Consider the following 57,289-nt stretch of genomic DNA (forward strand, 5'->3'; position numbering starts at 1 on the left):
AGAGCGGTTCGGCAGTGGGTCAGTGAGTTGCTGCATTGGCCCCCTGCTGATACTCCCGAGGGGTGCAGCCGAACTCCCGGCGAAACACCGTGTGCAGGTACTGCGCCGATTTGAAGCCGCAATTCTGGGCGATGTCGGCAATCGGCGAGTGGGTGTTTTCCAGGCCATTGGCGGCGGCGGCCAGTTTGAAGCGCAGGATCTCGTCGTGGACGCTGCAGCCCCGCTCCTTGCGAAAGTGCGATTCCAGCGATGAGCGCGACACGCCCACATAGGCCGCCACCTGGGCCGTCTTGATGCCCTGGCAGGCGTATTGGCGGATGAAGAGCAGTGCCTGCATGACATAAGGGTTGCCCAACGGCTGATGCAGACTCGACACCTGCACATTGATCGCATCCGGCGGTATCAGAATCTGTGTGCCCGTGGACGGCATGCCGTGCAGCATTTGATGGAGCAGGCGCGCGGCGGTGCGGCCCATGGTTTCGGTGCCCTGGATCACCGAGCTCAGCGGCACCCGCGTCAGGCTGCGGGTCAGGGGATCGTTGTCGATGCCGATCAACGCCACTTCCTCCGGTACGGCGATTCCGGCGGTCAGGCAGGCTTGCAGCAGTTGCCGGGCGCGGGCGTCGCTGACGGCGATGATGCCGATGGGTTTGGGCAGGCTTTGCAGCCAGGCGATCTGCTGTTCGACGGCGCTGTCCCACAGCGGTGCGCTGGTGCCCATGCCGCGATAGACCTCGGCGTGCAGGCCATCGCGCTGCACCAGCCGGCGAAAGGCTTTTTCCCGTTCCTGGGCCCAGCGATTGGCTTGTGCTTCAGGCAGGCTGAAACAGGCAAAACGCGTCAATCCGGCCTCGATCAGGTGCTCGTAGGCCAACGTCATCAACGCGTCATTATCGGTGGCGACATAGGGGATGCCTTTCGGGTAGGCGCGTTCATCCTGATAGGAACCGCCCACCGCCACGACCGGCAGCTTGATCCCGGCCAGTGCCTCGCCAATCAGCGGGTCGTCGAAGTCGGCGATGATCCCGTCGCCCTGCCAGCGCTCGATGCCTTTCAAGCGACAGAGGAAATCCTCCTCGAGGAACAAGTCCCAGGACGCACGGGTGCTGCTCAGGTAGTTGCCGATGCCGCTGATGATGCCGCGGTCGTAGATCTTGCTGCCATTGAACAACAGTGCGATGCGGTGAACGGGCGGGACGGTTTTCATTGGTTTAACCCTGGGCCGATGCACACAGACTAGGCGCGCAAGCGATGAACCTCAATACTCAAAATCGAACGCCCTGTTGGTGATTTTCATAATCAGCAGCCTCGGGGCCGGCGTTAGTATCGAGACACCGCCAAGAATAAAAAAGGAACTCGCCCATGTCGTACTTCCCCGCTGTCGACAAGATTCGCTACGAAGGCGCCGCCAGCGACTCGCCGCTTGCCTTCCGTCACTACGACGCCAACAAACTGGTGCTCGGTAAACCCATGCGCGAGCACCTGCGCATGGCGGTCTGCTACTGGCATACCTTCGTCTGGCCGGGGTCGGATGTGTTCGGTGCCGGTACCTTCAAGCGCCCGTGGCAGCACGCTGGGGATCCCATGGAAATGGCCATCGGCAAGGCCGAAGCGGCCTTCGAGTTCTTCTCCAAGCTGGGCATCGACTACTACTGCTTCCACGACACCGATGTCGCCCCGGAAGGCATTTCGCTCAAAGAGTACCGCGAACACTTCGCCCAGATGGTCGACCACCTGGAGCGCCATCAGGAACAAACCGGGATCAAGCTGCTGTGGGGCACCGCCAATTGCTTCAGCAACCCACGTTTTGCCGCAGGTGCCGCCAGTAATCCGGACCCGCAAGTGTTCGCCTGCGCCGCCGCCCAGGTGTTCAGCGCCATGAACGCGACCCAACGCCTGAAGGGCTCCAATTACGTGCTGTGGGGCGGTCGAGAAGGTTACGAAACCCTGCTCAATACCGACTTGAAACGCGAGCGCGAGCAACTGGGCCGTTTCATGCGCATGGTGGTCGAGCACAAGCACAAGATCGGCTTCAAGGGCGACCTGCTGATCGAGCCCAAGCCCCAGGAACCGACCAAGCACCAGTACGATTACGACAGCGCCACGGTGTTCGGCTTCCTGCAACAGTTCGGCCTGGAAAACGAGATCAAGGTCAACATCGAAGCCAACCACGCGACCCTGGCCGGGCATAGCTTTCATCATGAGATCGCCACGGCCGTCTCGTTGGGGATCTTCGGCAGCATCGACGCCAACCGGGGCGACCCGCAGAACGGTTGGGACACCGACCAGTTCCCCAACAGCGTCGAAGAGATGACCCTGGCCACCTACGAGATTCTCAAGGCGGGCGGTTTCACCAACGGCGGGTTCAACTTCGATTCCAAGGTGCGGCGCCAGAGCGTGGACGAACTCGATCTGTTCCACGGTCATGTGGCGGCCATGGACGTCCTGGCTCTGGCCCTGGAACGCGCGGCAGCCATGGTCCAGAACGACCAGCTCCAGCAGTTCAAGGACCAACGCTACGCCGGTTGGCAGCAGCCGTTCGGCCAAGCGGTCTTGGCCGGTGAATTCAGCCTCGCCTCACTGGCCGAGCATGCCTTCACCAACGAGCTGAATCCCCAGGCCGTCAGCGGTCGACAGGAGATGCTCGAGAACGTGGTCAACCGGTTTATCTATCCCTGACAACGGGCAGAGCTGTGGTGCTGTGAGGTTGTTACATTCTCGCGACAAATCTCTGCCCACAGCGCTCGGCGACTCTCTACAGTTTATCCGCACCACGCTCATCGTCAGGCAGTGTCTTTCAAACAACAATAAAAGGACGCACCACCATGAAAACATTCAAACGCACGTTACTCGCTGGCGCCCTCGCCCTGCTCTCGCTGCCGGTCATGGCCGATGCGGCCCATCCGAAAATCGGTTTTTCCATCGATGACCTGCGCCTGGAACGCTGGTCGCGGGACCGTGACTACTTCGTCGCGGCGGCGGAAAAACTCGATGCCAAGGTCTTCGTCCAGTCGGCCGATGCCAACGAGCAGAAGCAGATCTCGCAGATCGAAAACCTGATTTCCCGTGGCGTCGATGTGATCGTCATCGTGCCGTTCAACGCCACCGTGCTGACCAACGCCGTCGCCGAAGCCAAGAAGGCCGGGATCAAGGTCGTGTCTTATGACCGACTGATCCTCAACGCCGACATCGACGCCTACATTTCCTTCGATAACGAAAAGGTCGGCGAGATGCAGGCCAGCGGCGTGCTCAAGGCCGCGCCGAAGGGCAATTACTTCCTACTCGGTGGCGCGCCCACGGACAACAACGCCAAGGTTCTGCGCGAAGGCCAGATGAAGGTGCTGCAACCGGCCATCGACAAGGGGGATATCAAGATCGTCGGCCAGCAGTGGGTGAAGGAATGGAACCCCACCGAAGCCTTGAGCATCGTGGAAAACGCCCTGACCCGGAACAACAACAAGATCGATGGCATCGTCGCCTCCAACGACGCCACCGCCGGCGGCGCCATCCAGGCCTTGGCCGCCCAGAAAATGGCCGGCAAGGTGCCGATCTCGGGCCAGGACGCCGACCTCGCAGCGGTCAAGCGCGTGATCGATGGTACCCAGACCATGACCGTCTACAAGCCGCTGAAGCTGATCGCCTCCGAAGCCGCCAAGCTCTCGGTGCAACTGGCACGCAACGAGAAGCCGACCTTCAGCTCGCAATACGACAATGGCAGCAAGAAAGTCGACACCATCCTGCTTACCCCTACACCGTTGACCAAGGACAACATCGACCTGCTGGAAAAGGACGGGTTCTACACCAAGGCGCAGATCGCCGGGCAGTGACCCAACGCTTGGGTTAAACACAGTTCCTGTGGGAGCGAGCCTGCTCGCGATGACGGCGGCACATCCAATATTGATGCAAGCCGAGCCACCGCTTTCGCGAGCAGGCTCGCTCCCACAGGGGGCTGATTGACTTCAGGGTTCCTGCGTATGTGTGAGCCCTTTTCCACGAGCCTTCGCCATGTCCGACTACCTGCTGCAAATGAACGGCATCGTCAAAACCTTTGGCGGTGTCAAAGCCCTGAACGGCATCGACATCAAGGTCAGGCCAGGTGAGTGTGTCGGCCTGTGCGGTGAGAACGGCGCCGGCAAATCCACGCTGATGAAGGTGCTGTCGGCGGTCTATCCCTACGGCACCTGGGACGGTGAAATCCTTTGGGACGGCCAGCCGCTCAAGGCGCAGTCCATCAGCGAAACCGAAGCCGCCGGGATCGTCATCATTCACCAGGAGCTGACCCTGGTCCCCGACCTGTCGGTGGCGGAAAACATCTTCATGGGCCACGAACTGACGCTGCCCGGCGGGCGCATGAACTACCCGGCAATGATCCACCGCGCCGAAGCCCTGATGCGTGAACTCAAAGTGCCGGACATGAACGTCTCGCTGCCGGTTTCGCAGTACGGCGGTGGCTACCAGCAACTGGTGGAAATCGCCAAGGCACTGAACAAGCAAGCGCGGCTGCTGATCCTCGACGAGCCCTCCTCGGCCCTGACCCGTTCGGAAATCGAGGTGCTGCTGGACATCATCCGCGACCTCAAGGCCAAGGGCGTCGCCTGCGTCTACATCTCCCACAAGCTCGATGAAGTGGCCGCCGTGTGCGACACCATTTCGGTGATCCGCGACGGCAAGCACATCGCTACCACCGCCATGACAGACATGGACATCCCGAAGATCATCACCCAGATGGTCGGACGGGAAATGAGCAACCTCTACCCCACCGAACCCCATGACGTCGGCGAAGTGATTTTCGAGGCGCGCCACTTCACCTGCTACGACGTCGACAACCCCAGGCGCAAACGGGTCGACGACATTTCATTCGTCCTCAAGCGTGGGGAAATCCTCGGCATCGCCGGGCTGGTCGGCGCCGGACGTACGGAACTGGTGTCGGCGTTGTTCGGCGCCTACCCCGGCCGCTACGAAGGTGAAGTCTGGCTGGAAGGCAAACAGATCGACACGCGCACGCCCCTCAAGTCGATCCGCGCCGGCCTGTGCATGGTCCCCGAAGACCGCAAGCGCCAAGGCATCATCCCGGACCTGGGGGTGGGCCAGAACATCACCCTGGCCGTGCTGGATAACTATTCGAAACTGACCCGCATCGACGCCGAAGCCGAACTGGGCAGCATCGACAAGGAAATCTCGCGCATGCACCTCAAGACCGCGAGCCCGTTCCTGCCGATCACCAGTCTTTCAGGTGGCAACCAACAAAAGGCCGTGCTGGCGAAGATGCTGCTGACCAAACCCCGCGTATTGATTCTCGACGAGCCGACCCGCGGCGTGGACGTCGGCGCCAAGTACGAGATCTACAAGTTGATGGGCGCGCTGGCGGCCGAAGGCGTGTCGATCATCATGGTGTCCTCGGAGCTGGCCGAGGTGCTGGGGGTCTCCGACCGCGTCCTGGTGATCGGCGAAGGCCAGTTGCGCGGCGACTTCATCAACCACGAACTGACCCAGGAACAAGTGCTTGCCGCCGCGCTCAGCCATCCCGATGGCCATAACAATAATGATCGGAAGTCCGCGTAGATGAATCAGGTCAAACAGCTGTTTTCCCGCTACAAAATGCTTGCGCTGGTGATCGCCGTGGCGCTGATCTGGCTGTTTTTCAGCTGGCAGACCGAGGGTGGGTTCGTGACCCCGCGCAACCTCTCCAACCTGCTGCGGCAGATGTCCATCACCGGTATCCTGGCCTGCGGCATGGTGCTGGTGATCATCAGCGGCGAGATCGATTTGTCGGTGGGTTCATTGCTTGGGCTGCTCGGTGGCCTGGCGGCGATTCTCGACGTGGTCTATCACATTCCGCTGCTGGCGAACCTGAGTTTGGTGGCCCTGTGCGGCTTGGTGATTGGCTTGGGCAACGGCTACATGACCGCCTACCTGCGTATCCCGTCGTTCATCGTCGGGCTGGGTGGCATGCTCGCGTTTCGCGGCGTTCTGCTGGGAGTAACCGGCGGCACCACCATCGCCCCGGTGTCACCGGAGCTGGTCTACGTTGGGCAGGGATACTTGCCGCACACGGTCGGGACCGGGCTCGGTATCCTACTGTTCGCCCTGACGCTGTTCCTGACTTGGAAACAGCGGCGCAACCGTGCCCTCCATGGCCTGGCGGCCCACTCTCTGGTGCGTGACGTATTGCGCGTGGTGGTGATCGGCGCGGTGTTGGCGGGGTTCGTCTATACCCTCAACAGCTACGACGGCATCCCGGTGCCGGTGCTGCTCCTACTGATCCTGCTGGGCGTATTCAGCTACGTCACCAGCCAGACCGTGTTCGGCCGACGTGTCTATTCGGTGGGCAGCAACATGGAAGCCACACGCCTGTCCGGCATCAACGTACAGGCTGTGAAGCTGTGGATCTTCGGCATCATGGGCGTGATGTGCGCCCTCGCCGGCGTGGTCAACACCGCACGCCTGGCCGCTGGCTCACCTTCGGCCGGCAACATGGGCGAACTCGATGCCATCGCCGCCTGCTTCATCGGCGGCACCTCCATGCGCGGCGGCTCCGGCACGGTCTACGGTGCTCTCCTCGGCGCGCTGGTGATCACCAGCCTGGACAACGGCATGTCCATGCTCGACGTCGACAGTTATTGGCAGATGATCGTCAAGGGCAGCATTCTGGTGTTGGCGGTTTGGGTGGATGTGAGTACGCGCACGGGGCGGCGTTGACGCGTACTCGTCACTTGCTGGCAGACGCCATCAGCACGCCGAACCCCAGGAAGGTAATGCCCGACAGTTTGCCGACGATCCTGGCGCCCTGGCTTGAAGAGAGCCAGCCCCTGGCGCCATTGGCCATGAGCGCATAACCGGAATGCACCAGTACGACAAGCACGCTATAGGACAACACCAGCAAGAAGAACTGGCTGTAATAGTGATCCAACGGCTTGATGAACTGAGGGAACACGGCGAGGAAGAAAAACCCGGCCTTGGGGTTGAGCAACTGGATCGACAGCGCCTCGCCAAATCGCCGCCACGGGCGCGTGGACGTGACCGTGAGTTCGGGCACGAAGCGTTGGGTGCGCCACATCTTGATGCCCAGGTACAACAAGTACAGCGCGCCGATGTATTTCAAAAGCGTGAAGGCCGTCGCCGAGGCGGCCAGGATCAACCCCAAGCTGCTGGCGCAGATACCCGCCACGATAAACGCGCCCGACGCGATCCCGAAGATGCCCGGCAGTGCACCGCGCCAGCCATGGCGCAAGGCATTGGAAATCGTCAGCACCACACCGGGGCCCGGGCTGAGCACCGTCAGGGTCGCCAGGATCAGAAAAAGTCCGTAACCGGCCATGCATCACTCCACATTGAAGGCGAATTGCTGTGGCCTTCAGGGTGGCGTGGCACCGGGACGCTGACAAACGCTTTAATTGCGACTCATATGTGACTAAATTAGACACATGATCGCCAACCTCCCCCCGTTGAACGCCGTCCGCGCCTTCGCCGCTGCCGCTCGCCACCAGAGCTTCAGCCGCGCCGCCGAAGAACTGCACGTGAGCCACAGTGCCGTCAGCCGCCACGTAAAGTTGCTCGAAGAACGCTTGGGCGTGCTGCTGTTCGAGCGTCGAACCCGTCAGTCTTTGCTCACGCCTGAGGGGAAGGCGTTTTACGAACAGGTCAGCGAGGCGCTGACCCAGATCGCCAATGCCGCTGCGGCCCTGACCCGCCGTGCATCCCAGCGCAAAGTCACCATCAACGTGCGCCCGTCCTTCGCCGTGCGCTGGTTGATCCCTCGGCTACCGGATTTCGTGGCGCTGCATCCGGACATCAAGCCCGAAGTGGTCACCAGCACCAGACCACCGGACCCGTCACGAGAACCCTTCGACGTAGTCATCCGCCGTGGACGCGCCGGATGGTCAGCCCATGTGCAGCCCACGGCATTGCTGGAAGACGACCTATTGCTGGTCGCCGCGCCATCATTGCTGCAAAGCGTGCCGTTGGAAAACACCCACGACCTGGCCCGGCACACATTGCTGTCGGGCAAGACCCGCAGCAGCGATTGGCAAGCGTGGACAGTACACGCGGGCATCAGCCCCTTGCAGAACTCGCCAACCCTGCAATTCGACCACATGCACCTCGTGCTGCAAGCCGCCGTCGATGGGCTGGGCGTGGCGTTGTGTCCGGCTTCGCTATTGGGCAAGGATCTATCCAACGGGCGCCTGACCTGTCCGCTGCCGTCATTGCGCCTGCCGTTGTCCCGTTACTATTACGGTGTGTCTCGGGATGCCGCGGTTGACGCGCAGTTTTTTGTTGATTGGCTGTTTTCTCAGATCCGGCAGCCGGCCACCGCTCAACCGAAGGCGTAATCATGCTCATCGAGCCTTTCTCCATCGACATCCCCGACAGCGCCCTTGAAGACCTTCGGCACCGCCTGCTGAACGCAAGGCTGCCAGAGCCCTTGGCCGAGCAAGGCTGGAGCGAAGGCATGGACATGGATGTGCTACGGGAGCTTCTCGCACATTGGTCGACCGCGTTCGATTGGCGAGCCCAGGAAGCCGCGCTGAATCGCCTGCCGCAGTTTGTCACCCACATCGACGGGCAAAGGGTCCATTTTATTCATCAACGTGGCACCGGTCCGAAGCCGATACCGCTCATCCTCACCCACGGCTGGCCCGGCTCGTTCATTGAGATGCAGCGCATCATCCCATTGCTGACGGACCCGGCCCGCCATGGCGGCGATCCTGGGGACGCCTTCGATGTGGTGGTGCCGTCGCTGCCCGGCTACACCTTCTCCGCGCCGTTCCAGCAATCCGGCAGGGGGCCTTACGAGGTCGCCGGTTTATGGGGTGAGTTGATGACGGGGCTAGGCTATGACCGATTTGGCGCCCAGGGTGGGGATATTGGTGCAGGCGTTTCGATGTGGTTGGGCGTGCGTTTTCCAGAGCGGGTGACCGGCATTCACCTCAATTACATTCCCGGTTCCTACCGCCCTCCCCTTGGCGAAACCGAGCCCGCGCAGACAACAGCAGAAACCGCCTTCCTGCAACGTGCAGGGGCATTTGCCGATGCCGAAGGCGCCTACGCACACCTCCAAAGAACCAAGCCACAAAGCCTGGCCGTGGGTCTGAATGATTCACCGGCGGGACTCTTGGCGTGGATGGGCGAAAAGATCCTGTCCTGGTGCGATACCCGCCCCGCCATCGATCGAGAGTGGTTGCTGACCAATGTCACGCTGTATTGGCTGACGAACTGCATCGGCTCGTCGTTTCGCCAGTATGTGGAAGGTGGCAAGCGGCCGTTGCTGTTCAACCACAGTGAACGGCTGAAACCACCGGTTGGGGTCGCGCTGTTTCCCAGGGAACTGCCTATGCCGCCGAGGAGCTGGGTGGAGCGCTGCTGCGACGTGCAGCGTTGGACCACCATGCCCCGAGGTGGTCACTTTGCCGCGTTGGAGCAGCCGGAGTTGTTGGCGGAGGATATCAGGGCTTTTTTTCGGCCATTGCGTCAGGTGTGACGGCCCGAACTGGCCGTCCTAAAATCTCGTAGGAATTTACCTCCCGTGGCGAGGGAGCTTGCTCCCGCTGGGTTGCGAAGCAGCCCCAAATCGGCCACCGCGTTTCGCCAGGTACACCGCAGGCACCGGTTTTACGGCGGCTGCGCCACCGAGCGGGAGCAAGCTCCCTCGCCACAAGGGGCTGGGGCGTCCTACAGGTCGGTTGTGGGTGCTGGTATCGACTTCTATAGTTGGCTCGTCGCCGGCTTTGGCCGGTGATTGGGTTTCGCAGCCCGAATGAACAAATCTAGATACCGTCAAATGAAATTCAGGCAAACTTGCCCGCTTTCATTTTATGGCGGTTGCGCGCGGGAGACTTTCGGGTCTGCCGAGTTTTAGATTCGTTCCTCGGTCTGCGAACCCTCGCGCAACTGCCACCCATATGATTCGCAGCAGAAAGGTGGCGATTCTTTCTATCGAACGAGTACAACCTTATGACAACGAATCAAGCATCTGCCCGCTTCACGCCTCTCACCCAAACCGCCACCGCGCACCCCGTCCTGCTGATCGACACCCAAGCCCCACTCCCCGAACTCCACGCTTGTGCCAGCGAACGCCTGCACGCCACGCTCGATTACCTGACGCTGGTCGCCTGCACCAGCCTGCGTGATTCGGCAGAGAACGACATCGCCACCATCACCAATGTCGCCCGGATCCTGGTGCAGGATGTGGCAGACGTGTTCGGCGTGATCGAACGGCGCGGACTAGAAGACTAGCCAACCCCTGTGGCGAGGGAGCTTGCTCCCGCTGGGTTGCGAAGCAGCCCCAAACCAGTCACCGCGTTTCGCCAGGCACACCGCAAACACCGGTTTTACGACTGCTGCGCAGCCGAGCGGGAGCAAGCTCCCTCGCCACAGTGTCCACCCATCCAAACAGGGGCCGCATATATCTGCGCAAGCAAGGCTTGCCAATCCGGATCGCCTCCAGTTATCGTCAGGCCATGAATCATTCTCAGATGACCTCGACCACCACAACCACGACCGCCCAAGGCGGGTCGTGCGAGATGTCGTGAGTCGCTGACAAACGAATCCCAAAGGCCCGCCAGTGATGGTAAGGGCCTTTTCTTTTGCCCTTGCGTCGCTGGCCCACACGCAAGGAAAGCACCATGCACGCTCTGTTGATTCTCGATATGCAAGTTGGGTTGTTTCACGGCCCGGATACCCCCTGGGCCGGCGAAGCGTTGCTGGACACGTTGAATGACTTGCTGCTCAAGGCCCGGAGAGCTGGCGCACCGATTTTCCTGGCTCGCCACGTAGGCCCGCCTGGCTCGCCCATCGAGCCTGCAAGCCCGCTGACGCAACTGGTGCAGGAACTGCAATTGGAGGGGGACGAAATCATCTTCGAAAAAAACCGCCCCAACGCCTTCACCCAGACGGACCTGGCAGCGCGGCTAAAGGCTTGCGAGGCTGAAGGCCTGGTCATCACCGGTATGAAAACCCAGTATTGTATCGACAGCACCTGCCGAGCCGCTCGGGATCTGGGGTTCGATGCGGTATTGATCGCCGACGGTCATACCTGTTCCGACACGCCTGAATTGAAGGCAGAAATGATCGTTGCCCATCACAACGCAACCCTGGCAGGCGCCTTCTGTCGTGTCGTTCGCGCTGAAGACTGGCGCTTCTAAACTCCATCAGAAGATCGGCTCACGTCGGGCCGGTCTTGTTCAACAAGCGGAGCTCACGGCATGGACCCGTTGCAACCCTCACAATGCGCAAACATGGAGGACATCCGACGCGAAATCGATGCCCTCGACCAGGCCGTCATCACGCTGCTGGGCAAGCGCTATCAATACGTGCTCGCGGCCTCGAAATTCAAGACATCGGCAACTTCGGTGCAGGCACCGGAGCGTTTAAAGGCCATGTTGGCGAGACGACGCGAGTGGGCCGAAGCCGAAGGCTTGAGCCCGGATGCCATCGAGAAGCTGTACAGCGACCTGGTGCATCACTTCATTGCCGAAGAGATGAAGCGCTGGACGGCTCATCAAGCCAAACCCTGACCACCAAACCCGCTTTGGTGGCGAGGGAGCCTGCTCCCGCTGGGCTGCGCAGCAGCCCCAAACCCACCACCACGTTTCGCCAGACAGACCGCAGGCACCGGTTTTACGACGGCTCTGCCGCCGAGCGGGAGCAAGCTCCCTCGCCACAAGGGTTGCCTGCTCCCACGGATCACTGCGTGCTAGGCATTCACCTCCGGTTCCACCAGCGCCGCCAACACCAACGGGTGCAGGGCAGCGTCCGGATGTTTCTTCTCCCATGCCAGCAAGTCCCGGCGCATGCCCGGCGTCCAGAAGCTCTTGATGTGCTGGCGCACGCCATTCACCGCCAATGTATGATCCGGCTCGCTGGCGAAATACTGGGCGATCTGGTTGGCCATCTTTATCAAGCTGTCAGAGCTCATCGACGCACCTCCGCTTTCTCGGCATGGCGACGTTCCCTGAGCAAGCGGCTTTGTTCATCACTGAACGCCTGATAACGCTTCTGCCATTCCGAAGGCTGGCTGACCCGCACGATCTCGACCGCGGTCACCTTGTATTCCGGGCAGTTGGTGGCCCAGTCGGAGTTGTCGGTGGTGATCACGTTGGCGCCCGATTCAGGGAAGTGGAACGTGGTGTAGACCACGCCCGGAGCCACCCGCTCGGTCACCTTCGCACGCAGCACCGTCTGCCCGGCGCGACTGCCGATACCCACCCAGTCTTCGTCGACGATCCCGCGGTTCTCGGCGTCGGTTGGGTGAATCTCCAACCGGTCCTCCTCGTGCCAGGCCACGTTGTCGGTGCGTCGGGTCTGGGCGCCAACGTTGTACTGGCTGAGGATGCGTCCGGTGGTCAGCAGCAGTGGATAGCGGCTGTTGACCTTTTCCTCGGTAGGCACGTAGCCGGTGAGCATGAAACGGCCCTTGCCACGTACGAACTGGTCGATGTGCATGGTCGGCGTACCGTCCGGCGCGGCATCGTTGCAAGGCCATTGCAGGCTGCCGTGACGATCCAGTTCGGCGTAGCTGACGCGGCTGAAAGTCGGCGTCAGGCGGGCGATTTCATCCATGATTTGCGAAGGATGGGTGTAGTGCATCTTGTAGCCCAGGGCGTCGGCCAGGGCGATGGTGGCCTCCCAGTCGGCCTTGCCGGCCAGTGGATCCATCACCTTGCGAACGCGGGAGATGCGACGTTCAGCGTTGGTGAAGGTGCCGTCCTTCTCAAGGAACGAGCTGCCCGGCAGGAACACGTGGGCAAACTTGGCCGTTTCGTTGAGGAAGATGTCCTGGACAATCACGCATTCCAAAGCGGACAGCGCGGCCGTCACATGCTGGGTATTGGGGTCGCTCTGGGCGATGTCCTCGCCTTGGCAATAAAGCGCCTTGAAGGTGCCGTCCAGCGCGGCTTCGAACATGTTCGGAATACGCAGGCCCGGGTCGGGTTGCAGGGTCACGTTCCACGCCTGTTCGAACTGGGCGCGTACGGTTTCGTTGGAAACGTGCCGGTAGCCGGGCAGTTCGTGGGGGAACGAACCCATGTCGCAGGAGCCCTGGACGTTGTTCTGTCCACGCAGCGGGTTCACCCCGACACCTTCGCGACCGATGTTGCCGGTGGCCATGGCCAGGTTGGCAATGCCCATGACCGAGGTGCTGCCCTGGCTGTGTTCGGTGACGCCAAGACCGTAGTAGATGGCGGCGTTGCCGCCGGTGGCGTAGAGCCGTGCCGCGGCGCGGATCTGCTCGGCAGGCACGCCACACACCGGGCCCAGGACGTCGGGGGAGTTTTCCGGCTGGCTGACGAAATCGCGCCAGCGCGCGAAGTCCGCCGCCTCGCAGCGCGCGTCGACAAAAGGCTGGTCAATCAAGCCTTCGGTGGCAATCACATGGCCCAACGCGTTGAGCATGGCCACGTTGGTCCCCGGACGCAGTTGCAAGTGCAGCTCGGCACGGGCGTGAGGCGAATCCACCAAGTCGATGCGCCGCGGGTCGATGACGATCAGCCGTGCGCCCTGGCGCAGGCGGCGCTTGAGCTGGGAGCCGAACACCGGGTGCGCGTCAGTCGGGTTGGCGCCCATCACCAGGATGACGTCGGCTTTCATCACCGAATCGAAATTCTGGGTACCGGCGGACTCGCCCAAGGTCTGCTTGAGACCGTAACCGGTGGGCGAATGGCAAACACGGGCACAGGTGTCGACGTTGTTGTTGCCGAAGGCGGTGCGTACCAGTTTCTGCACCAGGTAGGTTTCTTCGTTGGTGCAGCGGCTGGAGGTGATGCCACCGATGGAGTCACGCCCGTACTTCAGCTGGATGCGGCGCAGCTCGCTGGCGGCGTAAGTGACCGCCTCATCCCAACTGACTTCCTGCCATGGGTCGTTGATGTGCTTGCGGATCATCGGCTTGGTGATGCGGTCCGGGTGCGTGGCGTAGCCCCAGGCGAAGCGGCCCTTGACGCAGGAGTGGCCATGGTTGGCCTGGCCATTCTTGTCCGGAACCATGCGCACCAGTTGTTCGCCTTTCATCTCGGCGCGGAACGAGCAACCCACGCCGCAGTAGGCGCACGTGGTAATGACGCTACGCTCCGGCTGGCCGATCTCCACGACGCTCTTGTCGATCAGGGTCGCCGTCGGGCACGCCTGCACGCAGGCGCCGCAGGAAACGCACTCGGAATCGAGGAAGTTGTCACCGCCGGCCGCTTCCACCCGGGAATCGAAGCCGCGTCCGGTAATCGTCAGGGCGAAGGTGCCCTGGATTTCCTCGCAGGCACGCACGCAGCGGTTGCAGACGATGCACTTGCTCGGGTCGTAGTCGAAATACGGGTTGGAAACGTCCTTGGCCTCAGCCAGGTGGTTGGCGCCTTCGTAGCCGTAGCGCACTTCGCGCAGGCCCACCTGCCCCGCCACGGTCTGCAATTCGCAGTTGCCATTGGCCGGGCATGTCAGGCAGTCCAGCGGGTGGTCGGAAATGTACAGCTCCATTACGTTGCGCCGCAGCGTGGCGAGCTTGGAGGTTTGCGTGCGCACCACCATGCCTTCGGTTACCGGCGTGGTGCAGGACGCGGGATAGCCGCGCATGCCGTCGATCTCCACCAGGCACATGCGGCAGGAACCGAATGCCTCCAGGCTGTCGGTGGCGCAGAGTTTGGGGATGGTGGTGCCGAGCAAGGCCGCGGCACGCATGACCGAGGTGCCGGAGGCGACGCTGATTTCACGCCCGTCGATGGTCAGGCTGACCTGCACGTCGCTTTCACGCGCCGGGGTGCCCAGGTCGATATCGCTGCTGGGATCGAAGATGTTGATCATTGGTCGGCCTCCGTGGTCGCCAGACCGAAGTCGGCGGGGAAATGCTTGAGGGCGCTGGCGACAGGGTAGGACGTCATCCCACCGAGGGCACAGAGCGAACCGTATTGCAGGGTGTCGCACAGATCCTGCAACAGCAGGGCCTGTTCCTGACGAGCACCGGCTTCGGTGCTGGCGATCAAGCGATCCACCACTTCCACCCCACGGGTAGAGCCGATCCGGCACGGCGTGCACTTGCCGCAGGATTCCTCGGCGCAGAACTGCAAGGCGAACCGGGCCATCTGGGCCATGTCCAGGCTGTCGTCGGCGACCACCACACCACCGTGGCCAAGCATCGCGCCCATGGCGGCGAACGCCTCGTAGTCCAGCGGCGTATCGAATTGCGAAGGCGGCACCCAGGCTCCCAACGGCCCACCCACTTGCGCGGCTTTCAGGGGCCGACCGCTGGCGGTACCGCCGCCGTAGCCTTCCACCAGTTCACGCAGGCTCAGGCCGAAGGCGCGCTCCACCAGACCGCCCTGACGGACGTTGCCGGCCAGTTGGAACGGCATCGTGCCCAGGGAACGACCCATGCCGAAGTCGCGATAGAACTGCGCGCCCTTCTCCAGGATGATCGGCACCGAGGCCAGGGTCACCACGTTGTGCACCAGCGTCGGCAGCCCGAACAGGCCTTGAATCGCTGGCAGTGGCGGCTTGGCGCGAACCGTGCCGCGCTTGCCCTCGAGGGATTCCAGCAGTGCGGTTTCTTCGCCACAGATATAGGCGCCGGCCCCGACACGAACCTCAATGTCGAAGGTGCGGCCGCTACCGCTCACGTTCGCCCCCAGATAGCCGGCGTCGCGAGCAATGCGCAACGCATCGTTCAGGGTACTGATGGCGGCCGGGTATTCCGAACGCACGTAGATGTAGCCCATCGTCGCGCCTACGGCGAGGCCGGCGATGATCATGCCTTCAATCAGCAGGAAGGGGTCGCCCTCCATCAACATACGGTCGGCGAAGGTGCCGGAGTCGCCTTCATCGGCGTTACACACCACATACTTCTGAGCACCCACGGCATCGCGCACCGTGCGCCACTTGATGCCCGCTGGGAACGCCGCACCGCCCCGACCGCGCAGGCCGGAATCCAGCACGCTGGCGACCACGTCAGCGCCATCCATCTGGATGGACCGGGCCAGGCCCAGGAAACCGCCCTGGGCACGGTAATCGTCCAGGGACAGCGGTTGTGTGATGCCGGCGCGCGCGAACAGCAGGCGCTGCTGGCTCTTGAGATAGGGAATCTCCTCCACCGGCCCCAGGGCCAGCGGATGGCTGCCAGGATCGCCTGCCAGCGCATCCAGCAGGCCCGGCACATCGGCCGGTGTGACAGGGCCAAAGCCCAACCGGCCGCCGACGCTTTCAAGCTCCACCAGCGGTTCCAGCCAATAGAGGCCACGGGAACTGGTGCGCAACACCGTCAACGGTAGCTGTCGACGCTCAGCCTCAAGGGCCAACGCATCGGCCACCTTGTCCGCGCCCACGGCACGGGCTACCGAATCGCGGGGGATACAGAGCGTCAGCATGCGCCCTCCTCCCTGCAATCATTGACCAACTGACGCAGACGCTCAGGCGTGATCCGCGCATGCAACTCCCCGTCCAGCTCCAGGGCCGGCGAACAGACGCAGGCGCCCAGGCAATAGACCGGCCGCAGGCTGATGCTTCCATCGGCGCTGGTACCGTGATCGTCCAGCGCCAATTGCTCGCGCAACTGCGCAGCCAGGGTCTCGGCGCCCATGCTCTTGCAGGACTCGGCCCGGCACAGGCGCAGGGTATGGCGCGCCGGCGGCGTGGTGCGGAAATCGTGGTAGAAGCTGATGACCCCGCGCACTTCAGCCTGGCTGAGGTTGAGGGCGTGGGCGATCTCCGGGACGGCGCTGTCGGGGACATACCCGCAGCCTGCCTGGATGGCATGGAGAATAGGCAGCAAGGCACCGGGGGTGTCCTTTTCGCGCGCAAGCACGCTGTGGATCAAAGGCAGGTGAAGCGTCTCATCGGGCATAAACGTACCTCGGCATCTCGAACGACACCACCGCATAGCGGCAGCCGTCCGGAGTCTTGGCTGCGGCGTCCGGCCCACGTCACGGTCGCGTGGCACATCCGATCGCCATTCTCGCTCTCCGGCCAGGTGTCTTTGGCGCACCTGGTCCGGGGCATCCTCACAGCTTGCCACTCCCGGGGGTTGGCGATTGCACATGGACGACGAAACGTGTTCTGAAAGCGACTAGGCGTGAAAAGTTGCCCTGCGTCCGCGGGAAGTCAAATACACAAGTGAGTGTAGGCGACCCGCAGCGATCGGTGGCTATTGGTCGTTTTCCTGACTGGCAGCGTGGCGAGTGCTTTGTTGGATCACAACATAAAGTTACAAACACACTATATATGTATCGTTTTCACAGCGTCGCACCAAGAGATCATCAAGGGAGTTTAAAACCTAAAAAACCGCAAGGACGCCCAATGTTACCCAAAATACTCGCCTCATACTCTCTGTCACTCTCACTGCTTGCCACTAGTTTTAACACAACAGCAGAGGAATATTATTGGCATATTCAACCGGAAGCTTGGGATTGGCAGGGACCACAGAAAAATCATCTATCCCCAGAACAAGCCTGTCGATTTCTGCACGAAAACACTGAGTACGAAATGTATGAATACGGCTCTGCCACTCCCACCTCAAGGGAAAACCAATGGACCTGTAACCTTTTCTATGGTGACGGGCCCGATGACAATCTAGCCATATCGATATACCGGCATGGCAACTCATGCGAAGGCGGGAAAGCTTTTAATAACTTCACCGAACAATGCGAAGCCCAAGGGGTGGACAACAGCTGCCCTTCAAGCCTAACGGGAAATCCGATAAATTTCGCAACAGGCTATAAAATACAACTCGAAAATGACTACTCTGCATCGAACTCACATTCATCTTTAAATCCACTCGAGTTTTCAAAGTCCTACAGAAGCGCCGATGGAATATGGCGACATGGTTATTCATCCAGACTAAGTTTCGAAGAGAACCTGATCACGCTTATTCATCATAATGGAAACCTCTCCTATTTCGAAAAGGAAGGTGCGTCGTATAAGGGTAAACCACCAGAAACGGGCAAGCTCACCCGCCTGTCAAACCGCTGGAGCTATCATGCCTCCAACAATCACGCACTTGAGTTTGACAGCGACGGAAGGCTCATAGCGCTCATCAAATCGGGTATCGCACTAAACATCACATACTTAAATACCATTGCAACTGTCACTGACGGCTTTGGCAACACCTTAACGTTTACCGAGGACGCAAAGAAGCAACCTCTTACCGTCACAGCGAACAACGTAAACATTAGCTACACCTACAATGATTACAAACAGCTTACTTCGATGATCAAAAACCATCCAAACCATACAGAAAACAAACAATACCTTTATCAAGACCCCAACGACCGCAGACTTCTGACCGGCATTATCGATGAACGCGGGGTGCGTTACGCCACATGGACCTATGATGAACAAGGACGCGCCATTTCAGGTGAGCACGCTGCTGGTGCTGAAAAAGTCCTGGTCAACTACAACAGTGATGGATCGTCCACGGTCACTAACGCGTTGGGCAAGCAGACGCACTATCAATTTGAATTGATTCAAGGCATCAAACGCATCAAATCCATTACAGGTTTTCCATCGGCCAACTGCCCCGATAGCAACTCAACTTTCACCTACGACACCCGCGGTCTGCTGACAACAAAAACAGACAACAATGGCAATATAACCACCTATCTCTACAACGACCGTGGCCTGGAAACCTCTCGCACGGAAGCGAGCGGCACTCCTCAAGCGAGAACAATCACCACCGAATGGCACCCTACGTTGTATTCCCCAGTGCGCATCAACGAACCGGATCGCTCCATTCAATACACCTACGACACTCAAGGGCGCCAGCTCAGTAAAACAATCATTTCACGTTAATTCAGAAGGATCTGAATATGAACATATTGACATGCAGGGTTGCTCTGCTCACTCTCGCTTTGGGCGGAACCATTACCAGCCTTCCCCTTTGCCAAGCTGCCGAACGTGGCTGGTCGTTCACCTACAATACCCAGGGGCTGCTGGAGTCGTCAGATGGGCCCCGAACAGATGTAAGTGACATTACCCGCTATGAATACGATGCCAAAGGACATCTGGCACGCATTATCAACGCGCTCGGCCACACCACCAGATTTTCCAACTTTGATGTCGCCGGCAATCCTAAGACAGTTGTCGATTCCAATGGTGTTATTACAAACCTGACCTATGCACCACAAGGCTGGGTGAAATCGCTGAGTAACGCTACCGGCACAGTTCGCCTTGAACACAATGCCGTGGGCGACATCACCAAGATAATTCGCGCAGACAATAGCTGGTCGGCTTACACCTGGGACGACGCAAGGCGGCTCATTCGAGTGACCAATAACGCAGGGGAACAGATCGAATTTGATCTCGACCCGATGGGGAACCGGACTGCGGTAAGGATCAAGGACAAGACCGGTCATCTGACCAGACAACATCAATGGGTGTATGACGAACTGGGTCGCTTGCTGCGTTCAGTGGGTGCTGCCGGCCAGACAAGCCGGACCCAGTACGACCTTAACGATAATCCGATCATGCTGACCAACCCCCGCAATCACAGCCATCAACGGGCCTTTGACTCATTGAACCGATGGGTGACGAATACTGACCCGCTCAATGGCATCACTCAACTTGAGTACGACGTTCAAGATAACCTCACGCAAGTCCGCGACCCACGTGGTGCAACCACTCAATATCAATACGACGGCCTGGGAAACCTGACGCGGGTGAACAGCCCTGACAGCGGCGCCACTGACTACCAATACGATGCCGCAGGCAACGTGACGCAACAGGTGGACGCGCGTGGGGTGGTCACGACTTTTACCTACGATGCGCTCAATCGCCTGACCGCCCGCCGCTATCCGACGAACCCGGCACTGGACGTTCAGTTCCACTACGATTCGATTGCCGCCGGTAACAAAGGCATTGGCCGACTGACAGCCGTGGAGGACGTCAACGGGGAGCTGAATTACACCTACGACGCCCAAGGCAACGTTACAGCCCAGCGGCAAACAGCGCCTGCAAACACAGCCACTCAGCCAGAACAAATCGGCTATGGATACGATGTCGCCAATCGGTTGAGCAGGATCGACTATCCAACAGGTTTCAGCATCGTTTACTCGCGCAACACCACAGGACAAATCAGCCAAGTACAAATTCGGCGCGGTACGGGGCAGCCGACCGCGTTCGCCAGCAACATCACGTATCAACCTTTTGGTCCGCTTAAAAACCTGACCTGGGCCAACGAGACTACGCTTCAACGTACCTTCGATCTGGACTACCGGCTGACCGCTCAAACCGTTGCAGGCCAGAGTAACGCCTATACCTACGACGGCCAGGGAAACATGACTCAAATGCAACGCGACTCAGTCGACTACCATGGCTACAGCTATGACCCGCTGGATCGCCTGGTGGGAGAATCTACTGCTTTCAACCGGATGACTTACGTTTATGATCCCGCGGGTAACCGCACCCGAAAAGCGCTCAGCACGTTGATTGACGGCGAGTTGCGTGTCACCGCTGGCACGTCTTATCAGTATGGGGCGAGCAACAATCGGTTGACGCAGGCAGGCACCCACTCGGTAGACTTCGACGCGGCAGGCAACCTGACCGCAGACCGCGCCAATCGTCAGTTTTCCTATGACGAGCAGAATCGCCTGAGCAAAGTGAAAATCAAGGGTGCTGTCAAGGCTCGGTTCCGCTACAACGCTTTCGGCCAACGAACCAAAAAAATCACCTCTCAAGGCACTACAACATTTATCTACGGGTTGAGTGGCGAACTTCTTGGCGAGCACGTATTCGATAACCAAGGCAAGAAGCTGAGAAGTCAGTTTTATATCTGGCTCGAAGGGGTGCCCTTGGGCGGGATCAGTGTGAGCTACGGTGCAACGGGCGCGCCAGCAAACAGCGCCGCGTTCTACCTCCATAGCGACCACCTCAACACACCGCGGATCGCAACGAACGCGGCGCGAACAAAGATATGGGAGTGGGTTTCCGATGCATTTGGTACAAAGGAAGCCAGCGGACAACTGGAAATCAACCTACGCTTTCCCGGTCAGTACTACGATGTTGAGACTGGACTCCACTATAACTATTTCCGTGATTACGACCCGAAAACTGGACGCTACATGCAGAGCGATCCGATTGGTTTGGCGGGAGGGCTTAACACCTACAGTTATGTAAATGTCAACCCGCTGAAATACGTTGACCCGTTAGGCTTGGAATCTATTTTTGAGTGGTCCGCAAAAGCTGAAACCGAAGCGCAAAATAGTAAATTGCCTGGCATGCACAATGGGCCTCAAGATGCGTATAGACATTGTGTTGCATCCTGCATGATTGCCTCATCGAACTGGGGAGAAACAGTAAGTCAGTTAGCAGGCTGGGCAAATGAGATATCAAATTTCGGGCAAAATCCCAGCGAAAGGGCCATGGATGACTTTAACAACCAAGCGGGCATATGCGCAGCCAAGGGCAACAACCCTCCTGAAAACTGCCCCCAAAACTGCATGACATTTCTTAACAATGGAATCTTAAGGACAGAGGCAAGCTCTGAAGGTGCATACTATTAATACCATTCTTAAACTGTCGAAAACATCAGCAGCACTGATTGCTCTGGTGACTGTGGTTTTTGCTACCGTTGGACTCAGATACCAAGAACCCGTGAACATTGAACGTGTTTGCGAGGACTCTCCACCTCTGCTAATAAACAACGTCAATAGCTGCAGCTTTGTTGATCAGACTTTGAGCTTCCTTGAAACGGAAGGCTACAAGCCTGTAATTCTAGAAAACTTAGAAAAAAACAGTGGTCTTCTGCGAAAAAAATTCTCTTTAAAAACATTTGAAGTACCCAACTACAAAATAGATAACAGCACCGCCCCTGCGCAATTCAGCTTTATAAACGGACGATTATTTGCCATATCCTACTTTCCGAAAGCATCAGACACCGTATTCGAAAGGCATCCAGCAAGTAAATCCGAGACGCTGACTGTAAAACACCTGACCAACCACCAGGGATTGAAATACATATCATGGTCAAACAATCACCTTGAAACCTATATCACTTGGTGGATATCGAGATTCTCATGAGGGCTAGCACGTGAGTTACTAAACGTTACGGCTTGCCCCAAGCCGTAACGTTTCTTTAGAGGTATTTGAGCGCCCGGTTTAAAGCGATTACTTGAAAGCCGTACCCGTGAATCAGCGCTGCCTGAACGAGCAAGACATACGCCGGATCCGCTTATTTGAACCGGCACTCGTCCTTAATGGGCTTGGCGCAATGCGTTGGCAACCAACGTAAATGCAGGCGAAGGTTGCCGCCGGCTGGGATAGTACAAATAGTAGCCTGAAAACGGTGGGCACCAATCTTCCAGCACGCGCACCAGCCGGCCTTCTTGCAGGTACGGTTCAAACTCTTCTTCTGGCAGGTAGGCAACGCCCAGCCCGGCCACTGCCGCCTGCAGGATATGGGTCGACGTATTGAAAATCAGTTGGCCGTCCACTCGCACGTTCACCTGTTTGCCTCGACGCTCAAAGTCCCAGACATAGAACCCGTCTGATGTTTGCATGCGCTGGTTGATACACCGATGGCTCATCAGATCGTGGAGGGCCTTGGGAATGGCGTGGGCAGCGAAGTACGCTTGCGAAGCGACGACAGCCATCCGCAATGGAGGGCCTCGCACCCCGCGCGGTGAGTTCACGCCATCGAGCTCGTCCAAAGACCTGACCACGCACCCGACGCTGACAAGCAACATCAAGTTCATGAATTTTTATCTCCTCAATGACATCGAGACCATTTCGCCTCATCCGATGTTATTCATTGCTGGCGCCGATGCGCACTCCAGGGAGTTCAGCGAGGAGGCTTACAAACTCGCCGGTCAACCCAAGGAACTTGTCATCATTCCTGGGGCAGGCCATGTCGATCTTTATGATCGGGTCAACCTCATTCCGTTCGATAAGCTGACGAGCTTCTTCCAGAGCAATCTGAGATGACAAGGGACGGGAAAGTGGTCAAGAGCGGTTTCGCCCCGGCAGCATCCGGACGAGGGTATTGTCACGCACCCAGTAGTGATGAAACAGCCCCGCCGCCGCATGCAGGCCGATCAGCCAGTAGCCACTGCTGCCAAGCAATTCGTGCCAATACTTGAGCTGTTTGGCCAAATCGGGATCCACCGCCACGGGAGCCGGCAAGAAGAACCCGAAGTACGGCACGGCCTTACCGCCGGCGGCCAGCATCAACCAGGCCAGCACGGGTGTCGCGATCATCAGGCCATACAGGGCCGCATGCATCAGGTGGGAAACACCCGTCTGCCAGGCTGGCGGCGCGGGTGTGACGGGCGGGCGTGGTGTCAGGCGCCCGAACAGACGAACCCAAACCAGTGCAAAAATGCTCAGCCCGAAGAGCCCGTGCAACCCCAGGAACAGGCTTCGCCCGGCGCTGCCACGGGGCAACAAACCCTTGATCTCGATACAGGCATACACACCGACGAACAGTGCCAGCATCAACCAGTGCAGGGTGATCGACAGTTTTCCATAACGGTTTACGGCAACATCGCGGGTCATGACACGCCTCGTGAAAGTCTGACGGCTGCCGACTCATTCGCCAGCCTCGATCCGGTCGCTGGAACCGATGCTGCCAATTTGCAGGCAAAGTCTTAAGGCAGTCTGAAGACCGACATTTCAAGAAGTTTTTTACCTTCAAACTTCGGCGATCCGCTTAGAGGCCCCAAATAACTCGATCATTATCGAGCACCGCGTGAAGTCCATAGCCAAGTCAGGAAAAAGCCTGGAAAAACGGAAAGCTGATACCATCCGGAAAATTGACATGCTGAGCAGAACACCATGAATCGCCGCAAGAAAATAAACCAGTTATTGAAGGCTAACGCCAAAAAAGCCAGTGCCAAGCTCGCACCCAAAAACAAGACTCAATACATCAGCAAAGCCGACCGACTGAAACTGGCGGCTGAAGCCAGCGACGCCCCCATCACGCCGCCGGAAAGCTGATCCACGTTGCTGAAGTTCCATCCTCAGGCCGTTTTGCACGTTAACCAGGCGCTCCAGAAAAGACTGCTGAAGAACCGGGTAGCACTGCCGAATCCTGCATCACTCAACAGTTTTTGAACCGCAGCCTCGGAATGTGGAGGATCGGCGCCTTGAAGAATCTTGCCAAGCTTGACTGTCACTTCTTCCGGGCTGGCGCCATGCTGTCGCCACCGTTGCCCCCAGGCCGCGAGCAGTAACGGTTGACTGGCATACGCATATTGGTTCCCGGCGACAATCAGCGGCGCCCCCGGCTTTAGGTGTGCCTGGATGGACCGCAATATTTTCGACTTGGCTTCATCCCCATCGAGATGATGGAGTACACCGATCAAGGTGGCAGCATCGTACGATCCGTTGGCTACCAGGTCTTCAACGTGCCCAAGATGCATGGCGGTTCTTCCGAGCAAGTTGTTTGCGGCTAATTGCTGCTTCGCGGCCTCCAGCATAGGCTCGGAGGGGTCGATGGCAGTGAAGCGCCAACCCGGCTCCAGCTTGGCCATTGCAATGATCTCTTGCGCCGTACCGCCGGCGCCCACCACCAGTATTTTCGCCGAGCCCACATTCCCAAGGGTCGCCGCCAGCATGCACGCCGCCAGGTCTTGGCAGGCGTCGTATCCAGCGAGTGCAATGCGGCTCTGCCGGCCGTACTCGTTGGCCCGTGAGGTATCAAACTTTTCCGCTGAATTAAACGAGGATGATTTCAAAGCGCAGTTCTCCATATGCTGAAATCAAGCTACGCCTCGCTTAGGAATAATAAAAATTCATTAATTTTATGCGCAGCATTCCCATAAGGAATATCGTTTTCCATCGGCAGCATTTTGCGCAGTCAGCGAATTGCGACTTGCGATAAACATATGGAAATACGAATATGTTTTTTTCCATATGTTCTGGACCGAATTGGAGCTGTGTAATGACTGAGTTCTCCAGCGAAACCCCGCATGACTTCCCAAACCTTGACCTGTCACTCTTCGACGTACCCACAGCGGAAAAACTCGCAAAGGGCGCAGAACCAGAACATAAACCGCGCATACTTTTACTGTATGGATCAACCCGCGAGCGCTCTTTCAGTCAGTTGCTGACCCGCGAAGCGGCGCGCCTGCTGGAGCTCATGGGCGCCGAAACCGCGATCTTCGACCCGTCCGGGCTGCCATTGCCGGACGATGCGCCCGTCGATCACCCCAAGGTGCAGGAACTGCGCGACCTGGTGATGTGGTCGGAAGGCCAGGTCTGGTGCTCGCCAGAACGCCACGGCTCGATGTCGGCGGTGTTCAAGGCACAGATCGACTGGATCCCGCTCGCGCTGGGCGCGGTTCGTCCTTCCCAAGGCAAGACATTGGCGGTGATGCAGGTATGCGGCGGCTCACAATCCTTCAACACGGTGAACCAACTTCGTGTGCTGGGGCGTTGGATGCGCATGGTCACGATACCCAATCAATCCTCCGTCCCCAAAGCCTTCCTTGAGTTCGACGAAGTCGGGCGCATGAAGCCATCGCCCTATTACGACCGGGTCGTCGATGTCATGGAGGAACTGATGAAGTTCACCTTGCTGGTGCGCGGCAGAGAAACCTATTTGGTCGACCGCTACTCCGAGCGAAAGGAAAGCGCCGAAGCGCTCTCCAAACGCGTTAACCAGAGGTCTATCTAGGTGCAGCGATAGTGATAGGTTCTTCGGTGGGATGTAGAACCTTAACGGACGTTGGCTCATGGCTTGAAATCTGGCATTGATTCAAGCATCCACCCGCTCAATCCAGAACAGGACGCAGGAAACTACGCTCATAACTCAGAATGAATCGTTGTTCCGTCGCCTGGGTCACTAATTCAACGCACGCTGGATCCTGTTCGGCTTTCCTTCGATAGTTTTCGTAGTCGGCCAGGCTGGCAAAGCTGAACAGGCAGTAGGCGATGTTGTTGGCGCCTTCGGCGGGGAGAAAGTAGCCATGATGGACGCCCCCCATTCGGGTCACCACTTCGATCCATTGGCGCGAGTAGCTCTCGAAAGCTGGGATCTGGTAGGGGTCAATGACATACCTGACATGGCAAGTAATCATGGGCTCAATCCTTTGAAAACTAAAAAAACGGATTCTACACAGGATACGAGGCATGTCGTCGATGATTGCCATTGGCCGAACAACTTCTTCGCTCGCTCCCTCTCATCACCCGGGTCAGTACTCCCCTGCCATGATCGAGCGCTCAAAAAACAAATGCGGCGCTTGCTATCGCAGTGCCTGACGCCTGCGATCAATCATCAACCAGGATCGAAACACCATGGATGAACGCCAAGCAACCATCAAAAACAAGATCCACGCCGTGGTGACGAGCGGCGAATCCGACGAGATTACCTATCGGTCAGAGTGGCTCGGTTACCTGCCCTTCCCGGTTTTCCGATGGGTTGAATATCAGGGTGAAAGCTTTTCCAGCGATTTCCCCTTTGATTGGACCCTTGAGGATCTGGCGAGTCTTGAGTGCACAGGGTTCTTGGAAACACTGGAAGCTTATGAAAACCCGGAAGACAGTTTTGATCGGGATATCAGGTATCGCGTTCATGTTGGGCGCGTGTAACGGTTGGCTGGAAAAATGAACAATTCAAGGAAAGGACATGGGCATTCTTGATCGCTTGTTCGGCGGCCGCTTTACGCTGCCGCCACCGGAGGAAACGACTGTCAGCGACGCGGCGATCATGCGGGAGCTGCATCCCTATCGCTCCGAGCTCAAGGCATTTGCCCAAGCCATATTGGCCCGCATGCCGGAAGACGAGCGCGCCAGGCTGGTTCGGCGCGTGCTGCGCCTGTACGGCTCGGGCCTGGAGCCAGTCTCGGCACTGGTGGAAGGATTGCTGGATACAGACCGGGGCCAGAAGCTCGAACACTTGGCTTTGCTCGGCGTCGACTGGAAAGGCTTTGATGGTTTCGAATATCTGGCGCCTTACCTGGTGAGCGCTAGCGGGGTGAAAGAGGCTTACACCTATCGGCACGAGGGCACGCTATCGATGCCGGAGACGCTGGCCAGTTTTGACCAGTGGCTGGCGGCATTCGACAAACGCTACCTGCACCTGGACTCTGGTGGCGACGAATATGTGGGATTCATCGCCGATACCGACCAGGTTGAAGCCATGATCGAGCTCGGGCGGCAAGCAGGTGTTGAAGTACGCCTCGATAGCTTCTGAACGAAGAGGCGTCATCGCTGGATAACGTCATCCCGCTGAACAAAGCGAGCAAGGTAACAGTCGGAGCAACAAGACCCTCGGCAAAGAAACCTGGCTCATGCCCCTACGATCCGCTGCCCTCGCTACGTTGTTCTCTTTGGCTGCCAGCGCGGCGGTCGCAGTGCCTGAACCGCTGCGCCTGGAAAGCCTGAAACGCTGCGGCGACCTGCTCGAAACCCAGCGCCAGGATTGGTGCCTGACCGTACGCGGACTGGGCAACGCAACGCCGCAACTGAAACTGGGCGCCAAGGTGATACCGGCAGACACGATCCAACGCGAAGGGGAGAACCTGCGCTTGCGCCTGGACAGCACCGACTACCAGAGCGGCCCGCTCTCGCTGCAGGACGGCCCACGCGCCAGCAATGCCGCCTGGCTGACGTTGCGCAACAGTCACGTACTGGCCGCCGGAGCGCACGAAGTAGCGAAGAACATGGATGGCCTGACCACCTACCTCGACCTGGTCAGCGTGCTGATCGAGGAAGACCGTGACGGCCGTCAGGAAGCCGAGCGCCTGGCCCGCAGGTATGGGGCAACGGTAGTCGGCAGCATCGCGCCGCTGAACCTGTACCAACTTCGCCTGCCGGCCAAGGACCTGGTGCAGCGTGACGCCCTGGTGTTGCGCCTGGGCAGCGAGACCAGCGTGGACGCCGTGGTCATCGAAGAGTCCTCGGCCGAAGAAACCGAGCAAGCCGCAGCCCATCCTGAAGAACCGAAGAAGCCTGCCCTGGACTCCGATGAGTGGGCCGCGAATCGCTTCCTCGACGCGGTGAATTATTACCAACGACGCATCCCCGCACGACAGCCGCCCATCCAGCCGCAACCGGTACGCATTGGCCTGATCGAGCGTGATGTGGATTTCGACACGACGGATTTCGCAGACTACCTCGGCGCCTGCTCGCCGCCGCGCACCTGTGTCTACGCCCGCGATGCAGACAAGCCGGACAACCATGGCACAACCGTCGCCGGCATTCTCGCCGCGCGCTGGGACGACAACGGCAACACTGGTTTTCTCCGTGGCCTGGACAAAGCCAGCGGTGGCTTCGAGGTCATCGTCGAGCGTAATTCCGATGCCGGGATCACCGCCAATATCGCCGCCTCCGTCAACCTCGTGGAGGACGGTGTGCGCGTGCTCAACTGGAGCTGGGGCATCCACCGCGTCGGCGCCAAAGACATCAAAGGCGATGAGGTCGACTCGCTGCTGCGCTCGGGCATCGCCATGGGCGGATATGAGGAGTTGCTGGAGGAATTCTTCCTCTGGCTGCGCAAGGAACATCCCGACGTCATCGTGGTGAACTCCGCCGGCAATGGCGCTTCGTTCTCGGGCAGCGACGAATACCGCCTGCCCTCCTCCTTCATCACCGAACAATTGCTGGTGGTCGGCGGGCACCAGCGCAGCGAGCATACCGACGTCGCCGTCGACGACCCGGCCTATGCAGTCAAGCGCAGTTCCTCGAACATCGACATGCGCGTCGACATCACCGCCGCCGCATGCGCCCACGCCTCGACGACCAACGCCGACCAGCAAGGCGCAGTGCATTGCGGCACCTCCTACGCCACGCCCATGGTCGCGGGCCTGCTGGCGGCGATGCTGTCCATCAACCCGCAACTGCACCCCGAGCAACTGCGCATGCTGCTACGCCGCAGCGCCATGACCATCGGCGACAACCACGACTTCGAACAGATGGACGCCGAAGACCTCACCGCGCCCATCCTGCCGTCGGAGCGTCGCTATCAACTCAACGACAAAGACGTCGGCCGCTCAGCGCGGCTGGACATGCAAAAGGCCCTGGACCTGGCCGCACAAAGCCGCGACCGCGTGCGTTGAAAGCCTAGGTCAGTCCAACTCAAGACGATGTCTGCTTGCGCGGGCAGAACCAGCCATGCATCAGCCCCGCCTGGAAGAACTGTACCGGAGCCTCGAACCCAGCGGTCCCGATGAGACCGGCGACCTGCTGTGTCGGCAAGATAGCCACGTCTCGGGCGTAGGCGGCACGAGCTCTGGCCAGCATCTCCGGCTGTACGCCTGCCGAGGACATCAGCGTCATCCAGTTGCGCAGCAGTGCCTCATAGGCAGGTGACTCGATGTCGGCGGCGAGGTCGGCGTTTGCCAGTATTGCGCCCGGCTTGAGCCGGCGGGCGATCTCATTAAAGAAAGTTATGCGGGACTGTGGCTCGAGCAAAAATTGAGACACCAGAAAGCAGGTAGCGCCGTCGTGCTCAGGCTCGGCAGGTAGCGCGTCGAGGTAACCCTGGTGAAAGCTGCAACGCGAGAGGAAGCCTTCTTGTACCGCTTTCTGCCGGCAGATATCGAGCATGGCGTCCGAGGGGTCAACCGCGGTGAAATGCCAGCCGCGGTTCTGCTTGGCCAGGTGGACCAGTTCCGCACCGGTGCCCACGCCGACACAGAGAATCCGGGCATTCTCCGGTAAGTCAGCGAATACGGCGTCGAGCAGGGTGTACAGGGCGTCACGAATAGGCGCCATTCCCGCCCATTGCTTGTCGTAGCTGGCGGCCTGCTGGTCGAATAAGGCCTTGAGTTCTTCATTGCGCATGGAGAGCACCTTCCTTTGCGTCGTGATGGGATGTACCGCGATGGATGCGGCTACGCTTTGAGTATCCCAGGGCTGTCAAGCCCCATAGGTGTCGAAGGTCCGCACCTTTTCATAGCTCCCGCGCGCCCTCACGATCACATCCTTTTTGGAAAGCCCGGCAGCCTGTGCGAAGGCCATCACATGTCCCCCCACTCGTATTCACACGCCGTGCGAGCACAAACCCTATCAATGACGAGTGCTTTCTGGCGAAGTGTCAGCAACCAATAGCGACTACTACTGCATATCAAAGGCTGGCGTGGCTCGATACAGGTCACACAACGCAAGCACGAACGAAAGCTAGCCAACTTTTGCAGTTTGGTTCGAACAGGTCTGCATAAACCTTGAGCAGAGTCTACTGGATCAGCAACCCATGCCTAAGACATAAAAAGCAGCACACTCAACGACAACACAGGCAACCGCCAACCACCGGCTGATCAGGATCGTTCTCAAGAAATGTGACCACGACTTCCATGCCCATCCGCGGCGGCCCAATCTCACAACGCCAGTCGGCGGCGCCCTTCAGCCAGCAATGACTCTTGTCGTCAAATCTATCTTCACGGTCCCAGGGGAACTTGACCTTGATCCGTCCGAAGCACCGATCATTCTGGATCTCCTCGCCTTCTGAAGCGACGACTACAGCGGTCTGCATGCTTGGCACCTGAGGTTTCTTGTGAGCCAACGGCGGACGATAGGAAACATTCCACGGAAGAACGACAAAGCGGTTGCGGTAACCCTGATGAAAGTCATCTTCGTTCACAGTGTTGCCACGGGCGACGTTCTCACCCAATACCTGTGGTTGCCGGCCTTCGTGGATGACCTGGGTCAGTAGCCATAGGGTGTTCCACTCCTGGCGCGGATGGCCTGAGATTTCCAGCACATGGCCGCTGACTAACCGAGTCTGGTCACTTTGCCCTTCAGCTTGTCGATAGGCCGCATGGCGGCGCTCCATAGTCCGAAGACGTATCTGCTTGCCGTGCTCATGACCGGTATAACGCTGCGGACTGTCATCTTTTTCAATGTCCAGCGGTTGCTCGAAATCATAGTTGCGCTGCGAGATACGACTGGTGAGCTGTCCCAGACGCAGGTTGATGCGCTTGATCAGGGGTTCGTCGGCCACCCTATCGCTCTCATCCCTATAAGCAGTGGGTTGGCCAATACTGGGAAAAACCGACTGATCATCGCCAAAGACCAGCACGTGGCCTTGAGCGCCGTGCTGAAAGTGAAAGTGGATACCCTCTTCTTCGCACAAGCGCTGAATGAAGTGCAAATCCGTTTCGTCGTACTGGGTACAGTAGTCACGCTCGGGGTAGGTCGCCCCCAGATGAAACCGATAGGCGTCGCCCAGAATGCCGTGCTCTTCCAGTATCAAGGCGACGATTTTCGGCACCGAGAACTGTTGATAGATCCTCTGGTTGATGCGATGGCGCAAGTAGGCCAGGTGCGGTACGAGGGCCAGCCTGTAGCGCGTCAAACACTCACCGTTACTGCTGTGAGCGATGTGGTAGACCCGTCCATGAATGCCGTTGCCCTTCGAGTCGAAGGTCAGAAAAGCCTCTACGTCGAAGAGGCTCTTGAGATCAAGGTCAGACCGCTCGCTAACAAACTCCACATTGAAGAGGTAAGGCCTGCTGATCGCCTCTTTTCCAGTGAATGCGAGCACTTGAAAATCGTGCTCAAAACCTTCGATGGTCAAACTGAAGTGCGTTTGATTGGCTGGGCTGAACATCCGCTGTTCTCTTCTTACATAAGGCGGCGCAATGGACCGGAAGACCCCGAACAATACTGGGCTGATGGATTAACAGGCACGAACCCACCCGCCCAGCGTTCCTGTATATCGGCGTTTGCGTCTTACTTTCCAGACATACAAATCAAGTCAGATCAGACACCACTCTTCACTTTGGTCCAGATCCGCGTGCGGATCCGCTCCAACTTCAACGGCAGTGGCTCAAGTGGAATAAGTGTCGCGATCGTTTTTTTGTCTGGATAAATCCAAGGATTGTCTCGCAGCTTCTGCTCGACGAACTCAGCGGCATCCTTATTGGCGTTAGGGTATAGCGTGTGATTTGAGGTCTTGGCGATAACTTCTGGTCGCATCATATAATTAATGAACGCCATGCCTTCCTTGGGGTGGGGAGCGTCTTTCAGCAAAACCAGATTCTCTGACCAGGACAGCGCTCCTTCGCGAGGAAGGCTGTAGGCGATCTTGCGCCCCGTGTTGGCCTTCTCGTTGATGGCCTGCGCAGCAAGGGCACCGTTAGCCCATCCCACAACTGCACAAATATTGCCATCGGCCAGGTCAGCGTCGATTTTGGAGGAGTCGAAATAGAGGACGTAAGGACGAATTTTCAACAGCAAGGCTTGCGCTTTCTGGTAATCATCCGGGTTCTTGCTGTTGCTAGGGAGTCCAAGGTAATTCAACGCAATCGAAATGATCTCACTTGGAGAGTCAAGCATTGCCACGCCACACGACTGTAGCTTGCTAATGTTTTCCTCTTTGAAGATCAGGTCCCAGCTATTCACCGGGGCATTATCACCCAACGCGCCCCTGACTTTGTCAACGTCATAACCAATGCCGGTAGTGCCCCATAGATAAGGTACGGCGTAGCGGTTACCAGGGTCATTGACCGCGAGCTGGGACAAGAGATCAGGATCGATGTGTGAGAAGTTACTCAGTTGACTACGATCCAATGGCTGAAGGACTCCCGCCTGGATCAGGCTGGGCAACACATTGGAGGTCGCCACAACCACGTCATACCCGGTGCGCCCGGCCATGACCTTGCTCTGCATGATTTCAGCGCTGTCGAACGCATCCATATGCACGCGCGTGCCAGTTTCCTGTTCAAACTCCTTTGGCGTCTCCGGCGCAAGCAACCCGAACCAGTTATACAGATACATCCCGGGCTCTACGGCCGCTACTGATGTGCTTATCCCTGCACAGAGAAGCGAGGCGGAAAAAATGGTTCGCAAATGTGACTTTCTCATGCAACATCCTTGTCAAGACGATACGCCCTCATGGCCATCGTTAACCCTGGCAGCGAATATACCGGGTGTTACCGAATAGTAAATACCTACGAATACTTACCTTTGACCTGCGAATCCCTAACCCTAAAGGGGTAGAAAATGCCGTTTGACCTCCACAGCCTGGCTTGGCATCGATCGATTGGAAAGCTGATCATGCAGCTGAATCGTCCAGATTTCTGGAGTTCACTTGTTCGCACCTTGAATGAATATGTACAAATCGATAATTGGGTTGTATTGATTTTCAGCAATCAACACGTGCAGGTTGTTAGCCTTCCCGAGATAGCAGACGCGGAAGAAGTCGACGCATTCATTCATCGTTATGTGAAGGGTCTTTACTTGCTGGATCCGTTCTATATAGCCAATCGGGAAAACCCACAGAGTGGTTTCTTCCACCTACTGGATATAGCACCGGAATATTTTCTTGAAACCGAGTATTACCATCAGTACTTTGCACAGTACATCTCCATGGATGAGGCACAGTTCAATGTCCAACTCGACGCCGACAGAACGTTATGCATTTCCATCGGCAGCAAAGTCCGCTTTAGCCAAGAACAAATAACCATGCTGGACATCATAAAACCGTGGGTGACAGCATTGATGCATCAGCGCATGGGTTTTGAAATTGACGTAGAGAAAACCCTGGCCGAGCCACCTCTGTGGCCGGAAACGGTCAATCAGCTTGGCACCCAAATAACCGCACGCGAGAGTGACGTACTCCGTTTATTACTCAGCGGCTTCTCCAATAAGGAAATAGCCGGAAAGCTGTCCCTCTCGGCGGAGACCATAAAAGTTCACCGCCGCAACATTTATGCAAAATTGAATATCAAGTCGCAATCTGAGCTATTTGCTCGATTCTTCATGCCCAAACAGAATGTTCCCGCTACCCATTGAAGCCAGGACACCGGGGCTGATTTGTTCGGTCATGCGCCTGCAAGCATCAAGTTCAGATTCTGCACCGCCGCGCCAGCGGCGCCCTTCCCAAGATTGTCAAACACCGCAGCCAGCAAAACCTGCCCGGCCTCATCGTTATCAAACACCGACAATCGCAAATCATCAGTTCCGTTAAGCGCTTGAGGATCAAGGGACGTCAACGCTTTCGCTTCTTGCATCGACATCACCTGTACATGGCGCGCATCGGCGTAGTGCTGCATCAAACACCCATGCAACTGCACCGCGCTCACGCCTGGCGCCAGCAATCGGGTGTGCAAGGGTATGGTCAACACGATCCCCTGCCTGAAAGCGCCATAGGCCGGTACGAACATCGGGCGCTGCGTCAGTCCGCTTTGCTGCTGAATCTCCGGAATATGCTTGTGTGCCAGCCCCAGCCCATAGACCTGAAACGCCGACGCCTGTGCTGCGCCTACTCCCTCATGCTCTTGCACGCCGGCACGTCCTTTTCCGGAATAACCCGATACGGCATGAATGTTCAGCGGGTAATCCCTGGGCAGCAATCCGGCCTCCAGCAATGGGCGTAGCAACCCGATCACCCCCGTTGGATAGCAACCGGGATTGCTGACCCGTCGCGCAGCGGCGATGCGTTGGGCCTGTTGCGGATTCATCTCTGCGAAACCATAGGTCCAGTCTGGCTGGGTGCGGTGCGCCGAACTCGCGTCGATCACCCGAACGACGGGGTTTTCGATGGTCGCTACGGCGTCGCGTGCGGCTTGGTCGGGCAGGCAGAGAACCGCGATGTCGCAGTGATTGATGGCTTCGGCGCGACGTTGCGGATCCTTGCGATGTTCGGGGCTGAGTGTGAAAAGCCGCAGATCGTTGCGTTCGCGCAGACGTTGATGGATTTGCAGCCCGGTGGTGCCTTGGTCGCCATCGATGAATACAAGGGGACTTGCCATGGAGTGCTCTCGGACATTGGAAATCAGGAGCCCAATCTTCAGCGAGGCTCTAAGATAGGAAAAGTTGAATTTACAAACCATGAAATTCAGTTTTTCTGAATAAGGAAATCTTCATGCGCGAAATCAGCCTGGACCGTCTGCGCACGTTGGTGGCGATTGCCGACCTGGGATCGTTTGCCGAGGCCGCCCGTGCGCTGCACCTTGCACCACCCACCGTCAGTCTGCATATCGCCGACCTGGAGGCGCGCGTGGGCGGCAAGCTGTTGTCGCGCACGCGCGGGCGCGTTCAGCCTTCAGCGATAGGGAGCACGCTGGTAGAACGCGCGCGGCGCCTGTTGGCAGACGCAGAGCAGGCGCTTGAGGACATCGAACGTCAGGTGCAAGGGTTGGCCGGGCGTGTGCGGCTAGGCGCCTCCACAGGGGCCATCGCGCAGTTGCTGCCCCATGCTTTGGAGTCGTTGAGCCAACGCCACCCCGCTATCGACGTACAAGTCGCGGTGCTGACTTCCCAGGAAACCTTGCAGAAACTGGCCGAGGGCTCCCTGGAGGTTGGTTTGGTTGCACTGCCGCAGTCCCCGGTGAAGGGCTTGCGGATCGAGCCGTGGCGACGGGACCCGGTCATGGCGTTCCTGCCGGCTCGCTGGGAGTCCCCGGAGGTTGTGACCCCCACTTGGTTGTCCGCCCAGCCGTTGATTTTGAATGACGCCAGCACGCGTCTTTCGCGCTTGACGGCGGAGTGGTTCGCCAGTGATGGGCAACAGCCTGCGCCGCGTATCCAACTGAACTACAACGACGCGATAAAAAGCCTGGTGGCGGCAGGATATGGTGCGACGTTGTTGCCCCATGAGGCGGCCACGCCATTGCTTGATCACAGGATCGTCATGCGGCCATTGAAGCCCTTATTATGGCGTCAACTGGGTATCGCCCACCGCAGTCTGGACATCGAACGGTCTACGCAACATGTGCTGGATGTGTTGTGGGAATTGAGTGCGCAGTGATGCCCTCGAATGCCTCTGCCCACGGCGATCCGGCGCCGGATGAGAGCCAATCCCTGAGAGCGGTCAATTCGACCACAGCGCCACATAACCCTCAAAGCAGCCTTTAAGTGGCAGAATCTCCCTAATCGATCGTTTCGGAGACCCTCCATGCTTCGCGTGTTTGAACAAAGACTCGACCCCTTCCCGCCCGACGAGGTACCGCCGCCACCCGAAGGCCTGGCTCGGTTTCTTTGGGCGTGCACACGGGGCGCCCGCGGCTACATCCTTGCCTTTGCGCTGCTCAGCGCCGGAGTGTCGATCTACGAAGCCTGGTTGTTTTCTTTCCTCGGTCAGGTCGTAGACCTGCTCTCGACCTGGCAAGCCGGTGGTGAGGCGGCGGCGCAGGAAGGTCGCGTGCTGTGGGGCATGGGCATCGTCATGCTGGCCAGCATCGGACTGGTAGCGTTGCGTACCATGGTGCAGCACCAGGTATTGGCGATCAATCTGCCGTTGCGCCTGCGTTGGGACTTTCATCGTCTGATGCTGCGGCAAAGCCTGTCGTTTTTTTCCGATGAGTTCTCCGGTCGGGTCACCACCAAGGTGATGCAGACAGCGCTGGCCGTGCGTGACGTGCTGTTCACCCTGATCGAGATCGCCCCCGGAATCGGCGTGTATTTCATCGCGATCATCGCACTGGCCGGCGGCTTCGCCCTGAAACTGATGCTGCCTTTCCTTGCCTGGATCGTGTTGTTCGGGCTGGCCATGCTCTACTTCGTGCCCCGCCTAGGGAAAGTCGGACAGGAACAGGCCCATGCGCGCTCCTCGATGACCGGGCGCATCTCGGACGCCTACACCAACATCACGACCGTAAAGCTGTTTTCCCACTCCAATCGTGAAGCGCATTTCGCGCGCGCGGCCATGGAGGACTTCAAACAGACCGGCTTTCGCCAGATGCGCCTGGTCAGCCAGTTCGAGATCGTCAACCAGGCGCTGGTGGTGGGCTTGATCATGGCCGCAGGCGGTTATGCCCTTTGGCTGTGGCACCAGGGCGAAGTCGGCGCCGGTGCCGTGGCGGCGATCACTGCCATGGCGTTGCGTATCAACGGCATGTCGCACTGGATCATGTGGCAAATGACCTCGCTGTTCGAGAGCATCGGCACCGTACAGGACGGCATGGCCACCCTGACCCGCGGCCCCAAGGTGCAGGATGCGCCGGACGCCGGGGTGTTGGTGACCTCCGGCGGAGCGGTCACCTTCGACAATGTGAGCTTCAACTACAACGGTGAACGCCAGGTGCTCGATGGCTTGAGCCTGAACATTCGTCCGGGCGAGAAAATCGGCCTGGTAGGTCGCTCCGGCGCGGGCAAATCCACGCTCATCAACTTGCTGCTGCGTTTCTATGACGTCGACAGCGGGCAGATTCGCATTGACGGGCAAGACATTGCGCATGTGACGCAGGACAGCCTGCGCAGCGCCATCGGCATGGTCACCCAGGATACGTCCCTGCTGCACCGCTCCATTGGCGAAAACATCGCCTATGGCCGACCCGATGCAAGCGACGCACAAATCCGCCGTGCCGCGGCCAATGCCCAGGCCGACGAGTTCATTAGCCAACTGAGCGATCGCCAGGGCCACACCGGCTACGACACCTTGGTGGGCGAGCGCGGCATCAAGCTGTCGGGCGGCCAGCGCCAGCGCATCGCGATTGCCCGAGTGATGCTCAAGAACGCTCCGATCCTGCTCCTCGACGAGGCGACCAGCGCGCTGGACTCGGAAGTAGAAGTGGCCATCCAGGAAAGCCTCGATGAAATGATGCAGGGCAAAACCGTCATCGCCATCGCCCATCGGCTGTCCACAATTGCGGCGATGGATCGACTGATTGTCATGGACGATGGACGCATCATTGAACAGGGCACGCACGCTGAATTGCTCGCCAAAAACGGCATCTATGCGCGGCTATGGCAGCATCAGAGTGGCGGGTTTCTGGGTGAGGATCAGTGGGTGACTGAGGCGATGGATCAGGTATGAGCGTGGATGGCCCGGGGGACAACCCGACTTACCTTTTCTCAACCAATCGCAGTGACTGTGCCCCCTCCAGCGCTAGGTGAAAAAGCGCTGGGTCAAGTGGGCATTGAGGTTGGATGCGCTGCCGAATACCCAAACTCTGAATTGAAGACATGGATTTGTATCACGTGTCTCAACGTTTTTTTCTGACGACCTTAAATACCTTATTGCAATGGTCCTGATTCTTTAAAAATCAAGGCACATGAGAGCCCAGACATAACAATCATGCGGACCTGCCGGTTACAAATCAAATACAATTAAAAATGATGGCTAGATAATGCCACTCAGGCACATATCATAATTATCGACCAGCGCGCCAGTTCACTTCAGCCAAAAAAAAGTTTTAACTTTTTTCCACATTGACGTTTGACAAATATTTCTTCCACGACTAGGTTTTGGGCTCGAAGTGATTTTGCTTCGAACAAAACTTTACTAGAAGGAATTAGACTATGACGACGACAATTCGTGTACTTAGTGCACAAGAGCAGAAAGCCATCAGTTCATCTGCTGCCTTTACCAAAAGTGGTGGCGGCGGTGGCGGTGGCGGCGTGGCTTAATAAGCCACGGCGTAGTCAATAGTAACGCAAGGATAGCCAGCGCACATGGAAGTGCACGATTCCTGTTAAAGTCTACAGCCTTACACGCATTAAAAAATCATCGATAGTTTTCGGATGATGGACTGAGTCATACATGGAGGTATGTCATGCAACAAACATCAGCAGACCTTTCTACTGAAGAGCTCGACACCTTAAAAAACTTAGTCAAAGGTTATTTCCACTCAACGGCACAACCCATTTTCAGTTTTTTGTCAGGATCCATCACGGAGGGAATCTCTACACCCAATTCCGATTACGACATCTATGCAGTATTTGACAACTGTACAGAAGAAGAAGTCTTGATTTCGGAACTCGAGCGCCCTGTAGAACTAACGAAGATTTCGCTCGCAAAAATACACTCAATAATGGAATTCATTTCAAAGGGTGAAAATCTCGCGTCCGTCGGCGCCTATGAAATGTTAATTTGCCATCGAGTGTATTCCGGCATTGCCCTTAGCGGGGAATCAGTGTTCGACAGCATAAAAAAAGAATTTGATGTTACTACATTCAGGACTCGGCTCGCTGACTTGTCTTTGCTTAACGCTGAGCGTGAACTCAAGGTATCGCAGGGGTTCAAGTTGGTTAATGACCTGCGCTCAGCACTCTTCAGTGCACATAAAGCACTCAGGCACAGTCTCAGTGTCCTTCTGGCAATACGCGGATCGACATCAGTCTTGGAAAAATGGCATGTACGCTACGCAGTTCGATACCTGGGAGAGCACCATCTTGGGTTCCGTAGATTTCTTGAACTCGCCTCTTCCATTCCAGTTTCATCGACAGTTGAAAGTAAAAAATACTTGATCTCTGTCAAAAAATTTCACCAAATGATCACCGATTACAAAATTATTGCCGACATCGTACCGGAAGAGATTTTTTTTGTTGAATCCAGGCTGGTTGATACTGATCAACTGAGTGATGAACCGCTGATTCTCAAAAATCCGGATGCCCGCGTCATGTTTCATATGTCAAAATGGTACCTCACGATCGAGTCTAAAGCGATCCTGGAGCTCCCCAGTTCGGCCGCGCTTTTTTGGGCATTAATAGACAACGCACAATCAGTGGACATGATTATTGATCGTGCAAAAGAGCACCTGAAAATAACCGACAATGTTTGTCTTGAGTATTTAGATGCACTAGCCGCAGCCAAGGCAATCAGCTCGCACTCATTTGAAATACCTAAAAGCCATAGAGCAATATAATTACCTGCCTACGGCTTATGGGTACCAGATCATTTGAAAATGGGTTTTCGCCAAATGAAAGCAGCTGCGACGCGCCAAAGTTACGCCAACTTTTACTATTCCAGCATACTCAAGTTTTCTGCAAATCGTTTTTTCCCCTTTGTCAGCATGGCATTTGCCGGAATTCTGGTTGCAAACAAAAACTTCGATGAATTCGCCTTTTTCAGCTACATCACATCAGCATTTATATTTCCCGCGACGGTTGTCACCTTCATGTTCAGGGCGGTGGGAAACCTGGCATTGGAGGGAGGACGCACACGTGAGAATATCTTCATGTCATCCTTTCTTATGGTCATTGCCTGTTCATTCCTGGTAGCAGCCGCTTGTTACCTGATCACAATCACATCCGATCGTGAAATAGACAGCCTTTCCAAAAGCTATAAGGCGCTGACGTTTTGCCATGTGTACCTTATTTATATATCGATATACATCCTTACAAGCTTCTTTAACGCATATTTTGAGGCTCACGTAAAAGGCAACAGCAGCAGCATCGCCCGATTCATAAACTTCTTCCCGTTCATGTTTTTTTCAGGCGCGGCGTTTGTGCTGAGCGACAAAGAAAATTATTCGCTCACTATTGCGTACCTCATGCTTGGCTGTGAATGCCTGGAACTGGCCTACTACATCTATAAAAGCAGCACTCTCAAGCTTTGGCAACTCAGCTTCAATTACTCGGTACTTCGGCACCTTTTTATAATTGGCAGCCCCAACGGACTTGGCCTTGCATCCCAGCGATTCGCATTCTTCATGGCCAATAAAAAATTATTTTTAATTGATAAAGACCTCGTATCTATTTTTTCAATTGCAGTAAGCATAACAACCCTACTAATAATCCCGGTTTCGGCATTTACTCAGATTCACAGCATCTACGTATCTAGAAATGGCCAACCAGGTCTTTCGTCGATGGTCTTTCGCTACCTCGCGCTTAGCATGCTTATACCTATCGCCATCCTTGTGACATGGGGCATTGAAATCGGTCAGCTTTTTGGCGTTACTGCTCACATGTATACGGCAGACCCCTGGTTGAACCCTAGCCTGATTTTCATGTTTTGCTGCACAAGCCTGATGATGCTTGTATCGGCTCACATTCGAGCACTGGGCAATACTATCATCACCCAAATAGTCATGAACGCCGTCGTTTACATAGGGTATGTGGGTTACATTTTCAGGTATGCCGACTCAAGCATGTCTGGCTCCACCTTGTTAACCACTTATTCACTCTGCTATCTATTGAGCTTCTTATTTCTAGGTGCCAACGTACACTATTTCCAGGCAAAACAACTACAGCCATCGCTGTAGAAATTTTCCAATGCAAAAGTTTGAAAAATCCACATATCTACAGCCTGTGACAAAGGATAAACATGAAGTTACTCAGGGAAGGATACCCAGTCAAACGAATTTGCATCATCGGTGGCACGGGCAAAGTAGGCCAAACGCTGGTTTCTTTCCTGAGAACAGCCAACGAACTCTCGATCGTATTTTACGCTGAAAGCTACGAGCAAGAATGCAAGCTCCGAGCTAGCTTCCAGGATAATCTGGTCGATTTTGAAATCTGTAGATCTCCACAAGCAATTCAGAAGGCTGACACTATTATCCTGATAGCTGGGAAACGAACCAGTAGAGGAAGCGGAAAAAGCGACCTCTACCAGCTCAACAAGGAAGTCATTGACCCTTACTTGGACTTCTTGAATCACAAGAACGTAATTTTGGTCACCAATCCAACGACATTATTAGGCACCTATCTAGGGCAGAGACTTGACGCCTTCATCGTAGGTGTTGGTGTTCAAAATGACTTCAATCGCCTGAAGTTTCAGTGCCCGCATGTCGACTTTGTGATGGGGGCACACAACCTGAATGAGCAGTGTTATTTCAATAACAGCCAACAACTTCTGTTTGATGGTTTCAAGTCTACAAAGGTTTACTCTGAGGCTCGCAGCCAGCAGGACGACTACGTGAGCAGTGGCGACTTTGAAAAATTGCATTCCACATTCTTGGAGAATGACATCCATAAATGGTGGAAAATCCAGAGATACCATACTGTCGTCAATAGCTCTTCCTATTCATGCGCATTGGCGATTATGCAAACCTTATCCAATTTAAACGAAAACATCCATAGCGTGATTCACGCTGAGGTTTGCGTTGTAACCCCGAGTGGCTCCACCTATTTCATTGGCGTGCCACTGCTGGGGAAAAATCTGCGTTGCACCGACACCTGCCTCATGCAATTCATAGATATGCATCTCGATCAACTATCCAACTACAAGGTGGCGTAAATCATGTTATACCTGAATTACTACGATGAGTTTATTTTCCTGGTAACCTTTCATTCGCCCACAGAAAAACTAGCCTTTTTAGACCTCTATGAAGCGAACCTTTTTCCATTCCTATCCATTAGCGAGTCTCCCCGCGACACCTTCGACTATAAAATCAACCTGCGCCAAAATACCTCCGACTTTAAAGCAGACCTTTCTGACTGGTCAGAAACTGTTTTTTTCAACCCCCTTACCGACAATGCCATAAGCGATTTTGGTACTGGCTTTGTGAAGCACAGCTCCGATACTTCCCGCACAATCTACAACCCCAACTCCGGAACACTATTCTCAATAGACAAGAACACCATTGAAGTCTTGTATCGCAACAACAGCTCATTCACCAAAGATTTTCAACGCTTACTGAAACAGCTTATTGTTACAGAGATAGAACGCCAGGGTGGCGCAATACTCCACGCCTCTGCCGTCTCCTTCGGCGATTACGGATTCTGCTTCGTAGGGGAAAAAGGTCAAGGAAAAACAACAAGTTTGCTTCAATCTCTCCAGATACCCGACGTTGGCTACCTGACCAATGACAGGTTACCCATCATTCCAAGCGGGGAAGGATTCAAAGCTCTAGGGTGGTTTGAAGAGATCCGTTTAGTCATCCCAGGCAGCACAAAAAAAGAAGTTGTCCGTGTTACCGACTACGTAGATCCATCGCGCATACAAAAAAAACCTGTGTACCTGAAGAAAATAATTCTTCCAACCCGTATCCAAAACGATTCATCACCGGCGGAAATTGTCGCAAGCCAGATGCTTTCTCCAATAGATCCTCAGCGCCCCAAATGGTTAGGCTTTAGCGCCCCCCAAAATTTCCCGCTTGCGTCGCTGCTCGAGAAGGTAAGTACTGCTTGTATCCACTGGAGTTATTCTGATCTAGAGGGCTTAACGCGACAAATCGAGAAGGAGATATTGAATGTATGATTGTGTGCTGATTCTTGGTCCCTGCAGAAGCGGCACTACATTCCTCTTCAACGCACTGGCGTCCTCTCATTACATAGGAATTTTCCAACCGTTAAAGCACATCTTAAGATGCGAGCACATGAAAATCGATCCCACCCTCTCACTCCGGGATTTTGCTGGCAAACGGCTGGTGCTCAAAGAGGCCTTTGGTCCATACCTTGCCTCGGAAGCAACCTATGATCCAGTAGAACTTTTGGCGAACAATCTCAACCTTGAAAAAATCCTGCTGATCACTATTCTTCGCAACCCTGTCGACTGTTTTTCATCATGGCTTGCCTCTTTTAAAGTCACTCCAGATGAGGCAGCAATACGCCTATCGCAAGCCTATGAAAACACCGTACGGGTGCATACAAAATATCTTCAGCGAATGGATTCGGTTTCTTTAATCCTGGAAGACGAAGCAGACTGCCGCAATAAAATAAACCTGATCAGAAAGGCCATGGGCAGCGTCCCACTTCCTGACCAGTATGGCCAGTACATTAAACCGAACGACCCGCCTGGCTTCCAAGTATCCGGGCTACTCAAGAAAGCGCTTAGCGGCCAGGAATACAAGGCTGAAAACATCGAAAAGAGAAAATTCTTTTTTGATAAAAACAAGCTGAAGATTGCGGTGTCGCATTATGAAAACTTACATGACTTGAAACCCCGATTATCTGGCAATTTTTCAATTTAGCCTGGCTAAAAGTAAGTGGGGGGCGCGCCCTGAAACAGATCGAACAGCCGTTGCAGTTTCCGGCCGCCCCGCGCATCGGTGCGTCCGGCGCACGATCGCCTGCCAATGGGCCACAGGTGCGGTTGGGGTGCTCAAAGGCAACGTTGCCGTCAGTTTTTATGAGTAGGGCACGCCCTGTGCCCTTACAGAATCCTGCCCGGCATCAGGCTCCTGAGCGAATCCGCTCGACCAGACGCGCCTGGAGTGCTTCCAGCTCATCCGGATCGGCCTTGCCCCTACCATGCACACCGGGCGCCTCACCGTCCCAACGAGGAATGATGTGCATGTGAATGTGATAGACCGTTTGCCCGGCCACAGCACCATTGAACTGCGCGACCTGAACCCCGTCCGGCTGCAATTCGTCCACGATGATCCGCGTCAGGCGCTGCACGGCAGACATCATCGCACCCAGGACGGCGGGCTCGACCTCGAGGATGTTGCGCGCCTGGGAGGCTTTGGGGATGACCAGGACATGGCCGCGCGATTGAGGGAAGAGATCCAGGAAGGCCAACACATCGGCGTCTTCGTAAATCTTGTAGCACGGCGCATCGCCGCGAAGGATCAGCGCAAAGATGTTCTGCGGATCGTAATGACCGTGGAGACTCATGATCACTCCTTGGAGTTTGGGAAGGTTGGTTGCCGGTAAGAGATTTAGCACAGTCCTGAGGCAACGTCTCGTAGAGGCCTGCCTGGAAGCCAAGGGCTGGGCGCGCTCCCACAGTTTTTTTCGAGCGGTGCGCAAAAGTCGTGTCTGGCCCAGCCCCCTGTGTGCGAGCTTGCTCGCGATGGCGGCGGCTCAGTCGCCATCGGTGCTGGCAGCCAAGCCGCTTTCACGAGCCCCCGCCAGCGTAACGGCAATTTTTTGCTGCAGCTCAGTTTGCGAAAACGGCTTGTGCAAGACCGGGCAGCCAGCGTATTCGGCTGGCAGTCCGCTGGCGCCGTATCCGGTGCTGAACAGGAAGGGAATATGGCGACCGCGAAGGATTTCGGCCACCGGAAAAACGCGCTCGCCAGCCAGGTTGACGTCCAGGATCGCCAGATCGACCTGCACCGACCCTGCCATGTCACGTGCTGCAGCGAGCCGGGCGACCGAGGCCACCACTTCGCATCCGAACTCCTCCAGCATGTCCTCGATCAACAGGGCAACCGCGCCTTCGTCCTCGACGACCAGCACCCTGACGCCTACAAATGGGGTCATGCCCCGGTCACCCCAATCAGGAACGAAAAGCGGCAACAAACGCCTTGCGGAGCGTAGGTAAGGTCGAACTTGCCGGCCAAGTCGCGCTCGATGCAACGCTGCATCAGGCGAGAACCCAGCCCTTCCCGTTCCGGCGGTGACACGGGGGGTCCTCCTTGTTCGCGCCAGTCGAAGGTCAGCAATGTTCCGCCCGCCCGGGCTTGCAGGTGCCAGGTGACGGCAAGCGTCCCGCTCTCGACCGACATCGCACCATATTTCAGCGCGTTGATCGCCAATTCATTGAGGGTCATCGTAAGGTTGAGCGCCACACGAGTGCCGACGTCTGCAGAAGGGCCTTCGATCACGATGCGGCCAGGCTCATGCCCAAACACCGGCATCAGTACTTCGTGGGCCAGGGTGTCGAGCGGCGTCTGCCCCCAATGCCGTTTCGTCAAGAGATCGTGTGCCCGTGACAAGGCCAAGAGCCTTGCCTCGAAACGCCTGTAGCCGTCTTTCGCATCCTCTGCGTTGCGTGCCGTCTGGGCTGCCAGCGATTGCACCGTAGCCAGGGTGTTCTTGACCCGGTGATTGAGCTCATCGATCAGCGTCTTCTGCCGATTTTCCGCCTGCTTTCGCTCGGAGATGTCGACCAGCATGTTGATGGCGCCCACCAGGTTTCCATCGGCATCATGCAAAGGCGTGGGATAAGGCGTAAACGGAACGCGGCTACCGTCCGGCCGTTCTGCAACGGCCTCGACGCCGCGTATCGGCCGGTTTTCCTTCAGGGCCACTGCCATCGGGCATTGATCGTGAGGCAGCGCGGTTCCGTCCGTATTGAACAGCTTCCAGGTCACACACCACATGTCGCCCAACTGCGGTGTTCGTCCCGACAGTTCCACGGCGGCGCGATTGTAGAAGGTGATACGACCGTCGGCGTCAGTGGTGTACACCGCAGCAGGCAACGCCTCGAGAAGATTGCGCATGTGCCGTTCGCTTTCGCGGAGCTGGTTTTCCATCCGCCGCGCCAGCGTGACGTCCTGCAGCACTCGCACGCCATAACGAAACGTACCGTTGGCGTCTCTCACCGAGGAACTGTGGATGTCGAGGTAAACGACCTCGCCATCGGGCTTCACGGCGCGCTTGCGAAGCACGTAGTTATCAAGTTCACCGGCCACTTGGCGGGCGTACAATCCGGCGTCCTGCGGGATGCAATCCGGGTGGGTATAGTCCAGGAATGTCATCGACAGGAGCTGTTCCCGCGAGCGGCCCAGCATGTTGCACAGGGCGTCGTTGACGCGGAGCAAGCGACCGTCGACGTCGGCCTCGGCAATACCGATGGTCGCCGCTTCATAGGTCGCCGAAAGTCGGTCATCGCTGTCCTGGCGCGCCGCCTCGGCTGCATGGACACCGCTCCGATCTATGGTGAAGCAGCGCGTATTGAAGAGTTTCCCGTCTTCGAACCGGCCATTGGAAGTGATCATGACATGCTTGATCGAGCCGTCCTTTGCCCTCAGTCGCGCCGGGTAGCTTTGCAGGCAGTCGCCGCTGCCCAGCTTGGTGAGGATGTCGCCGATAACCGGTTCGTCGACATGAAACTCGGTGATGTGGCGGCCGATGTACTCGTCGGCCGAATAGCCCAGCAGCGCCAGCTCCGCCTTGTTGGCGCGCAGGATAATGCCTTCGCTGCTGACGATATGCAGGCCCACCGCGCTGTTTTCGAAAAAGTCTTCCAGGTCGGCGCTCTTGCGCCGAAGCTCTTCGGCCATGGCGTGGTGCGCCGAAACGTCCTGGAAGCAGTTGATCACCCCTTGAATGACGCCTCGGCAATCCTTGAGCACGCGGATGTTCATCAGCGCCACGAACCGCGAGCCATCCGGGCGCTCGATGAGCACTTCCTGATTGCGCGAGGCAATGCCGGTATTGAGCGCCAAGGCTGTCGGGCAGTGTTCGAATGCCAGCGGCCTACCGTCGGTCAGGAACAGTCGATGGGCGCCGCAGAAACGGTCACCGTTCTCCCCAAGTGCCGGCGCCCTTCCCCATAGCTCGGCCGCCTCACCGTTGTACCTGACGAGCCACCCCTTACGATCACAGAGGTACACCGCACCAGGAATGGCATCAAGTGCGCTCGTCCCCATCGCGATCAAGCTTTCGTACTCGCTTGGTGTACGCGTTTCCCTGGGTAGCTCTTCAATGTTCGACATCAGTCATCCTCAAACCGCCTGGCTGAAACCTTTCACAGGGCATCAATGGATGTCTAGATCCCTATTCACCGGGCGAGTTCAGGAAAACTCAATCTCACAACCTCGCGCCTCAAAACTTGAAGAGCACCTGGGGTGCCTGGACCATTAACGCATGCATCCGCGACGCCGAACATTCCAACGCGCGCAACTGCGCCATGACCGTCTCGAAGCCGACATGCGCTTCATGCTGAGTGTGCGGCCAATCGCTGCCCCACACCAGGCGTTCGGGGCCAAAACTGCGTTCCAACACCGCCAACGAAGCGCGGGCGAATTCAAGGTTTCGCGGGGCCGTTGCACCCAATCGATAGATACCGGACACCTTCATCCACACCTGCCCACCCTGCCCCAACTCCATCAATTGGGCAAAGCCAGGTTGATCCAACCCCTGACGCGCATCCGGCCGACCGAAATGATCGACCACCAATCGGACACCAAACGGCAACAGTTGACCGATCAGCCCTGGCAGGTCCGCCAGGTTGGCATGCAGTTCGATATGCCAATCCAGTTCGGCGAGATGACGCAAAAAACCGTTCCAGGCAACGTCACGAAAATCAGGCAACGCCTTGCCCATCAGGTTCAAGCGCACACCGACCACCCCCAGCCGGGCCATGTCGTCCAGCTCGGCCCGGCTGACGTCTCGCTCCACCACCACGACCCCGCGCAACTGCTGCGGTGCTTGCCGCAATGCAGCCAACAGGTAGCGGTTATCGGTGCCAAGAAAGCTCGGCTGCACCAACACCCCATGGCTCAAGCCGTGGACGTGCAGGTGGCCCAGGTATTGAGCGAGCGTAGCGTCATAGTCAGGTGTGTAGCGCCGGACAGCCGCCAGTTCCAGCCCGCGGCTGAACACGTGGGCGTGGCAGTCAATGCCGGTGATCGGCGTAGTACGGATATCAACCATGGGTTTCATCTATCGAAAATAAGGAAAATCAGGCTCGGGCGCCCTGGCCGTCACTCTCCACCACAGGCGCCGATGCCGCAGTGGCTTCCAGGCTGCGGCCGCGGGTTTCCGGCAGGCACAGCGCCGCGATCACCGCCACGCCGTAGGCGATCCCAGCGTCGATGCCAATGGCCGAGCCCAAGGACATAGAGTCGCTCATGTGGCCGACCAGGAACGGGAACACCGCCGAGAGCACCCGGCCGAAGTTGTAGCAGAACCCCACACCGGCACCGCGCACATCCGCCGGATACAACTCGTTGAAAAACGCTCCGAGGCTCGCCGGAATACCAGCCGCGAAGAAGCCGAGCGGGAACCCCAGGAACAGCATCTGGGTGTTGGTCAACGGCAGGAACACATAACACTGCACGGTGACCACGCAGCACAGCGCGAACAACACGATGTTTTTCCGACGGCCAATGCGATCGATCAACAGGCCACTGACTACGCAGCCGCACCAGAAGGCGAAGATGATCACCGCCAGGTAGCCGCCGGAATTGAGTACCGACAGGTTGCGCTCGGTCTTGAGGAAGGTCGGCAACCAGGTCATCACGGCATGGTAACCACCGTGCGCCCCTAGCCCCAGCAACCCGCCAAACAAGGTCACGCGGATCAACTCGGGGCGAAAGATACCGGCCAGGGATTTGAAGAAACTTTGCGGGATGACGTTGTCTTTTTTCAGGCGCTGGAAACTGTCGGGCTCTTCAACGTTGCGCCGCACCCAGATGATCAGGAACGACGGCAGCAGGCCCACGACGAACATCACCCGCCAGGCCATGTCTTGGGGCACGAGGGAGTAGATCAGCGTGAAGACGCCGACCGCCAGCCCCCAACCCACCGCCCAGGCGCTTTGCACCGTGCCCATGACCTTGCCGCGATACTTGGGGTTGATGGTCTCGGCCATCAATACCGCACCGGCGGCCCATTCCCCGCCAATCCCGAAGCCCTGCAGCGCCTTGACGATCAACAGCTGGTGGAAGCCGGTGACGAATGCCGACAGAAAGGTGAAGAACGAAAACCACAAGATCATCCACTGAAGCGTGCGCACCCGACCGTAACGGTCCGACAACGTCCCGCCGACCCAGCCGCCAATGGCCGAAGTGACCAGGGTCACGCCGCTGACCAGCCCGGCATCGCCCTTGCTCAAGGCGAACGCGGCGATCAACGCCGGGATCGCCAGGCCGAACATCTGTACTTCCAAGGCGTCGAGCGACCATCCGCCGAAACAGGCCCAAAACGTTTTGCGCTCTCGCGCAGTGACTTGGCGATACCAACTGAACATGATTGTTATCCTTATGGGTGGAACGAAAGGCAGCCGAGAGCGAACCGCGCCGCTACAGGGCCAGTCATGACAAACAAAACGGTAGGGACAGCGGCGACCGACTCGCCGCTAGCCGGGTCGGGTCAGCGAATTTCCACGCTGTAGCGGAAGTGCTCGGCATGCCCGCGAGAGCGTCGCCACTCCAGGGGATTGCCGGCGTAATCCCGCGCCAGACGCTCGATCACCACCACCGGGCTGTTGACCGGCACTTGCAGCAATCGCGCGTACACCTCATTCACCGATTCGGCGGTGAGGGTTTCTTCGGCATAGGCGACCACCTGGCCGCAAACCTCTTCATAAATGGGGTAAAGCAACGGGCCCTTTTGACTCAGGTCGATTTCGAGCAAGGTTTGGAAGCGGCTACGGGGCAGCCATATTTCTTCGGCGAGCACCGGCTCCACTTCCAGCAGACGCACTCGCACGATACGAATCACCGGAGCGTCGGCCGGTAGCCCCAGCGCCTGGGCCACCGCCGAAGGCGCGGCCACCGGCTCCACGGACAGGATCCGGCTCTCGGGAACCCGGCGTTCGCCTGAAGCGCTTTGAAAGCGGAAAAAACGGAACAGCGACGATTGAAATTGCGGCCGGCGAATGAAGGTGCCGCGCCCTTGCTGGCGCTCCAGGACGCCCTCGCTGACCAGCGCATCGATGGCCTTGCGCACCGTACCGGTAGACAACTGGTATTCGGCTGAAAGTGCCGCCTCAGTAGGAATCGCCTCCCCCGGGCGCCAGCGGTTATTGGCGATCTGCTCAGCCAATTGGTCGCGTAAACGTTGATAAAGCGGCAGGCGGGCATCACTGGAGAGAGCGTTCATTGACCTTATTCACCTTGTTATCTAGTCATATATATGAATATGAGTGGCGAGTATTTACCCAGCCGCGATGGCTGTCAAGAAATGCCAGGGTGGCCCGTTGATGAATGGTAAAGCCAATGATGCAGCGGCCCGTAATTAACAACGTTTAACTCGCACGCTCGCGCCCCACGCCCAAGAATGAAGCCCTCTGCCCAGACCTGGTTTCTCAAGCGCCAAGCTGCTCGGTCACCCTGCGCCGCGCCGGACGCTTCCCACCTGGCTGCGCGTAGTGCCGCCCCTTCGCCCGCCCAATTTCACATGGAAATGAAGCATGTTGCCTGCACCACACCACTCAACCGCCGCCCTGAAGCCGCTCTGGCTGCTTGCCCTGCTCACAAGCGGCACCGCACCGGCGATGGCAGCGGAACTCGCGCAAAGCACGCCTGGCTTTCTCGACGGGGCGACGCTGCAAGTCCTCAGCCGTAACTTCTACCTCAACAATGACTATCGCGCCCCGACCCCGGCAGGCAAAAGCTACAAACAGGAATGGGCCCAGGGCTTCATCGCCTCGTTCGAGTCCGGTTTCACCCCCGGCACAATCGGCGTAGGTATCGATGCCCACGGGTTCCTGGGGTTGAAACTGGACGGCGGCAAGGGGCACTCCGGAACGGGATTATTGCCGCTGGATGAGAACGGGCGAAGCGAGGACCACTACTCCAGTGCCGGCGGTGCGCTGAAATTCAACGCCTCACGCACCACCCTGGCGGTCGGCGAAATGACGGTGCAGAGCCCGGTATTCGATACCGCAGACAAGCGCCTGCAACCCGAATACGCCAGCGGCCTGCTGCTCTCCAGCCGCGAGTTCGAAGGGGTCGCCCTGCAGGCAGGCCACTTCAGTGCGTTCAAGAATCAGGACGCCTCGACCAGCAAGGGTGATTTTTCCGGGTATGGGGCGACGACGCGCCACGGCGTCATCGACTTCATCGGCGCCGACCTGCTCACCGGCCAAGCCCTGGGCGGCGCGCTCTACGCCTCCGAACTGAGCGATACCTGGCGCCAGTACTATGCCAACCTGCATGCCACCGTTGGCGAACTGTTCCTCGACGGCAACCTGTATCACACCCGCGACGATGGCAAGGCCATTGCCGGGGCCATCGACACCACAGCCTATAGCCTGAGCGGCAAGTACCGGTTCAATGCCCAGGCGTTCACCCTGGCCTATCAGAAAATCAACGGCGACACGCCCTTCGATTTCGTCGGCGGCGACTCCATCTACCTGGCCAACTCAATCAAATATGCCGACTTCAACGGCCCCGGCGAGCGCTCGTGGCAAGCGCGCTACGACCTCGACCTGGGCACCTTGGGCATCCCCGGCCTGAGCTTCATGGCCCGCTATGTGACTGGACGCGGGATCGACGGCAGCCATGCCCCCCAAGGCGGTGCCTACAACCCGTTCGATAGCGACACCGGCACTTACAGTCCGCAACAAGGCGCTGGCGGACGCCATTGGGAGCGCGACCTGGACCTGCACTACATCGTGCAGTCAGGCCCGACCAAGGACCTGTCGTTGCAACTGTCCCATGTCACCCATCGCGCCAACAGCAGCCAGGGCGGCGATGACATCGACCGGCTGTATATCGTCATCCAGTACCCGCTCAAGCTGGGGCCGTTCTGACCCTCGCGCGTCAGGAAACCGAAGGTGGACGAACGCGCGCAGCGCCCGCCTGTTGCCCATGCCCCATATATCCGCTGATTACTTGCGCGAGGCCTTATCGTCGGTCATCCGAGTGGCCCGGATGCTTGCCTCCTCGGCGGTACGTTGGGCCTGCTCGGACATTGTCTCGGCCTGCTCAGCCTTCCTGTAGGCCTCATCCGCCCTGAGCCTTGCCGTTGCAGCGTTATTTTCCGCCGATTCCAGTCGGGCATCCACTTCTTGGGCGAGCTTGTTACAGCACCCGGCAGTGGTTGCCAGAAAAATACTCATTAATACGACAGGTAAGTATCGATTCAAGGCCATGGTTATTTCCTCGGTTAAGCACAGCAGGAAAAACGGCTAGCAACTGGCTCGAGTATCTGGCAACACCCCCTGCCCACTCTGATCCTTGTCAACTGCATGGCTCGTCCGACGCCCACACCGAGACTCACTTGAACCGAGTTGATTTAGCTCAATGTCTTTGCAGCCCTCAGGCGTAGAAAAAGCAAACCAGGGAGCCGGCGATCTCCCCGACCATTTATGCGCGGCCTGTTCATTCGAGGCCTTTTATCGAGTCGAGGCCATGAAAAAAAACCACCAATGGAACCTGTCCTACTTCTTCATTGCGCTGGCCGTGTTCAGCCTGGTGCAGTTCCTGTTTTTCGAACGCCCCGCGGTGCAGGTCATCCCCTATAGCCAGTTTCTGCAATTGCTGAACAATCGGCAGGTCAGCGATCTACGGGTAGAGAAGGACCAGATCCGCGGCCAGTTGCAGGAACCCATCGACGGCCACACCCAGTTCGCGACCGTGAGGGTGGAACCGGCACTGGCGGCAGATCTCGCCCACTCGGGGGTCGGGTTCACCGGCATCAACGAAAACACCTTCCTGAGTGGCCTGCTGGGCTGGTTGCTGCCCTTCGTGCTGATCATGGTGATCTGGCATTTCCTGTTTCGTGGGCTGGCGGAAAAACAGGGCATGGGTGGTTTGATGAACATCGGCAAGTCCCGCGCCAAGGTGTTCGTCGAACGCGATACCGGCGTGACCTTTGCCGACGTTGCCGGCATCGACGAAGCCAAGGTCGAGCTGGTGGAGATTGTTTCTTTCCTCAAGGACAAGGCGAAATACGCACGCTTGGGGGCGCACATTCCCAAAGGTACATTGCTGGTCGGTCCGCCAGGCACCGGCAAGACCCTGGTTGCCAAAGCCATCGCTGGAGAGGCCGGCGTGCCCTTCTTCTCGATATCAGGGTCGGAATTCGTCGAGATGTTCGTCGGTGTCGGCGCCGCTCGCGTGCATGACTTGTTCGAACAGGCCCGACAGGCCGCACCCTGCATCATTTTTATCGACGAGCTCGATGCGCTGGGCAAAATGCGCGGCGTCGGCGTCCTGGGCGGCAATGACGAAAAAGAGCAGACCCTCAACCAGCTGTTGGCAGAACTGGATGGGTTCGACCCGCGTGAAGGGGTCGTGCTGCTGGCGGCGACCAACCGCCCCGAGGTATTGGACCCGGCGCTGTTGCGAGCCGGCCGGATCGATCGACAGATCCTGATCGATCGCCCCGACCGTAAAGGCCGGCAGGCGATCCTCAAGGTTCACCTGCAGAAGATCGTCACTGGCCAGGACCTCGATAGCGAGCGTATCGCCGACATCACCACGGGTTTTACTGGCGCAGACCTGGCCAACCTGGTCAACGAGGCCGCCATCATCGCCACTCGACGCGGTGCCGAAACGGTCAGCCTCGACGATTTCACCGCGGCCGTGGAGCGCATCGTTGCCGGGATCGAACGCAAGAGCAGCCTGTTACATCCCGATGAACGCCAAGTGGTGGCCTACCACGAAATGGGGCATGCGTTGGCGGCCAGCAACCTCCCGGACATGGACCCGGTCCATAAGGTATCGATCGTGCCGCGCGCCATTGGCTCGCTGGGCTATACCCTGCAACGACCGACGGAAGATCATTTTCTCGTCAGTTGCCAGATGCTCAAGGACCGCATGGTCGTGCTGATGGCGGGACGTGCCGCCGAATGCCTTGCCTACGGCCAAGTCTCGACCGGGGCCGCCGATGACCTGGCCCACGCCACGGATATCGCCCGACAGTTGATCACCCGCTTTGGCATGAGCACAGAGCTTGGCCTGGCGGTGCTGGAACGCAAAAGTGCCAGTTACCTGGGCGAGCGCACGGAAATGGGTGACAAGGACTACTCGGAACAAACCGCCAGGGAAGTCGACCTGGGTATCCGCGCCTTGCTCGCTGAAGCCTATCAACGCGCCAGGACACTGCTGGAAAGCCATCGGGAAGACCTCGACGCCGGGGCCCATCTGCTGGTGGAAAAGGAAACCCTGACACCTGAAGAGTTTGCCCCGCTCCTGCCGCTCAAACGCGCTGCGCTGCCTTTGCGACTGGTTTGACAGCGCCTGATCTGTCACGGCGTGAACGAATCCAACGCCCCCCTGTACGCACACCCACGACACAATAGCGTCATCTGCAAGTCCCATAGTGAAGGTTTGCCCCCCCATCCTTTGTACCCGTTCTGCGTCTATCGATAGCCGGTATGGCTTTAGGCGACAAAAAACAGGCATGGCTGAGTTGTTGTTCTATGCTTGCTCCAACTATAGGAAATTTCCTCATGGCCGAGTCCGAACCGCGACTTCTGCGGGTGCATGCCCTCAAGACCGCTTGCTCGAACTGCAGCGTGCTTGAGCTGTGCCTGCCCATTGGCCTGACGGGCGGTGAAGTCGAGCGCCTCGACACCCTGATCGCCCAGCGAGTGAAGGTCAAGAAAGGCGCGGCGCTGTATCGCACCGGCGACCCGCTGCGCTCGTTGTATGCGGTGAGATTGGGTTTCTTCAAGACCAGCGTCCTTTCGGTAGACGGTCGCGAACAGGTCACCGGTTTCCAGATGCAAGGCGAAATGCTTGGCCTGGACGCCATCAGCACCGATCGCTACGCCTGTAATGCCATTGCCCTGGAAGACAGCGAAGTCTGCCCGCTACCCTTCAACCTCCTGGAAAAACTGGCCCACGACTTACCGTCGTTGCAGCACAACCTGAATAAACTCCTGAGCCAGGAAATCGTGCGCGACCACGGCATGCTGTTGATGCTCGGCAACATGAACGCCGACGAACGCCTGGCGGCGTTTCTATTGAACCTGTCCCAGCGGCTTAACATGCGAGGTTATTCCTCCAGGGAATTCGTGCTGCGCATGAGCCGCGAAGCCATCGGCTCCTACCTGGGCCTGCGCCTGGAAACCATCTGCCGGGGCATCGCCCACCTGCGCCAGGAGGAACTGGTGGACATGCATGGGCGCAACGTCACGATTCTGGACTTGCCCGGCCTCAAGCAAAAAGTCGCCGGTTGTCATCGTCATGCGGAACTGTGATGCCTGCTCTGCATGACATCTGATCTACGTCAATACCCCTCCACGCCTTCAAGCCGAGATTAAGACTCAGCGTTCGAACCTTTGCATCGACGAAGGTTACCGAACCTCCCGTCTCATGGAGGCTTTGATCATGGCAACGCACCTGCAAGGTACAGAACCGGTCATCCCGACCGTCACACCTCACCCTTTGGCCGGCAGTTTGCGAAAGGTCGAGCCCAGACGCCTGTCGCTGAGTTTGCTGATCGCTCTGGTCGTCGGTTCGATGATCGGCAGCGGCATCTTCAGCCTGCCCCAGAACATGGCCGCCAGCGCCGGAGCCGGAGCGATCCTGATCGGCTGGCTCATCACCGGCGTGGGCATGCTCTCGCTGGCCCTGGTCTACCAGACTCTCTCCAACCGCCAACCGGAACTGGACAACGGTGTGTTTGCCTACGCCCGTGCCCTGGGTGGCGAATTCCTCGGTTTCAATTCGGCGTGGGGCTATTGGATCAGCGCCTGGATCGGCAATGTCAGCTACCTGGTGATTCTGTTCGCTGCGCTCAGCTACTTTTTCCCCGTGTTTGGCGAAGGCAATAACAAAGCCGCGATCGTTGGCGCGTCCGTGGTGCTGTGGGCATTGCACTGGATGATCCTGCGCGGGATGCGCACCGCCGCCAAGGCCAACGCCCTGACGACGATCGCCAAGGTGGTGCCGTTGCTGTTGTTCATCGGACTGGTCATTGCCGCGTTCTCCAAGGACACCTTCATGGTGGATTTCTGGGGCACGCCGGCGCTGGGCAGTACGCTGGACCAGGTCAAGAGCACCATGTTGGTGACGGTCTGGGTGTTCATCGGTATTGAAGGCGCCAACGTATTCTCCGCCCGGGCCGCCGAACGGGCCGACGTCGGCCGCGCCACGGTGATTGGCTTCATCCTGACATTGATGCTGCTGATCGCCGTTTCCCTATTGTCCTTGGGCATCCTCAGACAGCCCGAACTGGCCGCGCTGAAGAACCCTTCCATGGCCGGTGTACTGGAAGCGGTGGCCGGGCCTTGGGGCGCGGTGCTGATCAGTATTGGCCTGATTGTGTCGGTGGGCGGCGCGCTGCTGGCCTGGACGCTGTTGGCAGCCGAATCGGTGTTCACCCCGGCCAAGGAAAAGGTCATGCCGCGCCTGCTGGCCACGGAAAACCAACACGGCGCACCGGCCAACGCGCTATGGATCACCAACGGCTGCATCCAATTGTTCCTGTTGCTGACCCTGTATTCGAGCGCCAGCTACCTGGCGCTGATTTCACTCGCCACCTCGATGATCCTGCTGCCCTACCTGTTCAGTGGCCTGTATGCACTGAAAATGACCTGGCAAGGCCAGACCTACGCCGGCCATCACGGCCTGCAACTGCGCGACATGGCCATCGCTGTGGTCGCGACGGGCTATTGCGTCTGGCTGCTCTACGCCGCCGGCCCCCGGTACATGCTGCTCAGTGCCCTGCTCTATGCCCCCGGCTCGCTGATCTACCTGAGCGCTCAACGGGCCAGGACGGGCCGGGCCCTCACTGGTTTTGGCTGGGGCCTGCTGCTGGTGATCTGGGCGGCGGCGATCTTCGCCGGCTGGATGCTCTGGTCCGGCCAACTGTCCTTGTAAGTTCGCAAGCATGCATTGACCTGTTCGGCAACGGTATCTGGTCATCTGTTCAGGTACCCGCCCGAACATCACCCAAGAGGAAAATCAAATGTCCAATTCAGTGAAAAAGATGCCGGTCAAAACCGAAGACAACGCTCCGCATCCCGCCAAGACTGACCTCAGGCATCCATTTGAAAAGCTCCGCCAGCAGGTAGATCGCCTGTTCGATGACTTCAACCGGGGCACGGGGATTTCGCCCTTCAGTCGCGGGTTGTTCGATGTCGAACCCTTCTGGCGTCGCGAGTTTTCCATGAGCAGCCTGCCGGCCGTTGACATCACCGAGAAGGAAAAGAGCTTTGAAATCACCGCCGAGTTGCCCGGCATCGATCAGAAAGACATCGAAATCCGCCTGGCCAACGGCAACCTGATCATCAAGGGGGAGAAAAAAGAAACCAAGGAAGAAAAGAAAAAGGGTTATCACCTGTCCGAGCGCCATTACGGCTCCTTCGAACGGGTGTTCAACCTGCCAAAAGGCGTCGACAGCGACAAGATCGAAGCCCAGTTCAGCAAAGGCGTGCTGACGCTGACACTGCCAAAAAAACCGGAAGCACTGAAAGCGGAAAAGGTCGTGCCGATCAAGGCCGATTGATCGCTTTGAACCCTGCCCCTCGCCGGCCAAC

The 57,289-nt window shown here is 57.7% G+C and carries 50 protein-coding genes and 2 pseudogenes; 31 read left to right on the plus strand and 21 right to left on the minus strand.

Annotated elements, in window-relative coordinates; translation table 11 throughout:
• Nucleotides 1-19 precede the first annotated feature (19 nt).
• On the minus strand, nt 20-1,207 hold the full coding sequence (locus BM300_RS00005) for a XylR family transcriptional regulator (RefSeq protein WP_092222022.1): 1,188 nt from the start codon (nt 1,205-1,207) through the stop codon (nt 20-22).
• Between the two features lie 155 nt (nt 1,208-1,362).
• Here BM300_RS00005 and xylA point away from each other — a divergent pair, with 155 nt between their 5' ends.
• The 4 genes from xylA to BM300_RS00025 all read left to right on the plus strand — a co-directional run bounded on the left by xylA (nt 1,363) and on the right by BM300_RS00025 (nt 6,699).
• On the plus strand, nt 1,363-2,679 hold the full coding sequence (gene xylA, locus BM300_RS00010; RefSeq protein WP_092222020.1) for a xylose isomerase: 1,317 nt from the start codon (nt 1,363-1,365) through the stop codon (nt 2,677-2,679).
• 146 nt (nt 2,680-2,825) lie between these two features.
• Nucleotides 2,826-3,827: a D-xylose ABC transporter substrate-binding protein gene (xylF, locus tag BM300_RS00015; RefSeq protein ID WP_025213958.1), complete on the plus strand. Its 1,002-nt coding sequence runs from the start codon at nt 2,826-2,828 to the stop codon at nt 3,825-3,827.
• A 178-nt stretch (nt 3,828-4,005) separates the two neighbouring features.
• The gene (xylG, locus tag BM300_RS00020) at nt 4,006-5,562 is read left to right on the plus strand and encodes a D-xylose ABC transporter ATP-binding protein (protein WP_092461540.1); all 1,557 of its coding nucleotides are present in this window, start codon (nt 4,006-4,008) and stop codon (nt 5,560-5,562) included.
• The gene (locus tag BM300_RS00025; RefSeq protein ID WP_003201312.1) at nt 5,563-6,699 is read left to right on the plus strand and encodes a sugar ABC transporter permease; all 1,137 of its coding nucleotides are present in this window, start codon (nt 5,563-5,565) and stop codon (nt 6,697-6,699) included.
• A gap of 10 nt (nt 6,700-6,709) precedes the next feature.
• Here the strand turns inward: BM300_RS00025 and BM300_RS00030 are convergent, their stop codons facing one another.
• Nucleotides 6,710-7,318, minus strand: a complete 609-nt coding sequence (locus BM300_RS00030) for a LysE family translocator (protein ID WP_092141568.1) — start codon at nt 7,316-7,318, stop codon at nt 6,710-6,712.
• A 106-nt stretch (nt 7,319-7,424) separates the two neighbouring features.
• Between BM300_RS00030 and gcvA the strand changes: the two genes are divergently transcribed.
• From gcvA to BM300_RS00065, 5 genes are all read left to right on the plus strand, one after another.
• Entirely contained in the window at nt 7,425-8,330 is a 906-nt protein-coding gene (gene gcvA / locus BM300_RS00035; RefSeq protein ID WP_092141571.1) for a transcriptional regulator GcvA, read from the plus strand.
• Nucleotides 8,279-9,478: an epoxide hydrolase family protein gene (locus BM300_RS00040; protein WP_256575753.1), complete on the plus strand. Its 1,200-nt coding sequence runs from the start codon at nt 8,279-8,281 to the stop codon at nt 9,476-9,478. Before gcvA ends, BM300_RS00040 begins: the two co-directional genes overlap by 52 nt.
• A 473-nt stretch (nt 9,479-9,951) precedes the next feature.
• Nucleotides 9,952-10,233, plus strand: a complete 282-nt coding sequence (locus tag BM300_RS00050) for a fructose-bisphosphate aldolase (protein WP_092222012.1) — start codon at nt 9,952-9,954, stop codon at nt 10,231-10,233.
• Between the two features lie 389 nt (nt 10,234-10,622).
• Nucleotides 10,623-11,141 (plus strand): isochorismatase family protein, encoded by a 519-nt coding sequence (locus BM300_RS00060; RefSeq protein ID WP_092461544.1) that lies wholly within the window; start codon nt 10,623-10,625, stop codon nt 11,139-11,141.
• 60 nt (nt 11,142-11,201) lie between these two features.
• Nucleotides 11,202-11,513 carry an isochorismate lyase gene (locus tag BM300_RS00065; protein WP_092461546.1) on the plus strand — a complete coding sequence of 104 codons (312 nt, stop codon included), beginning with the start codon at nt 11,202-11,204 and terminating at the stop codon, nt 11,511-11,513.
• Nucleotides 11,514-11,692: 179 nt separating this feature from the next.
• On the opposite strand, the gene BM300_RS00070 is transcribed toward BM300_RS00065, so the two are convergent.
• Genes BM300_RS00070 through BM300_RS00085 form a run of 4 tightly spaced genes read right to left on the minus strand, consistent with a single transcriptional unit; the run spans nt 11,693 to nt 16,819 of the window.
• Nucleotides 11,693-11,914, minus strand: a complete 222-nt coding sequence (locus tag BM300_RS00070; RefSeq protein ID WP_092141591.1) for a formate dehydrogenase subunit delta — start codon at nt 11,912-11,914, stop codon at nt 11,693-11,695.
• Nucleotides 11,911-14,787: a formate dehydrogenase subunit alpha gene (fdhF, locus tag BM300_RS00075; RefSeq protein ID WP_092461548.1), complete on the minus strand. Its 2,877-nt coding sequence runs from the start codon at nt 14,785-14,787 to the stop codon at nt 11,911-11,913. The genes BM300_RS00070 and fdhF overlap by 4 nt, the downstream gene beginning before the upstream one ends.
• Nucleotides 14,784-16,343 carry a formate dehydrogenase beta subunit gene (locus BM300_RS00080; RefSeq protein WP_092344905.1) on the minus strand — a complete coding sequence of 520 codons (1,560 nt, stop codon included), beginning with the start codon at nt 16,341-16,343 and terminating at the stop codon, nt 14,784-14,786. The genes fdhF and BM300_RS00080 overlap by 4 nt, the downstream gene beginning before the upstream one ends.
• On the minus strand, nt 16,337-16,819 hold the full coding sequence (locus BM300_RS00085) for a formate dehydrogenase subunit gamma (RefSeq protein ID WP_063321514.1): 483 nt from the start codon (nt 16,817-16,819) through the stop codon (nt 16,337-16,339). The genes BM300_RS00080 and BM300_RS00085 overlap by 7 nt, the downstream gene beginning before the upstream one ends.
• A gap of 296 nt (nt 16,820-17,115) precedes the next feature.
• Between BM300_RS00085 and BM300_RS00090 the strand changes: the two genes are divergently transcribed.
• From BM300_RS00090 to BM300_RS29820, 3 genes are read left to right on the plus strand one after another with little or no spacing between them, the layout of a single operon-like run.
• Nucleotides 17,116-18,762 (plus strand): DUF6531 domain-containing protein, encoded by a 1,647-nt coding sequence (locus BM300_RS00090; RefSeq protein WP_256571606.1) that lies wholly within the window; start codon nt 17,116-17,118, stop codon nt 18,760-18,762.
• Between the two features lie 17 nt (nt 18,763-18,779).
• Nucleotides 18,780-21,470, plus strand: a complete 2,691-nt coding sequence (locus tag BM300_RS00095) for an RHS repeat domain-containing protein (protein WP_092344901.1) — start codon at nt 18,780-18,782, stop codon at nt 21,468-21,470.
• Entirely contained in the window at nt 21,457-21,987 is a 531-nt protein-coding gene (locus BM300_RS29820) for a hypothetical protein (RefSeq protein WP_139197642.1), read from the plus strand. The genes BM300_RS00095 and BM300_RS29820 overlap by 14 nt, the downstream gene beginning before the upstream one ends.
• 173 nt (nt 21,988-22,160) lie before the next feature.
• Here BM300_RS29820 and BM300_RS00100 read toward each other — a convergent pair.
• A pseudogene (locus BM300_RS00100) lies at nt 22,161-22,574 on the minus strand (LysR substrate-binding domain-containing protein); the annotation flags it as partial.
• 1 nt (nt 22,575) lies between these two features.
• On the opposite strand from BM300_RS00100, the pseudogene BM300_RS00105 reads away from it, so the two are divergent.
• Nucleotides 22,576-22,890 (plus strand): annotated as a pseudogene (locus tag BM300_RS00105) (alpha/beta hydrolase); the annotation flags it as partial.
• Nucleotides 22,891-22,908: 18 nt separating this feature from the next.
• Here the strand turns inward: BM300_RS00105 and BM300_RS00110 are convergent.
• Nucleotides 22,909-23,460 carry a cytochrome b gene (locus BM300_RS00110; protein ID WP_092461550.1) on the minus strand — a complete coding sequence of 184 codons (552 nt, stop codon included), beginning with the start codon at nt 23,458-23,460 and terminating at the stop codon, nt 22,909-22,911.
• A 279-nt stretch (nt 23,461-23,739) separates the two neighbouring features.
• On the opposite strand from BM300_RS00110, the gene BM300_RS00115 reads away from it, so the two are divergent.
• On the plus strand, nt 23,740-23,901 hold the full coding sequence (locus BM300_RS00115) for a DUF2986 domain-containing protein (protein WP_080766468.1): 162 nt from the start codon (nt 23,740-23,742) through the stop codon (nt 23,899-23,901).
• A gap of 23 nt (nt 23,902-23,924) precedes the next feature.
• Here the strand turns inward: BM300_RS00115 and BM300_RS00120 are convergent, their stop codons facing one another.
• Nucleotides 23,925-24,641 carry a class I SAM-dependent methyltransferase gene (locus BM300_RS00120; RefSeq protein WP_092142706.1) on the minus strand — a complete coding sequence of 239 codons (717 nt, stop codon included), beginning with the start codon at nt 24,639-24,641 and terminating at the stop codon, nt 23,925-23,927.
• Nucleotides 24,642-24,847: 206 nt separating this feature from the next.
• On the opposite strand from BM300_RS00120, the gene arsH reads away from it, so the two are divergent.
• Nucleotides 24,848-25,582 carry an arsenical resistance protein ArsH gene (gene arsH, locus BM300_RS00125; RefSeq protein WP_092344891.1) on the plus strand — a complete coding sequence of 245 codons (735 nt, stop codon included), beginning with the start codon at nt 24,848-24,850 and terminating at the stop codon, nt 25,580-25,582.
• A 97-nt stretch (nt 25,583-25,679) separates the two neighbouring features.
• On the opposite strand, the gene BM300_RS00130 is transcribed toward arsH, so the two are convergent.
• Nucleotides 25,680-25,985 carry an NIPSNAP family protein gene (locus tag BM300_RS00130; protein ID WP_039011797.1) on the minus strand — a complete coding sequence of 102 codons (306 nt, stop codon included), beginning with the start codon at nt 25,983-25,985 and terminating at the stop codon, nt 25,680-25,682.
• Between the two features lie 217 nt (nt 25,986-26,202).
• Between BM300_RS00130 and BM300_RS00135 the strand changes: the two genes are divergently transcribed.
• The 3 genes from BM300_RS00135 (at nt 26,203) to BM300_RS00145 (ending at nt 28,964) form a co-directional block, all read left to right on the plus strand.
• Nucleotides 26,203-26,496, plus strand: a complete 294-nt coding sequence (locus BM300_RS00135) for a hypothetical protein (protein ID WP_063321519.1) — start codon at nt 26,203-26,205, stop codon at nt 26,494-26,496.
• Nucleotides 26,497-26,533: 37 nt separating this feature from the next.
• The gene (locus BM300_RS00140; RefSeq protein ID WP_092344889.1) at nt 26,534-27,100 is read left to right on the plus strand and encodes a DUF6630 family protein; all 567 of its coding nucleotides are present in this window, start codon (nt 26,534-26,536) and stop codon (nt 27,098-27,100) included.
• A gap of 97 nt (nt 27,101-27,197) precedes the next feature.
• Nucleotides 27,198-28,964, plus strand: a complete 1,767-nt coding sequence (locus tag BM300_RS00145) for a S8/S53 family peptidase (RefSeq protein WP_092344887.1) — start codon at nt 27,198-27,200, stop codon at nt 28,962-28,964.
• A gap of 19 nt (nt 28,965-28,983) precedes the next feature.
• Here BM300_RS00145 and BM300_RS00150 read toward each other — a convergent pair whose 3' ends face one another.
• The 3 genes from BM300_RS00150 to BM300_RS00165 all read right to left on the minus strand — a co-directional run bounded on the left by BM300_RS00150 (nt 28,984) and on the right by BM300_RS00165 (nt 32,712).
• Nucleotides 28,984-29,691, minus strand: a complete 708-nt coding sequence (locus BM300_RS00150; RefSeq protein WP_092141626.1) for a class I SAM-dependent methyltransferase — start codon at nt 29,689-29,691, stop codon at nt 28,984-28,986.
• Between the two features lie 436 nt (nt 29,692-30,127).
• On the minus strand, nt 30,128-31,456 hold the full coding sequence (gene tssI / locus BM300_RS00160; RefSeq protein ID WP_092461552.1) for a type VI secretion system tip protein TssI/VgrG: 1,329 nt from the start codon (nt 31,454-31,456) through the stop codon (nt 30,128-30,130).
• 152 nt (nt 31,457-31,608) lie between these two features.
• A complete protein-coding gene (locus BM300_RS00165; protein ID WP_092221985.1) occupies nt 31,609-32,712 on the minus strand; it encodes a polyamine ABC transporter substrate-binding protein in 1,104 nt (367 codons plus the stop codon).
• Between the two features lie 138 nt (nt 32,713-32,850).
• Here BM300_RS00165 and BM300_RS00170 point away from each other — a divergent pair, with 138 nt between their 5' ends.
• Nucleotides 32,851-33,642, plus strand: coding sequence for a helix-turn-helix transcriptional regulator (locus BM300_RS00170; protein ID WP_092221983.1), 792 nt, complete (start codon nt 32,851-32,853; stop codon nt 33,640-33,642).
• A gap of 29 nt (nt 33,643-33,671) precedes the next feature.
• On the opposite strand, the gene argC is transcribed toward BM300_RS00170, so the two are convergent.
• Nucleotides 33,672-34,601, minus strand: coding sequence for an N-acetyl-gamma-glutamyl-phosphate reductase (gene argC, locus BM300_RS00175; RefSeq protein WP_092461554.1), 930 nt, complete (start codon nt 34,599-34,601; stop codon nt 33,672-33,674).
• Between the two features lie 113 nt (nt 34,602-34,714).
• On the opposite strand from argC, the gene BM300_RS00180 reads away from it, so the two are divergent.
• From BM300_RS00180 to BM300_RS00210, 7 genes are all read left to right on the plus strand, one after another.
• Nucleotides 34,715-35,599, plus strand: coding sequence for a LysR family transcriptional regulator (locus BM300_RS00180; RefSeq protein ID WP_092344881.1), 885 nt, complete (start codon nt 34,715-34,717; stop codon nt 35,597-35,599).
• 147 nt (nt 35,600-35,746) lie between these two features.
• Nucleotides 35,747-37,606: an ABC transporter ATP-binding protein gene (locus tag BM300_RS00185; protein WP_063321528.1), complete on the plus strand. Its 1,860-nt coding sequence runs from the start codon at nt 35,747-35,749 to the stop codon at nt 37,604-37,606.
• A gap of 739 nt (nt 37,607-38,345) precedes the next feature.
• On the plus strand, nt 38,346-39,437 hold the full coding sequence (locus tag BM300_RS00190; protein WP_092221977.1) for a hypothetical protein: 1,092 nt from the start codon (nt 38,346-38,348) through the stop codon (nt 39,435-39,437).
• Nucleotides 39,438-39,476: 39 nt separating this feature from the next.
• Nucleotides 39,477-40,775 carry a hypothetical protein gene (locus BM300_RS00195; protein WP_092461556.1) on the plus strand — a complete coding sequence of 433 codons (1,299 nt, stop codon included), beginning with the start codon at nt 39,477-39,479 and terminating at the stop codon, nt 40,773-40,775.
• Nucleotides 40,776-40,837: 62 nt separating this feature from the next.
• Complete coding sequence (locus tag BM300_RS00200; protein WP_092461558.1) at nt 40,838-41,749, plus strand: Rossmann-fold NAD(P)-binding domain-containing protein; 912 nt, start codon at nt 40,838-40,840, stop codon at nt 41,747-41,749.
• Between the two features lie 3 nt (nt 41,750-41,752).
• On the plus strand, nt 41,753-42,712 hold the full coding sequence (locus BM300_RS00205; RefSeq protein WP_092344877.1) for a hypothetical protein: 960 nt from the start codon (nt 41,753-41,755) through the stop codon (nt 42,710-42,712).
• Nucleotides 42,705-43,424, plus strand: coding sequence for a sulfotransferase domain-containing protein (locus tag BM300_RS00210; RefSeq protein WP_092461560.1), 720 nt, complete (start codon nt 42,705-42,707; stop codon nt 43,422-43,424). Before BM300_RS00205 ends, BM300_RS00210 begins: the two co-directional genes overlap by 8 nt.
• A 202-nt stretch (nt 43,425-43,626) precedes the next feature.
• Here the strand turns inward: BM300_RS00210 and BM300_RS00215 are convergent, their stop codons facing one another.
• The 6 genes from BM300_RS00215 to BM300_RS00240 form a co-directional block, all read right to left on the minus strand.
• Nucleotides 43,627-44,070 (minus strand): HIT family protein, encoded by a 444-nt coding sequence (locus BM300_RS00215; protein WP_092221967.1) that lies wholly within the window; start codon nt 44,068-44,070, stop codon nt 43,627-43,629.
• 189 nt (nt 44,071-44,259) lie between these two features.
• A complete protein-coding gene (locus BM300_RS00220; protein ID WP_092344873.1) occupies nt 44,260-44,661 on the minus strand; it encodes a response regulator in 402 nt (133 codons plus the stop codon).
• Nucleotides 44,658-46,841, minus strand: coding sequence for a PAS domain-containing sensor histidine kinase (locus BM300_RS00225; protein ID WP_092461562.1), 2,184 nt, complete (start codon nt 46,839-46,841; stop codon nt 44,658-44,660). Before BM300_RS00225 ends, BM300_RS00220 begins: the two co-directional genes overlap by 4 nt.
• A 109-nt stretch (nt 46,842-46,950) precedes the next feature.
• Nucleotides 46,951-47,781, minus strand: a complete 831-nt coding sequence (locus BM300_RS00230) for an amidohydrolase family protein (protein WP_092461565.1) — start codon at nt 47,779-47,781, stop codon at nt 46,951-46,953.
• A gap of 28 nt (nt 47,782-47,809) precedes the next feature.
• Nucleotides 47,810-49,099, minus strand: a complete 1,290-nt coding sequence (locus BM300_RS00235) for an MFS transporter (RefSeq protein ID WP_092461567.1) — start codon at nt 49,097-49,099, stop codon at nt 47,810-47,812.
• A 122-nt stretch (nt 49,100-49,221) separates the two neighbouring features.
• Nucleotides 49,222-49,953: a GntR family transcriptional regulator gene (locus BM300_RS00240; RefSeq protein WP_092141704.1), complete on the minus strand. Its 732-nt coding sequence runs from the start codon at nt 49,951-49,953 to the stop codon at nt 49,222-49,224.
• Between the two features lie 310 nt (nt 49,954-50,263).
• Here BM300_RS00240 and BM300_RS00245 point away from each other — a divergent pair, with 310 nt between their 5' ends.
• Entirely contained in the window at nt 50,264-51,607 is a 1,344-nt protein-coding gene (locus BM300_RS00245) for an OprD family porin (RefSeq protein ID WP_092461569.1), read from the plus strand.
• A gap of 78 nt (nt 51,608-51,685) precedes the next feature.
• Here the strand turns inward: BM300_RS00245 and BM300_RS00250 are convergent, their stop codons facing one another.
• Nucleotides 51,686-51,949, minus strand: a complete 264-nt coding sequence (locus BM300_RS00250) for an Lpp/OprI family alanine-zipper lipoprotein (protein ID WP_092141710.1) — start codon at nt 51,947-51,949, stop codon at nt 51,686-51,688.
• A 259-nt stretch (nt 51,950-52,208) separates the two neighbouring features.
• Between BM300_RS00250 and ftsH the strand changes: the two genes are divergently transcribed.
• From ftsH to BM300_RS00270, 4 genes are all read left to right on the plus strand, one after another.
• Entirely contained in the window at nt 52,209-54,035 is a 1,827-nt protein-coding gene (gene ftsH, locus BM300_RS00255; protein ID WP_092221957.1) for an ATP-dependent zinc metalloprotease FtsH, read from the plus strand.
• A gap of 218 nt (nt 54,036-54,253) precedes the next feature.
• Nucleotides 54,254-55,006 carry a fumarate/nitrate reduction transcriptional regulator Fnr gene (gene fnr, locus BM300_RS00260; protein ID WP_092141716.1) on the plus strand — a complete coding sequence of 251 codons (753 nt, stop codon included), beginning with the start codon at nt 54,254-54,256 and terminating at the stop codon, nt 55,004-55,006.
• A 130-nt stretch (nt 55,007-55,136) separates the two neighbouring features.
• A complete protein-coding gene (gene arcD / locus BM300_RS00265) occupies nt 55,137-56,630 on the plus strand; it encodes an arginine-ornithine antiporter (RefSeq protein WP_092461571.1) in 1,494 nt (497 codons plus the stop codon).
• Between the two features lie 88 nt (nt 56,631-56,718).
• Nucleotides 56,719-57,258, plus strand: a complete 540-nt coding sequence (locus BM300_RS00270) for an Hsp20/alpha crystallin family protein (RefSeq protein WP_092461573.1) — start codon at nt 56,719-56,721, stop codon at nt 57,256-57,258.
• The last annotated feature ends 31 nt before the right edge of the window (nt 57,259-57,289 follow it).

This window comes from Pseudomonas sp. NFACC46-3 (genome assembly GCF_900114515.1).
Classification (GTDB): Bacteria; Pseudomonadota; Gammaproteobacteria; order Pseudomonadales; family Pseudomonadaceae; genus Aquipseudomonas; species Aquipseudomonas fluorescens_Q.

What these genes read in the sequence shown, in the direction of transcription:
- BM300_RS00215 (WP_092221967.1), bottom strand. Translation starts at nt 44,070, where the DNA reads ATGAGTCTCCACGGTCATTACGATCCGCAGAACATCTTTGCGCTGATC.
- arsH (WP_092344891.1), top strand. Translation starts at nt 24,848, where the DNA reads ATGACTGAGTTCTCCAGCGAAACCCCGCATGACTTCCCAAACCTTGAC.
- BM300_RS00245 (WP_092461569.1), top strand. Translation starts at nt 50,264, where the DNA reads ATGTTGCCTGCACCACACCACTCAACCGCCGCCCTGAAGCCGCTCTGG.
- BM300_RS00270 (WP_092461573.1), top strand. Translation starts at nt 56,719, where the DNA reads ATGTCCAATTCAGTGAAAAAGATGCCGGTCAAAACCGAAGACAACGCT.
- xylF (WP_025213958.1), top strand. Translation starts at nt 2,826, where the DNA reads ATGAAAACATTCAAACGCACGTTACTCGCTGGCGCCCTCGCCCTGCTC.
- BM300_RS00200 (WP_092461558.1), top strand. Translation starts at nt 40,838, where the DNA reads ATGAAGTTACTCAGGGAAGGATACCCAGTCAAACGAATTTGCATCATC.
- BM300_RS00180 (WP_092344881.1), top strand. Translation starts at nt 34,715, where the DNA reads ATGCGCGAAATCAGCCTGGACCGTCTGCGCACGTTGGTGGCGATTGCC.
- BM300_RS00235 (WP_092461567.1), bottom strand. Translation starts at nt 49,099, where the DNA reads ATGTTCAGTTGGTATCGCCAAGTCACTGCGCGAGAGCGCAAAACGTTT.
- BM300_RS00220 (WP_092344873.1), bottom strand. Translation starts at nt 44,661, where the DNA reads ATGACCCCATTTGTAGGCGTCAGGGTGCTGGTCGTCGAGGACGAAGGC.
- BM300_RS00080 (WP_092344905.1), bottom strand. Translation starts at nt 16,343, where the DNA reads ATGCTGACGCTCTGTATCCCCCGCGATTCGGTAGCCCGTGCCGTGGGC.
- BM300_RS00065 (WP_092461546.1), top strand. Translation starts at nt 11,202, where the DNA reads ATGGACCCGTTGCAACCCTCACAATGCGCAAACATGGAGGACATCCGA.
- BM300_RS00195 (WP_092461556.1), top strand. Translation starts at nt 39,477, where the DNA reads ATGGGTTTTCGCCAAATGAAAGCAGCTGCGACGCGCCAAAGTTACGCC.
- BM300_RS00115 (WP_080766468.1), top strand. Translation starts at nt 23,740, where the DNA reads ATGAATCGCCGCAAGAAAATAAACCAGTTATTGAAGGCTAACGCCAAA.
- BM300_RS00150 (WP_092141626.1), bottom strand. Translation starts at nt 29,691, where the DNA reads ATGCGCAATGAAGAACTCAAGGCCTTATTCGACCAGCAGGCCGCCAGC.
- BM300_RS00095 (WP_092344901.1), top strand. Translation starts at nt 18,780, where the DNA reads ATGAACATATTGACATGCAGGGTTGCTCTGCTCACTCTCGCTTTGGGC.
- BM300_RS00050 (WP_092222012.1), top strand. Translation starts at nt 9,952, where the DNA reads ATGACAACGAATCAAGCATCTGCCCGCTTCACGCCTCTCACCCAAACC.
- gcvA (WP_092141571.1), top strand. Translation starts at nt 7,425, where the DNA reads ATGATCGCCAACCTCCCCCCGTTGAACGCCGTCCGCGCCTTCGCCGCT.
- BM300_RS00165 (WP_092221985.1), bottom strand. Translation starts at nt 32,712, where the DNA reads ATGAGAAAGTCACATTTGCGAACCATTTTTTCCGCCTCGCTTCTCTGT.
- BM300_RS00130 (WP_039011797.1), bottom strand. Translation starts at nt 25,985, where the DNA reads ATGATTACTTGCCATGTCAGGTATGTCATTGACCCCTACCAGATCCCA.
- BM300_RS00170 (WP_092221983.1), top strand. Translation starts at nt 32,851, where the DNA reads ATGCCGTTTGACCTCCACAGCCTGGCTTGGCATCGATCGATTGGAAAG.
- fnr (WP_092141716.1), top strand. Translation starts at nt 54,254, where the DNA reads ATGGCCGAGTCCGAACCGCGACTTCTGCGGGTGCATGCCCTCAAGACC.
- arcD (WP_092461571.1), top strand. Translation starts at nt 55,137, where the DNA reads ATGGCAACGCACCTGCAAGGTACAGAACCGGTCATCCCGACCGTCACA.
- BM300_RS00030 (WP_092141568.1), bottom strand. Translation starts at nt 7,318, where the DNA reads ATGGCCGGTTACGGACTTTTTCTGATCCTGGCGACCCTGACGGTGCTC.
- BM300_RS00070 (WP_092141591.1), bottom strand. Translation starts at nt 11,914, where the DNA reads ATGAGCTCTGACAGCTTGATAAAGATGGCCAACCAGATCGCCCAGTAT.
- tssI (WP_092461552.1), bottom strand. Translation starts at nt 31,456, where the DNA reads ATGTTCAGCCCAGCCAATCAAACGCACTTCAGTTTGACCATCGAAGGT.
- xylG (WP_092461540.1), top strand. Translation starts at nt 4,006, where the DNA reads ATGTCCGACTACCTGCTGCAAATGAACGGCATCGTCAAAACCTTTGGC.
- BM300_RS00205 (WP_092344877.1), top strand. Translation starts at nt 41,753, where the DNA reads ATGTTATACCTGAATTACTACGATGAGTTTATTTTCCTGGTAACCTTT.
- BM300_RS00140 (WP_092344889.1), top strand. Translation starts at nt 26,534, where the DNA reads ATGGGCATTCTTGATCGCTTGTTCGGCGGCCGCTTTACGCTGCCGCCA.
- BM300_RS00250 (WP_092141710.1), bottom strand. Translation starts at nt 51,949, where the DNA reads ATGGCCTTGAATCGATACTTACCTGTCGTATTAATGAGTATTTTTCTG.
- fdhF (WP_092461548.1), bottom strand. Translation starts at nt 14,787, where the DNA reads ATGATCAACATCTTCGATCCCAGCAGCGATATCGACCTGGGCACCCCG.
- BM300_RS00005 (WP_092222022.1), bottom strand. Translation starts at nt 1,207, where the DNA reads ATGAAAACCGTCCCGCCCGTTCACCGCATCGCACTGTTGTTCAATGGC.
- argC (WP_092461554.1), bottom strand. Translation starts at nt 34,601, where the DNA reads ATGGCAAGTCCCCTTGTATTCATCGATGGCGACCAAGGCACCACCGGG.
- BM300_RS00025 (WP_003201312.1), top strand. Translation starts at nt 5,563, where the DNA reads ATGAATCAGGTCAAACAGCTGTTTTCCCGCTACAAAATGCTTGCGCTG.
- xylA (WP_092222020.1), top strand. Translation starts at nt 1,363, where the DNA reads ATGTCGTACTTCCCCGCTGTCGACAAGATTCGCTACGAAGGCGCCGCC.
- BM300_RS00060 (WP_092461544.1), top strand. Translation starts at nt 10,623, where the DNA reads ATGCACGCTCTGTTGATTCTCGATATGCAAGTTGGGTTGTTTCACGGC.
- BM300_RS00110 (WP_092461550.1), bottom strand. Translation starts at nt 23,460, where the DNA reads ATGACCCGCGATGTTGCCGTAAACCGTTATGGAAAACTGTCGATCACC.
- ftsH (WP_092221957.1), top strand. Translation starts at nt 52,209, where the DNA reads ATGAAAAAAAACCACCAATGGAACCTGTCCTACTTCTTCATTGCGCTG.
- BM300_RS00085 (WP_063321514.1), bottom strand. Translation starts at nt 16,819, where the DNA reads ATGCCCGATGAGACGCTTCACCTGCCTTTGATCCACAGCGTGCTTGCG.
- BM300_RS00185 (WP_063321528.1), top strand. Translation starts at nt 35,747, where the DNA reads ATGCTTCGCGTGTTTGAACAAAGACTCGACCCCTTCCCGCCCGACGAG.
- BM300_RS00145 (WP_092344887.1), top strand. Translation starts at nt 27,198, where the DNA reads ATGCCCCTACGATCCGCTGCCCTCGCTACGTTGTTCTCTTTGGCTGCC.
- BM300_RS00190 (WP_092221977.1), top strand. Translation starts at nt 38,346, where the DNA reads ATGCAACAAACATCAGCAGACCTTTCTACTGAAGAGCTCGACACCTTA.
- BM300_RS00240 (WP_092141704.1), bottom strand. Translation starts at nt 49,953, where the DNA reads ATGAACGCTCTCTCCAGTGATGCCCGCCTGCCGCTTTATCAACGTTTA.
- BM300_RS00230 (WP_092461565.1), bottom strand. Translation starts at nt 47,781, where the DNA reads ATGGTTGATATCCGTACTACGCCGATCACCGGCATTGACTGCCACGCC.
- BM300_RS00135 (WP_063321519.1), top strand. Translation starts at nt 26,203, where the DNA reads ATGGATGAACGCCAAGCAACCATCAAAAACAAGATCCACGCCGTGGTG.
- BM300_RS00225 (WP_092461562.1), bottom strand. Translation starts at nt 46,841, where the DNA reads ATGTCGAACATTGAAGAGCTACCCAGGGAAACGCGTACACCAAGCGAG.
- BM300_RS00210 (WP_092461560.1), top strand. Translation starts at nt 42,705, where the DNA reads ATGTATGATTGTGTGCTGATTCTTGGTCCCTGCAGAAGCGGCACTACA.